The sequence below is a fragment of the Rhizobium sp. SVR5-2C genome (genome assembly GCF_056755115.1).
Genome location: NZ_JBNDHT010000019.1, coordinates 1 through 57,671 on the forward strand (window position 1 = coordinate 1; position 57,671 = coordinate 57,671).

The 57,671-nt window shown below is 60.4% G+C and carries 46 protein-coding genes and 2 pseudogenes (1 of these 48 running past the window's edge); 23 read left to right on the forward strand and 25 right to left on the reverse strand.

The features are described 5' to 3' along the window. Positions 1-213 (forward strand): annotated as a pseudogene (locus ACPYOI_RS07830) (6-aminohexanoate hydrolase); the annotation flags it as partial. A 100-nt stretch (positions 214-313) separates the two neighbouring features. Continuing rightward, a complete protein-coding gene (locus tag ACPYOI_RS07835; protein WP_481422744.1) occupies positions 314-1,471 on the forward strand; it encodes a GGDEF domain-containing protein in 1,158 nt (385 codons plus the stop codon). Positions 1,472-1,487: 16 nt separating this feature from the next. On the opposite strand, the gene ACPYOI_RS07840 is transcribed toward ACPYOI_RS07835, so the two are convergent. The 5 genes from ACPYOI_RS07840 to ACPYOI_RS07860 all read right to left on the reverse strand — a co-directional run bounded on the left by ACPYOI_RS07840 (position 1,488) and on the right by ACPYOI_RS07860 (position 7,849). Then, the gene (locus tag ACPYOI_RS07840) at positions 1,488-2,852 is read right to left on the reverse strand and encodes a cytochrome-c peroxidase (RefSeq protein WP_481422745.1); all 1,365 of its coding nucleotides are present in this window, start codon (positions 2,850-2,852) and stop codon (positions 1,488-1,490) included. A 21-nt stretch (positions 2,853-2,873) separates the two neighbouring features. Then, the gene (locus ACPYOI_RS07845) at positions 2,874-4,502 is read right to left on the reverse strand and encodes a phospholipase C (RefSeq protein ID WP_481416366.1); all 1,629 of its coding nucleotides are present in this window, start codon (positions 4,500-4,502) and stop codon (positions 2,874-2,876) included. Between the two features lie 332 nt (positions 4,503-4,834). After that, positions 4,835-5,827 carry a WD40 repeat domain-containing protein gene (locus ACPYOI_RS07850; RefSeq protein ID WP_481416365.1) on the reverse strand — a complete coding sequence of 331 codons (993 nt, stop codon included), beginning with the start codon at positions 5,825-5,827 and terminating at the stop codon, positions 4,835-4,837. Then, positions 5,827-6,933 carry a CobW family GTP-binding protein gene (locus ACPYOI_RS07855; protein WP_481416364.1) on the reverse strand — a complete coding sequence of 369 codons (1,107 nt, stop codon included), beginning with the start codon at positions 6,931-6,933 and terminating at the stop codon, positions 5,827-5,829. The genes ACPYOI_RS07850 and ACPYOI_RS07855 overlap by 1 nt, the downstream gene beginning before the upstream one ends. A gap of 124 nt (positions 6,934-7,057) precedes the next feature. Then, positions 7,058-7,849: a creatininase family protein gene (locus tag ACPYOI_RS07860; RefSeq protein WP_481416363.1), complete on the reverse strand. Its 792-nt coding sequence runs from the start codon at positions 7,847-7,849 to the stop codon at positions 7,058-7,060. Positions 7,850-7,858: 9 nt separating this feature from the next. Between ACPYOI_RS07860 and ACPYOI_RS07865 the strand changes: the two genes are divergently transcribed. The 3 genes and pseudogenes from ACPYOI_RS07865 to ACPYOI_RS07875 all read left to right on the forward strand — a co-directional run bounded on the left by ACPYOI_RS07865 (position 7,859) and on the right by ACPYOI_RS07875 (position 10,551). Next, positions 7,859-8,449 carry a MarR family winged helix-turn-helix transcriptional regulator gene (locus ACPYOI_RS07865; RefSeq protein WP_168831417.1) on the forward strand — a complete coding sequence of 197 codons (591 nt, stop codon included), beginning with the start codon at positions 7,859-7,861 and terminating at the stop codon, positions 8,447-8,449. A 108-nt stretch (positions 8,450-8,557) separates the two neighbouring features. Next, positions 8,558-9,580 carry a LacI family DNA-binding transcriptional regulator gene (locus tag ACPYOI_RS07870; RefSeq protein ID WP_168831418.1) on the forward strand — a complete coding sequence of 341 codons (1,023 nt, stop codon included), beginning with the start codon at positions 8,558-8,560 and terminating at the stop codon, positions 9,578-9,580. Between the two features lie 15 nt (positions 9,581-9,595). After that, positions 9,596-10,551: pseudogene (locus tag ACPYOI_RS07875) on the forward strand (2-hydroxyacid dehydrogenase). Here the strand turns inward: ACPYOI_RS07875 and ACPYOI_RS07880 are convergent. Next, complete coding sequence (locus ACPYOI_RS07880) at positions 10,540-11,325, reverse strand: gamma-glutamyl-gamma-aminobutyrate hydrolase family protein (RefSeq protein WP_481416361.1); 786 nt, start codon at positions 11,323-11,325, stop codon at positions 10,540-10,542. The pseudogene ACPYOI_RS07875 and the gene ACPYOI_RS07880 overlap by 12 nt on opposite strands. A 291-nt stretch (positions 11,326-11,616) precedes the next feature. Between ACPYOI_RS07880 and ACPYOI_RS07885 the strand changes: the two genes are divergently transcribed. Then, complete coding sequence (locus ACPYOI_RS07885; RefSeq protein ID WP_481416360.1) at positions 11,617-12,723, forward strand: TRAP transporter substrate-binding protein; 1,107 nt, start codon at positions 11,617-11,619, stop codon at positions 12,721-12,723. 90 nt (positions 12,724-12,813) lie between these two features. On the opposite strand, the gene ACPYOI_RS07890 is transcribed toward ACPYOI_RS07885, so the two are convergent. Beyond that, positions 12,814-14,382, reverse strand: a complete 1,569-nt coding sequence (locus tag ACPYOI_RS07890; protein ID WP_481416359.1) for a TRAP transporter large permease — start codon at positions 14,380-14,382, stop codon at positions 12,814-12,816. 21 nt (positions 14,383-14,403) lie between these two features. Beyond that, positions 14,404-14,943: a TRAP transporter small permease subunit gene (locus ACPYOI_RS07895; RefSeq protein ID WP_481416358.1), complete on the reverse strand. Its 540-nt coding sequence runs from the start codon at positions 14,941-14,943 to the stop codon at positions 14,404-14,406. A gap of 286 nt (positions 14,944-15,229) precedes the next feature. Between ACPYOI_RS07895 and ACPYOI_RS07900 the strand changes: the two genes are divergently transcribed. From ACPYOI_RS07900 to ACPYOI_RS07925, 6 genes are all read left to right on the forward strand, one after another. Next, positions 15,230-17,539 (forward strand): putative bifunctional diguanylate cyclase/phosphodiesterase, encoded by a 2,310-nt coding sequence (locus ACPYOI_RS07900; protein WP_481416357.1) that lies wholly within the window; start codon positions 15,230-15,232, stop codon positions 17,537-17,539. 145 nt (positions 17,540-17,684) lie between these two features. Next, positions 17,685-18,434, forward strand: coding sequence for an N-acyl amino acid synthase FeeM domain-containing protein (locus tag ACPYOI_RS07905; RefSeq protein WP_168831424.1), 750 nt, complete (start codon positions 17,685-17,687; stop codon positions 18,432-18,434). A gap of 194 nt (positions 18,435-18,628) precedes the next feature. Continuing rightward, positions 18,629-18,853 (forward strand): aa3-type cytochrome c oxidase subunit IV, encoded by a 225-nt coding sequence (locus ACPYOI_RS07910; protein ID WP_481416356.1) that lies wholly within the window; start codon positions 18,629-18,631, stop codon positions 18,851-18,853. Between the two features lie 93 nt (positions 18,854-18,946). Then, complete coding sequence (locus ACPYOI_RS07915) at positions 18,947-20,095, forward strand: Re/Si-specific NAD(P)(+) transhydrogenase subunit alpha (protein WP_481422746.1); 1,149 nt, start codon at positions 18,947-18,949, stop codon at positions 20,093-20,095. Then, positions 20,095-20,493 (forward strand): proton-translocating transhydrogenase family protein, encoded by a 399-nt coding sequence (locus ACPYOI_RS07920; protein WP_168831427.1) that lies wholly within the window; start codon positions 20,095-20,097, stop codon positions 20,491-20,493. Before ACPYOI_RS07915 ends, ACPYOI_RS07920 begins: the two co-directional genes overlap by 1 nt. A gap of 10 nt (positions 20,494-20,503) precedes the next feature. Further along, the gene (locus ACPYOI_RS07925; RefSeq protein ID WP_168831428.1) at positions 20,504-21,898 is read left to right on the forward strand and encodes an NAD(P)(+) transhydrogenase (Re/Si-specific) subunit beta; all 1,395 of its coding nucleotides are present in this window, start codon (positions 20,504-20,506) and stop codon (positions 21,896-21,898) included. Between the two features lie 132 nt (positions 21,899-22,030). On the opposite strand, the gene ACPYOI_RS07930 is transcribed toward ACPYOI_RS07925, so the two are convergent. The 4 genes from ACPYOI_RS07930 to rpsU (ACPYOI_RS07945) all read right to left on the reverse strand — a co-directional run bounded on the left by ACPYOI_RS07930 (position 22,031) and on the right by rpsU (ACPYOI_RS07945) (position 26,216). Then, positions 22,031-23,689: a sensor histidine kinase gene (locus ACPYOI_RS07930; protein ID WP_481416354.1), complete on the reverse strand. Its 1,659-nt coding sequence runs from the start codon at positions 23,687-23,689 to the stop codon at positions 22,031-22,033. A 223-nt stretch (positions 23,690-23,912) separates the two neighbouring features. Beyond that, positions 23,913-24,968, reverse strand: coding sequence for an NAD(P)/FAD-dependent oxidoreductase (locus ACPYOI_RS07935; RefSeq protein WP_481416353.1), 1,056 nt, complete (start codon positions 24,966-24,968; stop codon positions 23,913-23,915). A 27-nt stretch (positions 24,969-24,995) separates the two neighbouring features. Beyond that, the gene (locus ACPYOI_RS07940; protein WP_481416352.1) at positions 24,996-25,865 is read right to left on the reverse strand and encodes a tetratricopeptide repeat protein; all 870 of its coding nucleotides are present in this window, start codon (positions 25,863-25,865) and stop codon (positions 24,996-24,998) included. A gap of 138 nt (positions 25,866-26,003) precedes the next feature. Continuing rightward, positions 26,004-26,216, reverse strand: a complete 213-nt coding sequence (gene rpsU / locus ACPYOI_RS07945) for a 30S ribosomal protein S21 (RefSeq protein ID WP_003585885.1) — start codon at positions 26,214-26,216, stop codon at positions 26,004-26,006. A gap of 373 nt (positions 26,217-26,589) precedes the next feature. Between rpsU (ACPYOI_RS07945) and ACPYOI_RS07950 the strand changes: the two genes are divergently transcribed. The 5 genes from ACPYOI_RS07950 to ACPYOI_RS07970 all read left to right on the forward strand — a co-directional run bounded on the left by ACPYOI_RS07950 (position 26,590) and on the right by ACPYOI_RS07970 (position 30,148). Further along, entirely contained in the window at positions 26,590-26,799 is a 210-nt protein-coding gene (locus ACPYOI_RS07950) for a cold-shock protein (RefSeq protein ID WP_168831432.1), read from the forward strand. A gap of 127 nt (positions 26,800-26,926) precedes the next feature. Continuing rightward, positions 26,927-27,211 carry a cold-shock protein gene (locus ACPYOI_RS07955; protein ID WP_481416351.1) on the forward strand — a complete coding sequence of 95 codons (285 nt, stop codon included), beginning with the start codon at positions 26,927-26,929 and terminating at the stop codon, positions 27,209-27,211. Between the two features lie 51 nt (positions 27,212-27,262). After that, a complete protein-coding gene (gene rpsU, locus ACPYOI_RS07960; RefSeq protein ID WP_481416350.1) occupies positions 27,263-27,499 on the forward strand; it encodes a 30S ribosomal protein S21 in 237 nt (78 codons plus the stop codon). Positions 27,500-27,551: 52 nt separating this feature from the next. After that, a complete protein-coding gene (locus tag ACPYOI_RS07965; protein ID WP_481416349.1) occupies positions 27,552-27,782 on the forward strand; it encodes a hypothetical protein in 231 nt (76 codons plus the stop codon). A 194-nt stretch (positions 27,783-27,976) separates the two neighbouring features. Next, positions 27,977-30,148, forward strand: coding sequence for a CHASE2 domain-containing protein (locus ACPYOI_RS07970; RefSeq protein ID WP_481416348.1), 2,172 nt, complete (start codon positions 27,977-27,979; stop codon positions 30,146-30,148). 4 nt (positions 30,149-30,152) lie between these two features. Here ACPYOI_RS07970 and ACPYOI_RS07975 read toward each other — a convergent pair whose 3' ends face one another. After that, positions 30,153-31,127, reverse strand: a complete 975-nt coding sequence (locus ACPYOI_RS07975) for a FecR family protein (RefSeq protein ID WP_481416347.1) — start codon at positions 31,125-31,127, stop codon at positions 30,153-30,155. Positions 31,128-31,367: 240 nt separating this feature from the next. Here ACPYOI_RS07975 and ACPYOI_RS07980 point away from each other — a divergent pair, with 240 nt between their 5' ends. The 5 genes from ACPYOI_RS07980 (at position 31,368) to ACPYOI_RS08000 (ending at position 37,698) form a co-directional block, all read left to right on the forward strand. Next, positions 31,368-32,621 (forward strand): sarcosine oxidase subunit beta family protein, encoded by a 1,254-nt coding sequence (locus tag ACPYOI_RS07980; protein ID WP_481416346.1) that lies wholly within the window; start codon positions 31,368-31,370, stop codon positions 32,619-32,621. Positions 32,622-32,634: 13 nt separating this feature from the next. Next, on the forward strand, positions 32,635-32,976 hold the full coding sequence (locus ACPYOI_RS07985; RefSeq protein ID WP_481416345.1) for a sarcosine oxidase subunit delta: 342 nt from the start codon (positions 32,635-32,637) through the stop codon (positions 32,974-32,976). After that, positions 32,973-35,966 (forward strand): sarcosine oxidase subunit alpha, encoded by a 2,994-nt coding sequence (locus ACPYOI_RS07990; RefSeq protein WP_481416344.1) that lies wholly within the window; start codon positions 32,973-32,975, stop codon positions 35,964-35,966. Before ACPYOI_RS07985 ends, ACPYOI_RS07990 begins: the two co-directional genes overlap by 4 nt. Continuing rightward, positions 35,959-36,507: a sarcosine oxidase subunit gamma gene (locus tag ACPYOI_RS07995; protein WP_481416343.1), complete on the forward strand. Its 549-nt coding sequence runs from the start codon at positions 35,959-35,961 to the stop codon at positions 36,505-36,507. Before ACPYOI_RS07990 ends, ACPYOI_RS07995 begins: the two co-directional genes overlap by 8 nt. Before the next feature lie 63 nt (positions 36,508-36,570). Continuing rightward, on the forward strand, positions 36,571-37,698 hold the full coding sequence (locus ACPYOI_RS08000) for a zinc-dependent alcohol dehydrogenase family protein (RefSeq protein ID WP_481416342.1): 1,128 nt from the start codon (positions 36,571-36,573) through the stop codon (positions 37,696-37,698). Positions 37,699-37,701: 3 nt separating this feature from the next. Here ACPYOI_RS08000 and ACPYOI_RS08005 read toward each other — a convergent pair whose 3' ends face one another. From ACPYOI_RS08005 to ACPYOI_RS08060, 12 genes are all read right to left on the reverse strand, one after another. Beyond that, complete coding sequence (locus ACPYOI_RS08005; RefSeq protein ID WP_481416341.1) at positions 37,702-38,187, reverse strand: MaoC family dehydratase; 486 nt, start codon at positions 38,185-38,187, stop codon at positions 37,702-37,704. Positions 38,188-38,274: 87 nt separating this feature from the next. Continuing rightward, on the reverse strand, positions 38,275-40,245 hold the full coding sequence (glgX, locus tag ACPYOI_RS08010; protein ID WP_481416340.1) for a glycogen debranching protein GlgX: 1,971 nt from the start codon (positions 40,243-40,245) through the stop codon (positions 38,275-38,277). A 5-nt stretch (positions 40,246-40,250) separates the two neighbouring features. Beyond that, a complete protein-coding gene (locus tag ACPYOI_RS08015) occupies positions 40,251-41,882 on the reverse strand; it encodes an alpha-D-glucose phosphate-specific phosphoglucomutase (protein ID WP_481416339.1) in 1,632 nt (543 codons plus the stop codon). 5 nt (positions 41,883-41,887) lie between these two features. Beyond that, positions 41,888-43,330, reverse strand: a complete 1,443-nt coding sequence (gene glgA, locus ACPYOI_RS08020; protein WP_481416338.1) for a glycogen synthase GlgA — start codon at positions 43,328-43,330, stop codon at positions 41,888-41,890. Positions 43,331-43,334: 4 nt separating this feature from the next. After that, positions 43,335-44,597, reverse strand: a complete 1,263-nt coding sequence (gene glgC, locus ACPYOI_RS08025; protein WP_168831446.1) for a glucose-1-phosphate adenylyltransferase — start codon at positions 44,595-44,597, stop codon at positions 43,335-43,337. A 21-nt stretch (positions 44,598-44,618) separates the two neighbouring features. Beyond that, entirely contained in the window at positions 44,619-46,826 is a 2,208-nt protein-coding gene (gene glgB / locus ACPYOI_RS08030) for a 1,4-alpha-glucan branching protein GlgB (RefSeq protein ID WP_481416337.1), read from the reverse strand. Further along, positions 46,823-49,285 carry a glycogen/starch/alpha-glucan phosphorylase gene (locus tag ACPYOI_RS08035; RefSeq protein ID WP_481422747.1) on the reverse strand — a complete coding sequence of 821 codons (2,463 nt, stop codon included), beginning with the start codon at positions 49,283-49,285 and terminating at the stop codon, positions 46,823-46,825. Before ACPYOI_RS08035 ends, glgB begins: the two co-directional genes overlap by 4 nt. 280 nt (positions 49,286-49,565) lie before the next feature. After that, on the reverse strand, positions 49,566-50,834 hold the full coding sequence (locus ACPYOI_RS08040) for a pilus assembly protein TadG-related protein (RefSeq protein ID WP_481422748.1): 1,269 nt from the start codon (positions 50,832-50,834) through the stop codon (positions 49,566-49,568). Positions 50,835-51,008: 174 nt separating this feature from the next. Next, positions 51,009-51,896: a transglutaminase family protein gene (locus ACPYOI_RS08045; protein WP_481419533.1), complete on the reverse strand. Its 888-nt coding sequence runs from the start codon at positions 51,894-51,896 to the stop codon at positions 51,009-51,011. Continuing rightward, positions 51,893-54,313 (reverse strand): circularly permuted type 2 ATP-grasp protein, encoded by a 2,421-nt coding sequence (locus tag ACPYOI_RS08050; protein ID WP_481419534.1) that lies wholly within the window; start codon positions 54,311-54,313, stop codon positions 51,893-51,895. Before ACPYOI_RS08050 ends, ACPYOI_RS08045 begins: the two co-directional genes overlap by 4 nt. 88 nt (positions 54,314-54,401) lie before the next feature. Next, complete coding sequence (locus ACPYOI_RS08055; RefSeq protein ID WP_481419535.1) at positions 54,402-55,784, reverse strand: sensor histidine kinase; 1,383 nt, start codon at positions 55,782-55,784, stop codon at positions 54,402-54,404. Continuing rightward, positions 55,781-56,458 carry a response regulator gene (locus ACPYOI_RS08060; RefSeq protein ID WP_481419536.1) on the reverse strand — a complete coding sequence of 226 codons (678 nt, stop codon included), beginning with the start codon at positions 56,456-56,458 and terminating at the stop codon, positions 55,781-55,783. Before ACPYOI_RS08060 ends, ACPYOI_RS08055 begins: the two co-directional genes overlap by 4 nt. 206 nt (positions 56,459-56,664) lie before the next feature. Between ACPYOI_RS08060 and ACPYOI_RS08065 the strand changes: the two genes are divergently transcribed. Continuing rightward, positions 56,665-57,671: the 5' portion of an ABC transporter substrate-binding protein gene (locus tag ACPYOI_RS08065; protein WP_481419545.1), read on the forward strand. 40 nt of this gene lie beyond the right edge of the window; the window shows 1,007 of its 1,047 coding nt (coding positions 1-1,007); its start codon is at positions 56,665-56,667; its stop codon lies beyond the right edge, outside the window.

A 57,671-nucleotide genomic window follows, 5' to 3' on the forward strand; every position in this document is an offset into this window, starting at 1 on the left:
GCCTATGGCTATGGTTGGTTCGAGCGGAGCCTTGGCGGCGAGAACGTGCATTTCGCCTGGGGCTACGGCGGCCAGATGCTCTACATCGTGCCTTCGCTCAAACTGACTGTGGTGATGACCTCGCAGGAGAGCGGACCATCGGCGCGAAACGGCTATCGGGATGCACTGCACGGCGTGCTGGCGGAGATCATAAGTGCGATGCGGGCTGCCTGAGCCCGGCGGCAAATTCATCGGCTGCTAAAGTTTTACCGAAGCTTCCAATAAAACTGCAAATCGGAGGCGGTAGAGTGCGCGACAGAATCGGGAGTGAGCTGTGCTTCTGGACCTGCGCACGATCTATTTCATTATCGCCGTGAGCTGCCTTGTTCTGGGCGTTCTCCAGTTTGCCGCCTATGCGACTGGCCGCTTCGAACGCTGGCCGCTCTGGTGGGGCGGGAGTAACCTGCTTGTCGGCATCGGCTCCCTCCTCGTGGCGTTGCGTGAGTTTGCTCCACCCTATGTCTCCATCGACGGTGGAAATGTGATAACCATTGCTGGCTACATGCTGATGTTCTTCGCTGTGCGCATCTTCGCAGGACGGCCCATCGCATGGCGATCCTGCTGGCTGGTCATTCCTGCGGCCTGCCTGCCGGTCGTGTTCTTCATGAGCAATCCGGAAGCGGTCTCCGCGCGGCTCCTTTATGTCTCAATCATCTGCGGCCTCTGCGATCTTGCCGTCGCGCGGGAGGCACTCGGCATGGCAAGGCGCGAGAGGCTTTATTCGGCTGGTCTTCTTGTCGGGTTATATGCATCCACGACGATGATCTTTGCTGTGCGAAGTTTTCTCGCGGCGACAGGCAGGATCGGCGGGCCGGATCCCTTCGGCAGCAGTCCGATCCATAGCTGGATGGCCGTATCGGCCGTGGTCTTCGTCATGCTCCGCAACATGGTGATGGTGCTGATCGCCGCCGAGCGCAGCGGCAACAAGCTGATTGCGCTCGCCCGGCGGGATCCCCTGACCGGCACGCTGAACCGGAGCGGGCTTGCCGGCTATTTTTCCAGCCTCAAGGCCCAGAGTGTTTCGCTGCTCGTCATCGACATCGATCACTTCAAGACGCTCAACGATACCCATGGACACGCCGTCGGCGACGACATTCTGCGGATTTTCGCCGCCGCCGCGCAGGGTCTGCTCCGCAAGGAGGATGTTCTCGCGCGCCAGGGCGGCGACGAGTTCGTGGCGGTGCTGCGCGGCCAGCCGCTCGATGCGGCGGTCGCGGTCGCCGAGCGCATCCGCGACGCGCTGACGGAAGCCGTCGCCGTGCGTCCCGATCTTGCAGCCTCGCCGACGCTCAGCATCGGCGTCGCCGAAGGAAAGGCGGGACTGGAAAGCCTCGATGCCATCCTGCAGAGGGCCGACGAAGCGCTCTATCGCGGCAAGCGGCAGGGCCGCGACCGCGTGGAAGCCTACCGGCCGGAGCACCAAGCGGCATGAAGCACGCCGCCTGCCTTTAATTCCCAGCCTTCCGTGCCTCCATATCGTAGCCGTCGGTCAGTGTTTTCAAGAATGCGACGACATCGGCGATTTCCGCATCATCGAGGGCCGGCTGCTGACCCGGCTTGCGGTCGAGTGGCGCGTCGATCACGTCGACATTGGTGCGATACTGCTCCGGCAGATCGTCATATTTCAGCACGCTTCCGTCGGCAGCCTTTGGATAGATAGTCTCCGGATTGGTGTCGCGCTTGACGTAGAAGCGGACCACATCGTCCAGTGTGTGGAAGACGCCGTTGTGGAAAAAGACATGACGCGCGGCGGCGTTGCGGAGAGTCGGGGTCTTGAAGAGGCCGCAATTGGCCGCTTGCGCGGAATAATCGTCGTGGCGCAGCGGCCCGCAGATGCCGAGATCGAAATAATGCGGATCGGCATTAGCCGGAATGGCTCCATTTCGCGGCGCGCCGAGCGCTTCGAATTCATAGTCCGTGAAATCGGGGAAGCGGCCGTCGGCCGTCACCTTGTCGAGATGGCATGACGCGCAGTTGCCCTTCTTCGGATCGTCGAAAAGCTTGAGCCCGCGCATCTCGGCCGCCGAAAGCGTGGCTCTGCCGCGCAGGTAGGCGTCGTACTTGCTCGAATAGGAATGGAAGGATGGCTCCTCGATCTGATAGCGCGCGAGTGCGAAGCCGGCTTCGGCGACCGCCATGTCCTGATCGGCGAGAATTCCGGCCCCGAAAAGCGCAGACAGTTCGTCGCCGTAGCGTTTCTTGATCTTGCGGTAGAGGGCAGCCTTGTCCGCATTGGCCATCTCGAAGGGCGACATCAGCGGGCCTGTAGCCTGCTCTTGGAGCGAGTCGGCTCTGCCATCCCAGAACATGCCACCCTGTGGCACCAGGTCCGGGGCGGTCGAATCCGCCTTGATGCCAGCCTGCGCAGTCATGGGTCCGACAGGTGCGGTGGGCGCATTGGCAAGCGATACGCCAGATGCCTCGGTCATCGGCGCCGCCTCCGCCGCTTCGTCGGCAGCGCTCTCTGCCCCGACGGCGAAAAGGGGTGTCGCCGCCTTGTAGGTCAGGCTAGGCACCGCGCGAAGTCCCGGCTGGTCGAGATGAGGGCCGCCGAGCTGCACCACGCGATCGTTTGCCGGCGCGTAGTGATTGTTCGGGTCGTGGCAGCTGGCGCAGGACATCTGTCCGCCTGCCGATAGCGCCGGATCGTAGAACATTTTCTGACCGAGCCGCGCAACCGCACTTAGCGGTGTCGCGCCGGCTTGCGCGGCCGGCTCCAGCTTTTGGCTCGCCATGCCGATGGCTGCACTCGCGAATGAAATGCCCGCGAGCGCCACCAGGGAAACGGCCTGTCTATAGGATATGCCGGACAATGCCGTTTTCCTCTTCTCTGTTTAGGCAGCCGGCTCGCCGGTCTTCGTGTCGAGGATCAGCTTGGCGGCGTTCCCGTTAGACCAATCGAACATATTGTCGAGCGATCCGGCAATGGCATCGAAGGAGCCGCCGCCAATGCGCTGGCCGCCCATCCAGTTATCTTCGATGAAGCGCAGAACGGAGGTCTGATCCGTCAGCGTGTGGTCGACATAGTTGGCCTTGGCGTAGGGCGAGATAACGAGCAGCGGCTGGCGCGTGCCGTAGCCGCAGCGGCCCTGCGCCGGCTTGCCGTCGACGCCCGGCAGCGGCGTGCCTGTGCCGCAGGTGCCGTCGTTCAGGACGTCATAGCCCTTCACCGGAATATTCGACGGATTGACCACGGCATGGGCGTGATCGTACCAGCCGTCGGAATCGTCATAGAGGATGATGATCGCCGTGTCTTTCCAGTCCGGAGAATTCTGGACCGCGTTGATGGCGGTCGTGACGAATTCCTGCTCGTCGAGCGGATCGGAATAGCCGGCATGGCCGTCCTGGTACGCCGGAGCCTTCAGGAAGCTGACGGCGGGCAGGTTGCCGTTCTTCAGCGCGGCGTAGAAATCGGTCATGTCGTACTGGTGGTTGGCGCCGCCGTCATTGCCGGTGCCGATCGCCCCGACGGAGGAAGGCCGTTTATGCTGCGGGTTGGCCGTCGAGGCATAGTACTGGAACGGCTGATGGTGAGGGATGTAGTCGGCACTGCTCGTCTTCGTCACGTCCGAGGTCGTGGCGCGTTTGCAGCCGGTCGTGCCGTCGCTGTTAGTCGCGGTCAGGTCGAAGCCGCCCTCGAAGAAGCCCCAGGTGATGCTGCGGGCATTCAGGAGGTCGCCGATGTTCTTGCCGTACATCAGGGCCGTCTGGCCGGCCGAGCAGCCGTCGCCCGTCGGATCGAAGTCGCTGATTGCCGTCCAGCCGCCGTTACCGTCCGGCACGATCCTACCCTTGGAATAGGTACCGTCCTTTTCAAGCGTGTAGCCCGGCGGGAGGATGACCCCGTTGGTCTGGCCGGAGATGAGGTTCAAGGCGCCCGGCGTCGAGGGGCCGAAGTTGGTCGAGAAGGAATTGTCATTCATGGCGTAGCGCTGAGCGTAATTCCACAGCGCTGTGACGGTGTTGCCGTCATAATAGCCCATGACCTGGCCCTTGGTGCCGAAGGAGCCGGCGCCGCCCTTTGTTCCGCGGCCGGTATTGGCAGGGAAGAGGTCCATGGCAAAATTGTCATAGGCTGCCTGTTCGGCGGTGTAGCCGTGATTTTGCGATTGCGTCGCGGCCTGGGTCCGATCGAGACGGAAGGGACCTGCAGCATCGGCGCCATTCGCGCTGTTGGTCTTGTTCGGATTGATGTCGAGCAGGTTGGCGGCGGCCAGCGTGTTGATGTCCGTCGGGGTATCGGCGGCGGCGGTGAACTTCGGCTCGCCCTCAACATTCGCAGCCTTCGGATAGGTCGCGAAATAGTGGTCGAACGATACGTTCTCCTGGAAAATGACGACCAGATGCTTGATGGGGGTCGCGGTATTCGGCGTCGCCGTGTCGGCGATCGCGGTGGAACAGAGCGAAACGAGAGCTATTGCGCTGCCGGCGGCCAGCGCGACCCGACGCGAGTATCGAACCATTATCGTATCCTCTTGCAGTGAAAGCGAAAGCCCGCGCGCGCAGTGGGGGTCCCGGAGGGCGCGGGCAGACAGTGGCTATCAATGCCATGTGTCGGCTGCGTAAAGCCTCGCGCTGTTCGCGGAGCAGCGTGCAAGTGATTTGAAATGGCTAACGGGTTGAAATAATTTTAATAATCATCGGTCCCGCACCCTTCGCAGGTGGCAGCGTGCTACACTATGCCACGCGGGATCGGTCAAGATGTCGCATAGAGGCCCCCGCGGAAAATCGTCCGCGGCCGGGCAAGCCGTCGCGGAGAGGACTCCGCGCCGGGTTGGTGTTTGTTACCGGGAAATCAGGCCGATATATCGACAACGCCGCAATCGCCGGCTTCGGAGGCGAAGGCGAGCAGCTTGCCGTTCTTGCTCCAGCTCATCGAGGTGATCGCGCCCTTGCCGGGGCGGCGGATCAACGCTTCCTTGCTGTCGGCAAGGCGGACGGCAAGGATCATGCCGTCGATGAAGCCGATTGCCAGGATATCTTCGGCCGGGTGGAACTTGACCGAAGTCGCCATGATGTTGGCGCGCGTGCCGAGTTCCAGTGGTGCCTTGCCCATCGGACCATCCTTGCCCTGGAACGGCCAGACGATCGCCGCCGGCGCTCCCGATGATGCAAGCCACTTGCCCTTGGGAGACCAGGAGAGCGACTTCACCTTGGCCGGATAGCCGGTCATGCGCATGTGGCGCGGCTCGTTGTTGGATTTGACCTCGAGCTTCCAGCCGTGCAGTGCATTTTCCTGCATCGTCGTCACCAGGAAGTTGCCCTCCGGCGAGAAGGTGACGCCGGTGTGAGCACCTTTCCATTCGAGGTCGACCGGCTTGGCGCTCGTCGCGACCCAGTGCAGCGAAACGCCATTATAGCGGGCTGCGGCAATGCGCAGGCCCTTCGGTGCGAAAGCGAGGCCCTCGACGGTGCGTTCTTCGGAGAATTCCTTCGTTTCGCCGTTGGAAAGACGGACGAATGTGCTCTTGCCATAGGAATAGGCGATGGCGCCCTGAGGACCTGCAGCGACCTGCGAAATCCACTTGCGCGGCGCGCTGGCAATTTCGCTGACGCTTGCATCGGCACCGATACGCAGCACCTTGCCGTCTTCGCCGCCGGAAATCAGGCTTTCGCTGTAGGGGTCGCGGATGCAGGTGAGCATGCCGCCCTGATGGGCTTCGGAAACCTTCTCGCCGCCATCCAGCCGGTGAAACGTGCCGTTGGCATTCGCGAAGAACGGAACATCACCTAAAAATTCGACGGCCAGGATGTGGCCGTCGAGATCAAGCGGTGCAACTGTCGGCATCAGGCGGCAGCCTCGCACGCCTTGAAGGATGCTTCGAGCTTTTCGCGGTCGAGTTCGCGGCCGATGAAGACGAGCCGCGTCTCGTGCTTCTCGCCGTCCTTCCACGGACGCTGATGGTCACCCTCGATGATCATGTGCACGCCCTGGACGACATAGCGCTCCGGATCGTCCTTGAAGGCGATGATGCCCTTGAGGCGCAGGATATTCGGGCCTTGCGTCTGGGTGATTTTCTGGATCCAGGGGAAGAAGCGCTCGGCATTCATCTCGCCGCCGCGCAGCGACACGGACTGAACCGTCACGTCATGGATGGCCGACATGGCGCCGTGATGATGGTGTTGGTCGTGATCATGACCATGATGGTGGTGATCATGGTCGTGATCGTGCGCATGGTGGTGATGGTCGTGATCGCAATCCGGACCGCACGCGTGGTCGTCGTGATCGTGTTCCAGGAAGTTCGGATCGTTTTCCAGCGCGCGTTCCAGATTGAAGGCACCTTGGTCGAGTACGCGGGCGAGATCGACGCCGGAGCGGCTCGTCTTGTAGACGCGGGCGCTCGGGTTGATGGCGCGCACGATGTCCTCGATCTGCGCCAGTTCCTCGGGCGTCACGAGGTCGGTCTTGTTGATGATGACGACGTCGGCAAAGGCGATCTGGTCTTCGGCCTCGCGGCTGTCCTTCAGGCGGAGCGGCAGGTGCTTGGCATCGACCAGGGCGACGACGGCATCGAGTTCCGTCTTGGCGCGCACGTCGTCATCCATGAAGAAGGTCTGGGCGACCGGCACCGGGTCGGCAAGGCCCGTGGTTTCGACGATGATGCCGTCGAAACGGCCCGGACGGCGCATGAGGCCTTCGACGACGCGGATCAGGTCGCCGCGCACCGTGCAGCAGACGCAGCCGTTGTTCATTTCATAGATTTCTTCGTCGGATTCGACGATGAGGTCATTGTCGATGCCGATCTCGCCGAATTCGTTGACGATGACCGCATATTTCTTGCCGTGGTTCTCCGACAGGATGCGGTTGAGCAACGTCGTCTTGCCGGCGCCGAGGTAGCCGGTGAGAACGGTAACGGGGATTGGCTTCTGCTGAGTCGGAATTGCGTCGGTCATGGGAACCTCGAAGAATGGGCTGGCCGCCGAAGGGGCTCGAAAATGGTCGGTCACATATAAGGAGTTGGAGGCGGCAGTTCAAAGGGTTTTATAATGTTATAAGATCACATTGCGGTTGACTGCTCTATCGGAGTTCGGACGCATCGAACGCATCCACGTCCTGCAGCAGTTCCACCAGCTCTTTTACAGAGTGCGCGATCAGCGCTTCACCCTTTTCGGCCGTGGCCGCGGCTGCGTTCCCTGCCGCGCCCCTATCGTTGAGATCGGACATTTTCCAGCCGAAGGCGTGCGGCCCGTATGCTCGCAGATGCGTGAAGCGCGCTGCGAATTCCGCCTGCCGCGAAGGAAAGTTCTCCGCCTTCGACATGGCGACCTGACGCGGATGCAGCGCCAACATCACCGAGGTTTCGATGTCGCCGCCATGGATGTCGATTGCCTTGTCCTCAGCGGAAATCACCGCTTCCGGTACGCCGAAGCGGGTCCAGCTGGTTGCAACGGCAAGCATGTTGAATTTCACCCGGGCCTCGGTTGCGACGATCGTCATCAGCGGCGAATTTCCGCCGTGGGCGTTCAGCAACACCAGTTTCCGGAAGCCAAGGCCGTGCAGCATTCCGGCAATTCCGAGCCAGCGGTGGATCGCTTCGCTGTAAGTCAGCGTCTTTGTGCCATCGACCTCCATGTGCTCGATAGAATAGCCGATCGGCTCCGCCGGCAGGAAGGTCACAGGCAAAGCGGAAGGAAGGGCGTCCTTCAACCGCTCGACTATCCCTTCGGCGATCAGTGTGTCAGTTTCGAACGGCAGGTGCGGCCCATGCTGCTCATGCGCGCCAAGCGGCAATACGGCGATCCAATTCCGGCGGTCTTCAGCCGGAGTTGAAGGATCGTTGTCGGCGAAGTTCCGGGCAGGTGCTGTCATACAGTTTCGATGCCCCTTGTTTATGACGTGAACCTGCGCAATGTCATAACGCAGCGTTGTCACGTCTTAAAGATCCAAGGGATGGCGATGGGGAAGAAGAACAAGGACGGCAAGAAGCAGAAATCCAAGAAAAAGGATCATACCGAATATACGGTCACCGATCTTTCGCCGGCTTTGACGCAGGCCGCGCGGTCCATGCGCACGGTGCTCTCTCGCAATCTCTTCCAGAGCGGGCTCTATGCCGGCCAGGATGGGGTCATTCTCTCGCTTGCCGAAGCCGACGGCATGACGGCAGGCGGGCTTGCGCAGAAACTCGGCGTCAAAGCACCGACCATGACCCGCACGATCGGCCGCATGGAAGCCCAGGGCTTCCTGGAACGCAAGCCGGACGCCGACGACGCGCGGCTGACGAAGGTCTTTCTCACTGAGCAGGGCCGTGGCAGCGTGAAAGCAATCGAGCAGGCAGCATCTGCCTGCGACCACCTGGCCACGCTCGACTTTTCCGACAAGGAAATCCGCAACCTCGTGCGCCTGCTGAAGGCAATCGATAATAACCTTCAGGCCGAGGCTGCACATTTCGAAGAGCCTGAGGAAATTTGACAATCAAATGAATTTCGGTTTGCCTCTCCGCGTTTAATCTTTTAATTAAATATTTTAAGGGGCGTTTTCGCACGCCCTACATCTCGCGCGGCGCAAGGCGGAGGATGCGTGGCTCAAAAGATCAAACTTTCAACGATTGCTGAAACGCTTGGTATTTCAACGGCAACTGTATCGCTTGCCTTACGCGATAGTCCGTTGGTGGCTGGCAATACAAGGGAAAAGATCAAGGAACAGGCGCGCACGCTGGGTTACATCTATAACCGTCGTGCTGCCAGTCTGCGAACATCTCGCTCGGGTATCGTCGGCGTCGTCGTGCACGACATCATGAACCCGTTCTACGGCGAAATCCTGAAGGCGATCGAAAGCGAGCTCGATCGCAGCCGCCATACCTTCATTCTGTCCAACCACTACGACTCAGTGGAGAAGCAACGCACCTTCATCGAGACGCTGCTGCAGCTCGGCGGTGACGGCGTCATCATGTCGCCGGCGATCGGGACACCGCTCGAAGATATGCAGCTTGCCGAAGACAACGGCATGCCCGCGATCCTCGTCGCCCGCTCGATGGAAGGGTCCGCCCTGCCGACCTATCGCGGTGACGACAGCTATGGCATTTCGCTCGCGACTAATCACCTGATCGGCCTCGGCCACCGGACGATTGCCATGATCGGCGGGACGGATCAGACCTCGACTGGCCGTGACCGTTACCAGGGTTACGTCAACGCATTGCGCAAGGCGGAGATCGAAGTCGATCCTAACCTGCGCATTCCCGGTCCGCGCTCGATGCAGGGCGGATTCGAGGCGGCGGTCCACTTTCTGTCGCTGCCGCAGAAGCCGACTGCCGCCGTCTGCTGGAACGACCTTGTTGCCATCGGTCTCATGAACGGTATTGCCCGCGCCGGTCTTGTGCCGGGTAAGGACATATCGGTCACAGGCTATGACGACCTTGAGGAAGCCTCCCTTTCGACGCCGGCGCTGACGACGGTGTGGAACGGGCAGGCGGAAGTCGGCCGGCTTGCCGCCCGAGCCCTTCTCGATCGCTTAGCCGGAAGCCACGAACCGGATGGCATTCATCTCATCAAGCCGGAAATGCGCATCCGCCAGTCGACCAGCCCTTACAGAGCCCGCCAGTAAGACAGAGGAAAAGCTATGCCCCGCATTGCCATTCTCGTTCCCGGGAAGATACACGAGCGTGTGCTTTCGGCCTTGAGGGACCGTTTCGAGGTCATCGCCGTCGAAGGCGAGGAGACGCTCAAGCTCGATGCGGAAACCGCAAGCCGTGTTCGCGGGGCAGCCGTCAGCGGGGCGTTCCCTGGTAAATGGATGGATCAACTGCCCAAGCTCGAAGTGATCGCAAGCTTCGGGGTCGGTTATGACGCGGTGGACGTCAAGCACGCCGCGGAAAAAGGCATCATCGTCACCAACACGCCGGATGTGCTGAACGACGAGGTCGCCGATACCGCGGTCGGTCTGCTGCTCAACACGATCCGCGAGCTGCCGCGGGCGGAAAACTGGCTGCGCGAGGGCCACTGGAAGCCGGGTGCTGCCTACCCGCTGTCCCGCTTTTCCTTGAAAGGCCGGCATGTCGGTCTCTACGGCCTCGGTCGCATCGGCCAGGAGATCGCCAAGCGGCTTGAGCCCTTCAAGGTGAAGATCAGCTATCACACGCGCAACAGAAATCCGGACATCGCTTACGATTACCATCCGACGCTGAAAGGCCTCGCTCACGCCGTCGATACATTGATCGCGATCGTTCCGAAGACGCCGCATACTCACAAGACGATCGATGCGGAGATACTTTCGGCGCTCGGTGCTGGCGGCGTTCTCATCAATATCGGCCGTGGCTGGACGGTGGACGAGGCAGCCCTCGTTCGGCGTTGAAAAGCGGTGCGCTGGGTGCGGCGGGCCTCGATGTCTTTTACGACGAGCCGGTGGTTCCAGCCGAGCTGCTGAGCATGCCGAATGTTGTGCTGCTGCCGCACGTCGCCTCGGCCTCGATCCCGACGCGTAATGCCATGGCCGCTCTCGTTGCAGACAACCTCATCGCGTGGTTCGAGAAAGGCGCGGCGCTGACGCCGGTGCCGGAGACGCCGTCAAAGCGCTGATTGCTTGGTTGCGGCCGGTTGCTGCTGCCTGCCGGCCGCATATTCCCGCACCGCCTCTCCGAACGCTGCGAAAATCTGGTTCGAGGCCTTGTCGGTCTCGGCCCAGTATTCCGGATGCCACTGCACGCCGACGGCGAAAGCCTTGGCATCGATCACGGACACAGCCTCGATCGTTCCGTCCTCAGCGATTGCCTCCACCTGCAGCCGTGGCGCGGTCTTGGCGATCGCCTGGCGGTGCAGCGAGTTCACCTGGATTTCACCGGGACCAATGATGCCTGCGATACAGGACCCCTCCTTGACGAAAACGCTCTGGCGGATCGCATACATGCCGTCCCGATCGACATCCGCCGGCTTGCGATGATCCCAAATGCCGTCCTGCTCGTGGATTTCGCTGGCAAGTGAACCGCCGAGTGCAACGTTCAGCTCCTGTATGCCGCGGCAGATTGCCAGCATCGGCACGGCGCGGTCGATCGCGCGGCGGATGAGGGGCAGGGCGGTTGCGTCACGCGCGGGATCGAAGGGCCCATCGCTTTCGCGCGCTTCGGCACCATAGAGCGACGGATGAACATTGCTTGCGGAGCCGGAGACGAGCAGGCCGTCGACGCGATCGAGGATCGCATCCGCGTCATATCCCGCCTCGAAGGCAGGGATGATGAAGGCCATGACGCCCGCCGCGTTCAGCGCCGCACGCACATATTGATGCTGGACGGCATGCCAATCGGTGCCGTCAAAGGTTCGGATATCAGCGGGAACGGCGACAATCGGCTTGGTCATTTTTAGTCCGTTGAACAATCCATTTTGTCTATTGTGAGAGCCGAAGTCCGCACCAAAGTCAACTTCCCAGCGCAACAACAGGCCCATTTACGGCAAGTGGGAGCACTCGAAGGCGGAATCCCGCTAAACCGCTGATTTTGGAAGCAAACACCGCGCCTGCCAAATTGCTGCCGTGATGCCAAAGTCTCATAGACTAAAGCTTGAAACGCAGGCGGTCACATGCTTAGCTCGCGCCCATTGCCGCGGGGGTAGGGAAGAATGACCGCAGCACCATCTATACGGGAGGTTTTGATGGATCGTCGATCGTTTATCAAGAAAGCTGGAACTGCGGGCGCAGGTGTCGTTGCGGCAAGCGCACTGGCCGCACCGGCTATCGCGCAGGAAAATCCGAAAATTTCGTGGCGCATGACCTCTTCATTCCCGAAGAGCCTGGACACGATCTATGGCGGCGCGGAAGACATCGCCAAGCATGTTTCTGCTTCCACCGGCGGCAATTTCACGATTCAGCCTTTCGCGGCTGGAGAGATCGTCCCGGCACTGCAGGCAGTCGATGCGGTGACCTCCGGTACGGTAGAGGCAGCCCACACCACCTCCTATTATTTCGTTGGCAAGGATCCGACCTATGCCATCGGTACGGCCATTCCGTTCGGCCTCAACAGCCGCCTGACGAATGCCTGGTATTATCAGGGCAACGGCAACACGTTGATGAACGAATTCTTTGCCACGCAGGGGATATACGGCCTTCCGGCCGGTAATACCGGCGCGCAGATGGGTGGCTGGTTCCGTAAGGAAATCAATACGCTGGACGATCTCAAGGGCGTCAAGATGCGCATCGCGGGCATTGCCGGGCAGGTCATGTCCAAGCTCGGCGTCATCCCGCAGCAGATCGGTGGCGGCGATATCTATCCGGCGCTTGAAAAGGGCACGATCGATGCCGCGGAGTTCGTCGGCCCCTACGACGACCTGAAGCTCGGCTTCCACAAGGTCGCGAAGTACTACTACTATCCGGGCTGGTGGGAAGGCGGCCCGACGGTCCATGGTATGTTCAATCTCGAAAAGTGGAGCAGCCTGCCGAAGCACTATCAGGCAGCCCTGAACGATGCCTGCGCCTTCGCCAACACCAACATGCTGGCGAAATACGATATGAAGAACCCGGGAGCGCTGAAGCAGCTGGTGGCCGAGGGAGCGACGCTGCGTCCTTTCAGCCAGGAGATCCTGGAAGCCTGCTTCCAGTCCGCGATGGATCTCTACAAGGAGATCTCCGCTTCGAACCCGTATTTCAAGAAGATCTACGACGATCAGACCGCGTTCAAGCGCGACGCTTACCTGTGGATGCAGCTCTCGGAATACACTTTCGACACCTTCATGATGATCCAGCAGCGGTCGGGCAAACTCTAAGGCTCTACTCCAACGGGCCTTCGTCAGACGTTTCATCGCATTACCAGGCAAGGAACTCCGGATTTTCATCCGGGGTTTTTCTTTTTGCCTCTACTTGATCGTCGGCGGCTGGCTGAGGTCGGGCGGCGGAGCCGGTTGCGCCGGGTTGGCCGGCGGAGCTGTTGCAGGTGCCGGTTGCTGACCGGGCAGGCCCCCCAGCGGCGGCAGGGTAAGGCCGGGAAGCTGCGGCGAGCCGTTGCCGCCGCCAGGCGCGCCGATCGGCGGCAGCGAAAGCTGGTTATCCCCGAAACCGGGTACTTCGATCTTGATCGTGTTGAGATCGACGGCCGGACCCTTGTTCAGCCAGTAGGTAACGGATTGCGGCCAGAATATAATGATCGCGACGAGGATGAGCTGCATGACCACCCACGGAATCGCGCCCATGTAGATATCTCGCGTCTTTACATCGCGGCTGGCAATGGAGCGCAGATAGAAGAGCGCGAAGCCGAAGGGCGGATGCATGAAGCTCGTCTGCATGTTCACACAGATCAGCACACCGAACCAGATGAGATCAATGCCGAGAGCCGAGGCGACGGGCGCCAGCATCGGGATGACAATAAAGGCGATCTCGAAGAAATCGAGGAAGAAGGCGAGGATGAAGATGAAGATGTTGACGAAGATCAGGAAGCCGACCGGGCCGCCGGGGATGCCGGAGAGCATGTGCTCGATCCAGCGAGAGCCATCCATCCCCTGGAAGACGAGGCTGAAGCACGTGGAGCCGATCAGGATCATCACCACCATCGTCGTGATGTGCATCGTCGATGTCATTGCCTGGCGAATCAACGGCCAGGTCAGACGACGATGCAAAGCGGCAAGCGCCATCGCGCCGACGACGCCCAGAGCGCCGGCTTCCGTTGGCGTCGCAAGACCCATGAAGATCGTGCCGAGGACGAGGAAGATGAGGACGATCGATGGCACCATGCCGGCGAGCACTCTCATCAAGAGCGACCAGTTGAGGTCGCCTCGGACCTCCTTCGGCAGCGGCGGCACCGTTTCTGGCCGGAAGATCGACAGGAGCAGGATAAAGCCTAGGAAGATTGCGATCTGGAGGATCGAAGGACCGATAGCACCGAGATACATGTCGCCGACCGACTTGCCGAGCTGGTCCGCCAGAACGACGAGGACGAGCGAGGGCGGAATGACCTGGGTGATCGTGCCCGACGCGGCGATGACACCGGTTGCCACCCGCGGGCTGTAGCCGTAACGCAGCATGATTGGCAAGGAGATGACACCCATTGTGATGACCGATGCAGCGACCGTGCCGGTGATGGCGCCGAGAATGGCGCCGACGACGATGACAGCATAAGCAAGACCGCCAGGAACGGCGCCGAACAGCTTGCCGGTTCCTTCAAGAAGGTCCTCTGCCAATCCGCATCGCTCCAGAATTGCTCCCATGAACGTGAAGAAGGGGATGGCGAGCAGTAGATCGTTTGAGACGATGCCGAAGATGCGAAGCGGCAAAGCCTGCAGAAATGCCTCGCTGAAATGGCCTGTTGCTATGCCGATGATGCCGAAGAAAAGACCCACCGCGGCAAGCGAAAAGGCGACCGGAAAGCCATACAGCATGAAAATGATCATGCCCAAGAACATCGCCGGCGGAATGATACCGAAGTCGAACACGTCCGTTCCTCCCGGAGAGTCTTATTGCAGGGGCTTTTCGTATTTTGTGTCGAGTTGGATCAAGCCGTTCAACGCGGCGATCCTCTTGATCAGTTCGGAAATGCCCTGAAGCACCAGGAGCGCGAAGCCCGCGAAAAGCATAAGCTTGACCGGCCACCGGATGAGCCCGCCTGCATTGGACGACACCTCACCCTGCTGGTAGGCGATGACGAAAAAGGGCCAGCACAAGAAGGCCAGGAAAAAGCATGCCGGGATCAGAAAAACGGCCAGGCCGATGATGTCGATCCAGATTCTGGCTCTCTCGGAAACCGATCCATAGATAACGTCGACCCGTACATGCTCGTTGTTGCGGAGAGCATGGGCGGCGCCGAGCACGACGATATAGGCAAACAGATACCACTGGATCTCCAGCCACCCATTTGAGCTATAGTTGAAGAGGTAACGGACGATGGCGTTTCCTGCGCTGATTAAGCAGCAGAGGAGTACCATATAGTCGGCAATCTTGCCTATGAATTGGCTGACGCTGTCGATCAGCCGGCTGACGCCCAGAAACGCCGGCATGCCTTCATTCCCCTTATATTGCCTTTGCGGCAAGTTCTCGTCTTTGGAAATTTGTGTAAACCACGGTCCCGGAAATTGAAAGAATAAAAGCCCTTCTAGGATTTTAGTCGTAGAGGGGTGCAATCCTGTGCCAAATTTTTCCAAAACTTTGACAGACGGCCATATGTGGTTGTGATGTGATACAATTCACGTTTAGATTTTAGAAAAAACGACCAAATTGGGAGTGTAAGGGCAAGCAATTCTTAAAGGGTTTTCCGTATAATCCGAACGCACAGGGAAAGTATGGATGAAGCCACATAACCCGAACCGGGTTCCTACGGATGTGTATCTGTCGTTTGTGAGTTCCCTTTTCGGGAACCGACTGACGCTGCTTGCCGGCGTCTTTGTGCATGTCATTGCCTTTATGGCAGTCGCTGCCAAAACAGGTGCTGTGCTCTACGTCCTCTTATCCCTGGCCTTTGTGGTGACCTTCGCCGGACGGATGCTCACTTTCCGCATCTTCGACAAGATTGACAAAGAGGAACTGACACGCGCGAAAATCGAATGGTGGGAAACGGTCTATGTCGCTGGTGCGACCTCGACGGCCGCCATACTCGGTATCGGCAGCGGCTATGCGCTCTTCATTCTAGGGGATCCTTTTGCCGAACTCGCCTGCATTGCGGTGACGATGGCCTCGATGGTTTCGGTCGTCGGCCGCAACTACGGCTCGCAGAAGGCGATTGATTTGCAGACGCTTGCCTGTTGTCTGCCGATGATCGTCTGCAGTCTGATGGCGCTCGATTTCTATCGCGCCATTCTCTCAGCTTTTCTCATTCCTTTCGGCCTGACGACACGCGCAATGGCAAACGGGGTGCGCGAATTCCTTTATGAAAACGTCATCGCCCACCGGCAGATTTCGCAGATCGCCGACCGCTTCGATACTGCGCTCAATAATATGCCTCATGGCCTGGTCATGGTCGATGCGTCGAACCGCATCCAGGTGATCAACCGCAAGGCCCACGAGCTGTTGAAGATCGGGGATCCGGACCGGCTGAAAGATCGCGACCTTGGCGCCGTTCTACGCTACGGCGCCCGCTACAGCTTCATGGATGCCTCCCAGCCGGAATTGATTCTGCGGCAGCTGACGCAGGTTGCCGAAGGCAGTCTGTCGCGCACGCTGATCCATTTTCCTGAGAGCCTTTCGCTGGAATTCTCAGCGAAACGCCGTGCCGATGGCGGCGCCGTGTTGATCTTCGAGGACGTATCGAGCCGCGTTAAGGCGGAGCAAAAGATTCTGCATATGGTGCGTTTCGATGCGCTGACCGGCCTGCCGAACCGCGAATATTTCGGCCAGCTGGTGCAGGACTATCTCGCGAAGCATTCCAAGAAGACCGGCCCTCTCGGCTTCATGATCCTCGACATCGACGAGTTCAAGCATGTCAACGACATGCGCGGCCACGTCACCGGGGACCACCTGCTCTGCACCATTGCCGCGCGGATCAAGGAGATGGCCGGCAACGCAATTGTCGGTCGTCTGATGGGCGATCAGTTCATCCTCTTCTTCCCGCATGCGAATGACGAGGAGGCCCTGGATATCGAGATCCGCAAGCTGCATTCGGCGATCCAGGGGCAGTATGAGGCCGACGAGGTCACTTTCCTCGTGTCGCTCAGCGCCGGCTATGCAATTCTGGAAAGCAACGCCTTTGCCATGGACGAATGGAGTGTCAAGGCCGACCTTGCGCTGTCCGAAAGCAAGTCGCGGCTCAATGGCGGCATTACCGGGTTCGAGCGCGAGATGGATGGCCGCTACATCGAGCAGCAGAAGCTCAAGGCCGACCTGCGCGAGGCCGTGGCTGCCGATGCGTTGCACCTTGTCTTCCAGCCGATGTTCAAGGCAGATGGCACGCGCATTGAATCTGCCGAGGCCCTGGCCCGCTGGGTGCATCCGGAAAAGGGTTCCATCCCGCCCGATGCCTTTATCCGCCTTGCCGAAGAAATGGGGATCATTTCCGCGATTACCCGCTTTGTGCTCTTCAAAGCCTGCAGTGAATGCATGACGTGGCCGGAGCATATCGCGGTGTCAGTAAACCTCTCCGCCCGCGATCTGCGCGATTCGGACATTCTGACCGTCGTTTCGGAAGCGCTCGCGCATTCGGGGCTGGCCGCGTCACGGCTGCATTTGGAAATCACCGAGAGCTGCCTGATCGACGAGCCGGCGGCCGTGCGGGCGATCCTGGCGGAGCTGCGGGCGCACGGCATCACCATTGCGATCGACGATTTCGGAACCGGCTTCTCCAGCCTCAGCTATCTCGACACGCTACCGCTCGATATCGTGAAAATCGATCGCTCATTCGTGCGCAACATTGGCGAGGACACGCGCCGGTTGAAGCTTCTGCGTGGAACTGTCAATCTAGCCCGTGAACTCGGCCTCAAGATCGTCATCGAAGGCGTCGAAACGCAGGAGCAGCTTGCGCTTCTCAATAAGCATCGCAGCGCGGATCTCGTGCAGGGCTATGTCTTCTCTCCGCCGGTGCCTTCGCAGGATATCGTCATCCTGTCCCAGAATCTCACGAGCCGTCGCAGCAGCATGCAGCGCCGCCGCGCAAAAGTTGCCTGACGCAATCAGCCGGTTGGCGCGCCTGCCTTCCGTCGGTCCGGCGCCGTTAACCTTAATGGCTCAAATTTAACGCGAGTTGTCTCTTTCTCTTGTGCATGTACCCGCTTCATATGATTAATAACCCGTTAACAGGGAATTAATCATTATGGGTGACAGCCTCAAGGTCAGTGATTTTTCACAAAAGCTTTTGGAAATCCTGGATCATGTCGAATACCGGCGTGTCGAAAACACTGAGGACATGGAAGCCGTCGAACGCTTGCGCTATAAGGCTTACAAAGCCCGCGAAGTACTTCCGGTAGCGGCGAAAAGCATGATCGATGACGTGGATTTCGATAGCCACGCCTACGTCTTCGGATTGTATTATTATGAAGAGCTGGTGAGTACGATCCGGATTCACTATGTGACGCCGGATCATCGCATTTCGCAGTCGAGCGGCGTCTTTCCAGCCGAAATCGACGCCTTCCTCGATGCAGGCATGACTCTCATCGACCCCGCACGGTTTGCAGCCGATCCGGAAGTCGCAGCCGATATGCCTTGGATTCCGTATCTGACCCTTCGACCAAACATCGTAGCGGCGGCACATTTTCGCGCCAGTCGCGTGCTGCAGCATGTGCGCCCCGCCCACGCCGCCTTTTACAAGCGCGTTTTCTATGCGGATACCGTAGTGGAAAGCCGCATGACGGAGACGTACGGCTTCGAACTGACTCTTATGGCGACCAACGTCATCGAGGTTGGCCGCAAACTTCTGACACGCTATCCCTTCTTCATGTCGAGCGCCAGCGAACAGCGAATGATGTTCTCCCGCAATCCCGCGGCCACGCTGCCGCCGCTCAACATCATTCCCACGGCGCGTTACGTGCCGGAAGGCGAGCTCGGCACCGATCTGCCGCTTTGAGAGTTGTCTCATGCGCTCCTCTCCGCTGGGGAAAGGCAAAAAGTCGGGATTCTGCGATACTCCGATCCATTGCGCTTCTCCCAAGCTTTGTGTAAGGCCTGAATGGGATTAGCCCGCTCGCAATGGCCAGGGGATCATGGCATTCAGCTGGCACGCATCACGCATGCGAGGGGCATTGGAGGGAGATGAGATAGATGGCCGAAGAGCACACGGGACCCGCCGAAGTTGGCGCACCGATGGACTACAAAGAACACGAGGCAACCTACAACCTGTTCCTTGCGGCCGCGAAGTTCGGCTCCCTGGCTATCATTGCCCTGCTGCTTGGCATGACGGTCGGCTTTTTCACCGGCGGCGGCCTTCTGGGCGGGCTCCTGGTATTCCTCATCATTCTTATTGCCGGCGTCTTCCTGCTGCGCTGACCGCGCGGCAGAAGCGGCATTTCCAAATTCTTGATAGGTGCTTGGCCTAAGCGTGAGACAGCGCGGCGGTCTGGCTGACCCGGAGGAGGGCAGTTGGGCAATATTGTTTTCATTGCAAGAGAATCGACCGGTTCCGAGGCGCGTGTTGCGGCCTCTGTCGAAACTGTCAGGAAAATAAAAAATCTCGGCTTCGACGTTGTCGTCGAGGCAGGCGCTGGAGATCTATCGCGCATACCGGATAGCGAATTCGAAGCTGCCGGCGCGCGGATCGGATTGGCAAGCGATGCGGCCTCTGCCGATGTGGTGCTGAAAGTTCGCCGTCCCACCGCGGCAGAAATCACAGGCTACAAGAGCGGTGCAGTCGTTATCGCCATCATGGACCCCTATGGAAACGACGAAGCGATCGCCGGCATGGCGAAAGCCGGCCTTTCCGCCTTCGCCATGGAGCTGATGCCGCGCATCACCCGCGCGCAGTCGATGGACGTCCTTTCCTCGCAGGCCAACCTGGCAGGCTATCAGGCCGTCATCGAAGCGGCAGCGGCATATGACCGTGCCATGCCGATGATGATGACGGCGGCAGGGACTGTCCCGGCAGCCAAGGTCTTCGTCATGGGTGCTGGCGTCGCTGGCCTTCAGGCGATCGCGACCGCGCGACGTCTCGGTGCTTCTGTCTCCGCCACCGACGTTCGCCCCGCTGCCAAGGAGCAGGTGGCCTCGCTCGGCGCCAAGTTCATCGCCGTGGAGGACGACGAGTTCAAGGCGGCCGAAACCGCCGGGGGCTATGCCAAGGAAATGTCCAAGGACTATCAGGCGAAGCAGGCGGCACTCGTTGCCGATCACATCGCCAAGCAGGACATCGTCATCACGACTGCGCTTATCCCCGGGCGGCCAGCGCCCAGGCTCGTTTCGAGCGAGATGCTAAAGTCGATGAAGCCCGGCGCGGTTGTCGTCGACCTGGCGGTCGAGCGCGGCGGCAATATCGAGGGTGCGGTTGCAGACGAAATTACCGATGTCGGAGGCGTCAAGGTGATCGGCTTTGCCAATATGCCGGGCCGAGTGGCGTCAAGCGCTTCGGCGCTTTATGCCAGAAACCTCGTCACCTTCCTCGAGACCATGGTCAACAAGGAAACGAAAAGCGTTGTCCTGAACCTCGACGATGAACTCATCAAGGCGACAATGCTGACCTATGCGGGCGACGTGGTGCATCCGGCATTCGGCGGTGCGAAGAAGGAGGATAGCTGATGGCCAGTGAAGCAATGGACAAAGCGCTGGAGCAGCTCGATCAGGCGGTCACCGCGGTCGTCACTGCCGCCGCGCAAGCCCCGGAGGCCGCAAGTGCCGCAACGGGGGGCGCGATTGATCCCTTCGTTTTCCAGTTGGCGATCTTCGTGCTGGCGATCTTCGTCGGCTATTACGTCGTCTGGTCTGTGACGCCGGCGTTGCACACGCCGCTGATGGCGGTGACCAACGCCATCTCCTCGGTCATCGTCGTCGGCGCGCTGCTTGCGGTCGGTATTTCGGCAAGCGGGCTTGCGACCGGCTTCGGATTCGTCGCGTTGGTTCTTGTCTCGGTCAACATCTTCGGTGGCTTCCTCGTCACGCAGCGCATGCTGGCGATGTACCGCAAGAAGGACAAGTGAGGCCGGACGAATGACCAATATCGCAGCTTTCCTTTACCTTGTCTCCGGCGTGCTTTTCATCCTGGCGCTCCGCGGCCTTTCTCACCCGGCGACGAGCCGCAAGGGCAATCTCTACGGCATGATCGGCATGGGGATCGCGATCCTCACGACGCTGGTGCTGGCGACGCCATCCTTCATCGGTTTCGTGCTGATCGTGCTCGGTCTGGCGATTGGCGGCGGCGCAGGCGCCTATATCGCCCGCGTCATCCCGATGACCTCGATGCCGCAACTGGTCGCCGGCTTCCATTCTCTCGTCGGCCTCGCCGCCGTCCTGGTAGCCGCTTCTGCGCTCTATACGCCGTCTTCCTTCGGGATCGGCAATATCGGAGAAATCCACACCGAAGCGCGCATAGAAATGGCGATCGGCGTTGCGATCGGTGCCCTTACCTTTACCGGGTCGATTATCGCCTTCCTGAAGCTTGACGGCCGCATGTCCGGCAAGCCGATCCTCCTGCCGTTCCGGCACATCATCAACATCGCACTGCTGGCGTTGATCGTGCTCTTTATTGTCGGGCTCGCTGCTACGGAAAGCCATTTCGATTTCTGGGCGGTCGTGGCGCTCTCGCTGGCACTCGGCGTGCTGCTGATCGTGCCGATCGGTGGCGCCGACATGCCGGTCGTCGTCTCAATGCTGAATTCCTATTCAGGCTGGGCCGCCGCCGGCATCGGCTTTACGCTCGGTAACCTCGCGCTGATCATTACCGGCGCGCTGGTGGGCTCTTCGGGCGCCATCCTGTCCTATATCATGTGCAAGGGTATGAACCGCTCGTTCATCTCCGTCATCCTCGGCGGCTTCGGCGGTGAGACGGCAGCGGGCGGTGCCGACAATTCCGACAAGACAGTCAAGCTCGGCTCGGCGGAAGATGCCGCTTATCTGATGGCGAATGCCTCCAAGGTCATCATCGTGCCGGGTTACGGCATGGCTGTCGCCCAGGCACAGCACGCGCTTCGCGAGCTCGCCGACAACCTGAAGAAGGCCGGTGTCGAGGTCAAATACGCAATTCATCCGGTCGCGGGCCGCATGCCCGGTCACATGAACGTGCTGCTGGCCGAAGCGAACGTGCCTTACGACGAGGTGTTTGAACTCGAAGACATCAACTCGGAGTTCGCGCAGGCCGATGTCGCCTATGTTATCGGCGCCAACGACGTGACCAATCCAGCTGCCCGCGACGACAAGACCTCGCCGATCTACGGCATGCCGATTCTCGACGTCGATAAGGCCAAGACCTGCCTCTTCGTCAAGCGTTCTCTGGGCTCCGGCTATGCCGGCATCGATAACACGCTGTTCTACAAGGACGGCACGATGATGCTGCTCGGCGACGCGAAAAAGGTCACCGAGGAGATCAACAAGGCGATCAATCACTGAGTACCACTCAGCTGCGAATGCTCGATCAGAATGAGGGCGCGGCTTACGCCGCGCCCTTTGTTTTCGCCTGTGCAGCCCTTTGCATCTCCGGGGACTTGCCAGATAGCTGCCGCTGGCTCCGCGCCGACGGCGTCATTTGCGCTCGAGCGTGCTGAGAAGAGCAGTGAGCGTCCAGATCAGGCCTTTCGGCAGGTAGTCCACCTCAACCGTGCCGCGAAAGGCGGCAGCGGCATGTATCTTGATCACGGTGGTACCGAATCCGGACTGAGACGGTGCAACGACTGCGGGGCCGTTCCGCTCTTCCCAAACGAAGCGCAGCATAAGCTCGGGCTGGTCCTCGACGGGAATCTTGGTCCAGGAAAAGGAGACCCGGCCGTGCGGAACGGAAAGCGCGCCATATTTCACAGAATTGGTTGCCAGTTCGTGGAGCGCCAAGCCGAGATTCTGGACTGCCTCAGGCTTGACGACAAAATCCTCGCCGCAAATCTCGATCTGTTCGGCCGCCTGCGGGAAGGCCTGCAGATGAATATCGATGACCCGACGGAGCGACGCCCCTGACCATTGCTCGCTCGTCAAAAGCTCTATCGAGCGGGCGAGCCCATCGAGACGATGGGAAACGGCAGTTTGGAAATTCTCGACACTGTCAGCCTGTTTGGCGAGCTGGCGCATCATTGCCTGCGCCAAAGACAGCAGGTTCTTTGTGCGATGGATCAGCTCGTGCATGATGAAATGCAGCCGGTCTTCCGTCTGGCTTCGATCGAAGGAGGCGTTGGATAGCGCGACGGCCACCTGGTTCGCCTCGATAACCGCAGTATCAATCGGCGCAACGATATCGCCCTGGCCCATCCGGTTTGCCATGTCGGCAATGTCGCGAATTGTGGTGCGCACCTGCCGCGCTACGGCATAGGCTGCAAGCACGGCGACCAAAAGGAGCGCGATGCCGCCGATGATCAGGAAGCGCCATGTCGTGAGTATCGATGCCTGCGCCGTAGAAACAGGTCCCCAGACCACCGTTTTCCAGGACCAACCAAAAATTTGTGCATAACCCAGGAGCTGATCAGGCAGAATGGTCTTGTCCTCGAAGACGCCGCTTGAGGCTGTAAGCGATGGCAGGATGCGTGGGTCGAAGGGCGTCCCAGGAGCGATGCTTGCAAGGCCGCTTGAGGCCACGACGTGACCGGCCTGATCGATGACCGCTGCGGACCAGCCGGATGCAAGCTCCTGGGTCGTGACAAGTTTGGCGAGATCCTTGGCATTTTGCGTGACGATCAGCGCCGCAACCTTACCAGCGTCGAGCGGCATCGTGACGTTGTAAACCCATTCACCGCTCGTCGCGCCCTTGAAGACATCGGACGCCTCGATGCGGCCCGATTTGAGGGCCGATTCCAGCGCAGGCATGTTTGCGATCTTGCTGAGCGGCATGCCGAAGTCGCGGCGCGTGTTCAGAAGTTGCTGACCGCTTCTATCAACGGCGATCACGTAGACCGTGTCGCCGCGCAGGGCTGTTTCGGTGCGTTGATGAAACGAAGCGAAGTCGTTGTTCTCGAGCTCAGGGGAGGTCGACAGCAGCCGAAGGGTCGTTGCCATATCCTGCAGCTGCCGGTCGATCACGCGGGAGAGGGTCAACGCGTCCTGCGCAGTTTCGCGTCTGAGCGTCGTGCGTTGATTGTCCTCGAGCTGCAGAAGCAAGAGGGCGACAAACGCGAAGATAGGCACGGCGATCGAGACCGCCATTGCGATGAGGTAGGTGCCGATCGACGCCTTGGGAAACAACCGCCCGCGCAGATTCATCGGCGCAATCTTTGCAAGCTTTCGAAAGCGAGTTGCTCGTTACGCTTTTCGCAAACAGGTACGATAGCAAAAAACTGCATCGCCGCCCCCGGTGCCCTAAACATGGTCGCATTTTCCGATAGCCTACTATCGGAGCACGGCCATGTTAGGGGGAGCGAGCGCTGGTTGCAACACACTAAAGCTGCCGAGCTAGGCAATTGTAATCTATCGTACAAATGCTCCGTCAGGCGAACCGGGAGAGCCGGAACGGGGCAAGGCTGGCGTCGATCTGGCCTGACAGAATCTCGTTTGCTGTAAGCATGCCAACCAGCGGCGCGAGCGTTACGCCAGAATGCATGACCGCGACATAGAGGCCGCCAAAGCCGCAGCTGCCGATAATCGGGAAACCGTCTTCTGGGATAGGGCGATAGCCTATTGCCGCGTACTCCATTTTCAGGCCCTCGGCGCCGGCGAGCATGCCTTTTAGGCGCGAGAAAATATCCTCGGCCTGTTCGCCCGGCTCCTGGTCCTGTTGATGGCTGCTGCAGCCAACGAGCCGCCCCTCGTCCGTCTGGCGCATCTCCAAGCCGGGTATGATGACCAGACCGTTCAGTCGTCGCTCGAAGGGACGTGAATGGACGATGAAACTGGGCACGGACTTGACCGGCACCCTGATGCCGGCGCTGGCTGCCAGCGCCACAGTGCCGCTACCGCCGGCCAATACAACGTGATCCGCTTCGATCATCCCTGCCGAAGTGACGACGCCGGTGATGCGCTCGCCGCTGCGGATCAGGCCGCTGACGGCGGCAGTCACGAATTTCGCGCCACCGGCCTCCGCGTCGGCGAGCATCATCCGCGCTGCTGCGAGGGGTTCGACGACCCCTTCCTCCGCCACGGCAACGGCAAAATCGGGCGGATTGCGAAGATAGGGCTCGCGGGCGGAGATCTCTCTGCTGCCGAGCCGCTCGATTCCGTAACCCCAGCCACTATGTTCCTTCGCGTAAGCCTCCAATCGATCGGCGGGCAGGTCCCAACAAATGCTGCCGCACCAGGAGAGCGGCAGGCCGGGAAGCTCGGCGGCGAGCCGCTTCCATTCACCCATCGATCGACGCCGGAAATGGAAATAGAACTCCGGATTGCCCCAGCTTGCATTGATCCAGGCGAAGGAATTGGGGGTCGCGACGCCGCCGGTTTCCTCTGCGACGACCGTCGCACTGGCACCGGCTTTCGTGAGATGCCAGGCGATTGACGCACCAATGATACCAGCGCCGACGACGATCACATGCTGTTTCGTCCCCATCGCCGTGTTCTCCATCAACCGCCGATATTAGCCGCTGGTGGCTGCCCCGACACGGGCAAGGCCGTCGCGGGCCGGCTGGTATTTAGGATCGAGAGCGACTGCGTGACGATAAGAGCGAGCGGCCTTGGCTTTGTCGCCGCGGCGCTCATAGACGAGCGCCTGGTTGGCCCAGGACTCGGCAATGTTGCCGTTAAGCTCGATCGCGTGATTGAAATCGGCGAAGGCGTTGTCGTCGTCATTCAGCGCGATATAGGAGATGCCGCGGCCATTGTAGGGCTCGGGTGAATTCGGAGCGAGCGAGATCGCCTTCGAGAAGTCGTCGATCGCCTTGTCCTGTTCATTGCGCTTCTGGTAAATCAGGCCGCGATTGTGATAGGCGCGGCCATCGGTCGTGCCGAGCTGGATGGCGCGGCCGAAATCGTTGAATGCGGCATCATCCTGGCCGGCCTGGCGGTAAACATTGCCCCGGCCGATATAGGCGACGTCGTAGCTCGGGTTGATCTGAAGCGCCGTGTTGTAGTCGGCGATCGCCTGCTGCTGCTGCCCCATGTTGCGATAGACGAGCGCGCGGTTGGCATAGGCCTGAAAGAAGCGTGGATTGATCTGCAGAGCCGTATTGAAATCGTTCAGTGCGGCCTTGAACTGGCCGGCGCGACCATAGGCTGAACCTCGAACATTGTAGCCTTCAGGATCCTTGGGATTGGCGTTGATCACCGAGGTCAGCGAGGCGATGTTCTCTTGGGAGCCCTGAGCCTTGTCGATGCGGATCACGGCATCGGAAGCGTTATCGGTCTGGCAGCCGGCAAGTGCGATTGCGGCGAAAACCGCGAACACTGGTAGCAACGCCGCCTTCGGTGCAGTCAAGGACCGAGGCGAGGTGAGCAAGGAATCAATCATTTGTGCGCTTTCCCCATGCGTCATATCCGGGGGCAATCGGATATGCGATCTCTCAGCGGCAAATTAAAAAGGCGGCGGCGACACGTAATCGCCCCCGCCAACATGCATCTGAAAACGTCGAAATAACGACGGTACCGCTTAGCGTGCGACCAGACCTTCGCGCTGCGCCCGCTTGCGAGCCAGCTTGCGAACGCGGCGAACGGCTTCGGCCTTCTCGCGAGCGCGCTTCTGCGACGGCTTTTCGTAGTAATCGCGCATCTTCATTTCGCGGAAAATGCCTTCGCGCTGCATCTTCTTCTTGAGAGCGCGGAGAGCCTGATCGACATTGTTATCGCGGACGAGTACCTGCACGAGAATCACGTTCCTTTGGTTTTGGTTGACGCCAGCGGCGGCGCAGCGCCAGAGGCAAAAAAATATTGTTCGCGCGGCCGGAGCCTTGCGATTGGTGATGCGGGATAACAGAACGATGGCAGGAAGTCCAGACAGATATGGTTTTCTACCGCGAAAAAAGGCCGGTTGCGGCTCACGCCATCCCGCCTGGCGTGGAGGGCGGCGACTGCATGGGCTATTGCCCTATCCGAAAATGCACCTATATGTAGCACGTCGAATATTGCTTGTGACCTTTGTCCACGCGCTGAAGCGCTCCGTCAGATTTCCTCTCAACATCGATAAGAACCGGGGGAATGTCTCTCCGGGCAAAGCAACGATTGAAAGGAGATCGTTCATGAATTCAGGCACAGTCAAGTGGTTCAATAGCGCCAAGGGTTTTGGTTTTATTCAGCCGGATGATGGTTCGACGGACGTCTTCGTTCACATTTCCGCCGTGGAGCGCGCCGGCATGAGCACGCTGTCCGACGGTCAGAAGATCCGCTACGATCTCGTCCGGGACAAAAAATCAGGCAAGAACGCCGCGGACAACCTTCAGGCCGCATGATTTGTCATTTGCCTCAGCTGACCACGGATGTACTGGCAGCAGGCTGAATGACGGGAAGAGGTCGGGTGAAACGCCCGGCCTTTTTGTTTAGGCAATCCGGCCATCTGAAGTTAGAAGGGGTGACGTGATGCCAAAGCCGAACTATAAAGTCGGTGATTTTGTGGTGCTAAAGTCCGGCCTTACCCGAACTGCGGCTGCCGACCGGCGATGTGAGGTCGTCGGAATTTTGCCAAACGACCATGGCCAGGCGCAGTACCGCGTCCGGTTTGAAGCCGAAAACTTCGAGCGCAGAATAACCGCGCTTGATATCGATGCCTCCGAATCTCCGCCGGGTGTTGCCGACGCTCAGCCAATTCAAACGTCCGAAACGGGGCCTTGGCTGAAGACTTTCAGCACTAAGATGCGAAAGTAACGTCTCCAGCCATTCACAGTGCGGCGTCATTGCCAACGAAAGGATAAGATTTTGCAAGTTCTCGTCAGGGATAACAACGTTGATCAGGCTCTTCGCGTTCTCAAGAAGAAGATGCAACGTGAAGGTCTGTTTCGTGAAATGAAGGCGCGCAGCGCCTATGAAAAGCCGTCCGAGAAGCGCGCCCGCGAAAAGAGCGAGGCTATTCGCCGCCAGCGGAAGCTCGCGCGCAAGCAAATGCAGCGGGAAGGCTTGCTGCCGATGCCGAAAAAGGCCGTCCACAAGCGTTGAGGCCCGCTTGGGGCGCAGCCCAATTGCTCAAAACCATTCAAGGGAGGAGCGAATGACAGCAAGCAAGGACCAATTCTTCAACGCTACGAAGATGTCGGCCCGCGACAAGGCCGAAGCGACGGACCATACGGCGCGGGCCATTATTGCAGACGAAGCAAAGCTGCGTGAAAAAAAGACGGAGAAGCTGAAAGCACTTCGGCTGCAGCGGGAGGCGGAAGCCGAGCCCGAGCCGCCAGCACCCAAACGGAAGCGCAAGGCTTCCGCCAGATCTTCCACGCAATAAGGTTCCGATGCGGTAGCGCTGATCCTGTTGTCTGCCCGCACCGTTTACCCAGCCGTATTTCCACGTCCCTGATCAACGACTATCTCGCTCTAATGATGCGCACCAGCCTCATCATTAGATGGCTTTCGCTTCGAAAGCGGGGTAGCGTTCTTCCTTGCTGAATGGCTTGCAGCATCGGGGGACGTCATCTAGGCATGACACGCACGCAGCAAATCGGCGTCATCATCGGTTTGGCGATCGTCGCGCTGCTCACGTTCCTCCGCGCCGGCGATCCGCAGTTCCTGCGTTCGATCCGCGATGTGAGCTTCGATGAATATCAGCGCATATCACCGCGCCCGTTCGAAAACCTCCCGGTTCGCGTGATCGATATCGATGAGGCATCGCTGCGCGAATTCGGTCAATGGCCGTGGCCGAGGGACAGACTGGCTCTGCTCGTCAACAGACTGTCTGAAATGGGCGCGGCGGCGATCGCTTTTGACATCCTCTTTGCCGAGCCTGACCGGCTTTCGCCACGCGCCGTCGTCGGTACGGTAAGCGGCGTTGATCCCGAGCTGCTGGCACAACTGCCGGATAACGACGAGATTTTCGCTGATGCGATGGCCGGCAAGCCTGTCGTGCTCGGCTTCGGCTTGTCCAATGAGGGAACATATCGTCCACCCGTCAAGGCGGGCTTTGCCTTTACCGGCGAAAGCCCTATTACGGCGCCTCCATATCTCAAGGCCGCAACGCCGTTGCGGCCACGTTTTGAAGCGAATGCTACCGGACTTGGCCATATCAGCCTCAATCCCGGCAATCCTTCCCCGGTCGTGCGTGCGATTCCCCTCTTTCTGACAGACGGCGAGCAGTTTTATCCGAACCTGGCCCTCGAAGCGCTGCGCGTCGCACAAGGCGCGTCGACGTATGTCGTGGCGGGCGCACCGGATGTGCCCGGAATCATAACATCGGCCAAGATCGGCGACCTTGTCGTTCCCGTGACTGCTGCGGGCGAACTTTGGCTCTACGTCAGCCCCGATCGGGCGGAGAGATATATCTCAGCGCGGGATGTGCTTGCCGCAAACGGCGTCTCTCCGGAGGTCAGCGCCGCGATCAATGGCAGTATCGTCTTTGTCGGCACGTCGGCTGCCGGGTTGCAGGATATCCGTGTCACCGCGCTTGGAGAGAACGTGCCGGGCGTTTCACTGCACGCGCAGACCGTCGAGCAGATCTTGAACGGCCGCTATCTGTCGCGGCCGGATTGGGCGGATGGCCTGGAGATATTTGCCGTCGCGGCGCTGGGTAGCCTTCTGGTCGTATTGACGACCTTCGTCAGCCCTGCGGTGGCGCTGGCCTGCGGGCTGACGATTACGGCGCTTGCTTTCGTCGCCTCATGGCTTTGCTTCTCCTACGCCGGACTTCTTTTCGATCCGCTGGCGCCAATTGTGAGTGGCTCGATCGCGCATTTCGCAGCGACCTCGTTTCGCATCCTTGTGATCGACCGGGAGCGGCGCGAGGTGCGCCGCGCCTTCGGGCAATATCTCTCACCGTCACTCCTTTATCGTATCGAGCACACACCGGGTGCGCTGCGGCTCGGCGGCGATGACCGGGAACTGACGGTCATGTTTGTCGATGTGCGCCATTTTACGGAAATCAGCGAGCGCCTGCCCCCGACGGCCGTCGTCGGATTCCTGAACACGCTGCTCGATGCACTGAGCCGCCATGTCGTTGCCAATGAGGGTACGCTCGACAAATTCATCGGCGACTCGATCATGGCTTTCTGGAATGCTCCGGTCGATGTTGCCGATCACGAGACGAAGGCGGTGCGCGCCGCACTTGCGATGCGCGAGACCCTTGCCGCGCTGAATGCCGCCGATGCCTTCGGCTTTGGAAAGGATCAGCCGGTTGGGATCGGCATCGGCATCCATACCGGGCTTGCTTGCGTCGGGAACATGGGCGCTGAAACGCGCTTCAACTATTCGGCCGTGGGCGATGCTGTAAACGTCGCTGCGCGCATCGAATCGTCCTGCAAGGAAGTCGGCTTCGATATTCTGATCTCGGAGAATACGGCGAAGCAATTGGGCTCAGCCTTACTTGATGCGGGCACCATCGGCCTGAAGGGGAAAAGCGGCCGTACGCGGCTATTCGCCGTGGTCGGGGATGAGCGCTTGGCGAAATCGCCGGACTTTGCCGAACTAGAGCAGTTCCACAGGCAACTCGTTGAGGCATTGCGATTGCACTCACCGCAGCAGACTCGCAGGATCATCGGTGCCATCAGGCACAAGTTCGTAACGATGGCCCCTGCTCTTGCGGAATTCTACCGGCGGATTTCCCGCCGGGCGGATCATTTCCGTGATGAGCCGATTTCTGAGGAAGCGCGTCCGGCCGAATGAGGTTTCAACGATGGCGGTTCCGTTCGCCGCGATCCCTGTCACCATCCTTGCCATCGGATCGATCGGCTTTATCGCGACCTTTGTCGTGATGATCTCGACCTTTGTCGTGATGATCCCGATGATGATCATTTGACTTTTTAGGCTCGTCGGGATCATGCGGTCTGTCGGCATGGTCATGCGGCTTATCCACATGGTCACGCGGTTTCTCCCCCGGTTTTTCGGGTTGAGGCGTCGGCTTCTCGGGCGGGGGCGGTTCCGGGGCGCGGATCCTGGGTGCCTGCTGCTGACGGGTGTCGGGGCGACGCTGCAAGGCGGCGGTCATTCCGCAGCCCCCGCCCATCATCCCTGAAAGGGCCTGAATGCCCGAAAGGAAGGGAAGCGCTCGCTCCGTTCCGAGCGACTGGAGGACGGCCTGGTTGACGGGCCGCACATCCGTCATGGAACCTCTGGGCGTGGCAATGACACAGTCGCAGCGCCGTGTGAGCTGCCGGCAGCCGCCGGGGCCGCAAAGCTGTGCGGCGCCATTCAGCATCACGATGGCCGTCGTGCCGTTGGGTCCTACATAGAAATCGAAAGCCGTGCCGCGCACGCCGATCGTGCCTGCGGGCGTAAGAATCGAGTAGGCGGACGATTTCGAGCTGCCGCTGATCCAGCGGAACGTCCCCTTCGCCGCCTTGATGCTCAGTTGTTTGACTGTTTGCGAATCGTCGAAGATGTATTTGTCGATGACGACTGACGAGCCCCAGCCGACGGCAAGCTTCGAACCGTCGCGGAAAACAAACTGCCCGAGGCCGGATGGCGACGTTCGGATGCGCTCGTCGCGGTGGACAGCAGAATTGACGACCAGCGGTCCCGATTGACCGGTCACTTCAGTCTTGATCTTAACCGCCTGGCCGACCGGCTCGGCCGCTGTAGCCGGCATGGGGCTTATAAGCGCCGCGCAGAGGAGCGTGGCTGTGGCAGAACGCAGATACGACATGGAACACCCCCGAAACTTAGGAATATTAGCATGTGCTTCTGTTGGTCGTCTGCTTACCCGCATGGGTTAGAGGGACTAATCCCCGGCCAGACCGGAGGCGGGACCAGCTGGCAAGCCACTTGTTTCACGCATGTCAAACAAAAGCCCGTTCGCGTCGCAAAAGAAACGTTGTGCCGCATTTCGATTTGCGATTTGTATGGCCACGGAAGAAATGCCTTTCCCTGAAGGAGATGAAGGCGGATGCGGAAATACTCGGTTTTTGCGGTGGCACGGGAAGCGCTCAGAGCCCACAAGGGCTGGGAGAAGCAGTGGACTTCGCCGGAGCCGCGCGCGGAATACGATGTCGTCATCATCGGCGGTGGCGGGCATGGCCTGGGAGCCGCCTATTACCTTGCCAAGGAGCACGGCATCACCAATGTGGTGGTGCTGGAAAAAGGTTGGCTCGGCGGCGGCAACACCGGCCGCAACACGACCATCATCCGCTCGAATTATCTCTATGAAGAGAGCATGCACATCTACGAGCATTCAATGAAGCTCTGGGAGAACCTGTCGCAGGATCTCAACTACAATGTGATGTATTCACCACGCGGCGTGATGATGCTCTCGCACAACATTCACGATCAGCAGTCGTTCAAGCGGCATATCCATGCCAACCGTCTCTACGGCATCGACAACGAATGGCTGACGCCGGAGCAGGCCAAGGCTTATTGCCCGCCGCTCGATATCTCGGCAACGGCGCGTTACCCGATCAACGGTGCAGCGCTCCAGCGTCGCGGCGGTACGGCGCGTCACGATGCGGTTGCCTGGGGCTACGCGCGTGCGGCCTCGGATCGCGGCGTGCACATCATCCAGAATTGCGAAGTCACCGGCATCCGCCGCGGTCCGGATGGGCGCGTCGTGGGGGTAGAAACGACACGCGGTTATATCGGCGCGAAGAAGATCGGCGTTTCGGCCGCCGGCCACACGACGACGGTCATGAAGATGGCGGACGTGCGCGTGCCGTTGCAATCGAGCCCGCTGCAGGCCCTGGTCTCCGAACCCCTGAAGCCGATCTTTCCCTGTGTGGTCATGTCCAACACGGTGCACGCCTATATCTCGCAGTCCGACAAGGGTGAACTCGTCATCGGCGCGGGCACGGACCAGTACAATTCCTACTCCCAGACCGGAGGCCTGCAGATCATCACGCATACGCTCGATGCCATCTGCGAGCTCTTCCCGATGTTCCGCCGCGTGAAGATGATGCGCTCCTGGGGCGGCATCGTCGATAACACGCCGGACCGCTCGGCGATCCAGTCGAAGACGCCGGTTCCGGGACTCTACGTCAACTGCGGCTGGGGTACGGGCGGCTTCAAGGCGACGCCGGGGTCGGCCAATCTGTTTGCGCATCTGATCGCCCGCGATGAGCCGCACAAGTTCAATGCCGGGCTGACACTGGAACGCTTCCGCACCGGTCGCCTGATCGACGAAGCCGCCGCTGCTGCCGTCGCGCACTGACACGAGGACATCCATGCTACTCATCTACTGCCCATACTGTCAGGAAGAGCGCTCCGAGCTCGAATTCCGTGGCGCCGGCGACGCGCACATAGCGCGACCCCAGAATATCGCCTCGATTTCCGACGAGGAGTTCGAAGAGTATTTCTTCCTGCGCGACAATCCGAAGGGACTCATCTTCGAGCGCTGGCGGCACATGCACGGCTGTGGCCGCTTCTTCAATGCAGCGCGCGACACCGTCAGCGACAAGTTCATCACGACGTACAAGGCCGGCGAGCCGAAACCTCAAATAGGAGCAGCCAGCGTTCCGCACATTCCCGTCGAAACCTACGAAGCGCTGGAAGGAGAGGCGAAATGAGCGGCGCGAACCGAATTTTGGGCAAGGGGCGCCTGACGCCCGCCAGAACCGCCCGCTTCACCTTCGACGGCAAGAGCTACACGGCGCTCGAAGGCGATACCGTCGCCTCGGCACTGATTGCGAACGGCGTGCATCTTGTCGGCCGTTCCTTCAAGTATCACCGGCCGCGCGGCATCCTTTCGGCGGGCGCAGAAGAGCCGAACGCTCTGATCGACGTTGCGCGCGACAGCGCCCGCAAGCAGCCGAACGTGCGCGCCACGGTTCAGGAAGTCTTCGACGGCATGACCGTCAAATCGCAGAACCGTTTCCCGTCGCTCGCCTTCGATATCGGCGGCATCAACGATGCGTTCTCGCCGTTCTTCGCGGCCGGCTTCTACTACAAGACCTTCATGTGGCCGAAGGGCGCCTGGATGCGTCTTTACGAGCCGATGATCCGCCGGGCAGCCGGCCTTGGCGTCGCACCAACGGAAGACGATCCGGATCATTATGCAAGCCGGTTTGCGCATTGCGACGTGCTTGTGGCCGGTGCGGGCGTTGCCGGTCTTTCCGCAGCCCTCGCTGCGGCTGAGGCGGGTGCCAAGGTCATTATCTGCGAAGAGCAGGCAGAGGTCGGTGGAGCGCTGCGATTCGACAGCGGTGTGAAGATCGACGGCATAGATGGTTATGCCTGGGCGCAGCGGACAGCGGCGAAGCTGAAGGCGATGAAGAATGTGCAGCTTCTGACCCGCACGACCGCTTTCGGCTACTACAACCACAATTTCATCGGTCTTGCCGAGCGCGTGACCGACCATATCGCCCGGCCTGCCCGCGATCTCCCGCGCGAGCGTCTGTGGCAGGTCCGCGCCAAGAGGGTGATCCTCGCAGGCGGCGCAATCGAGCGGCACATGGTGTTCCCGAACAATGACCGTCCGGGTATCATGCTTGCTTCGGCAGCACGCATGTATCTGAACCATTACGGCGTTGCCGTTGGGACCAAGGTCGGTGTCTATACCGCTCATGACTCGGCCTACGAGGCTGCCTTCGATCTGAAGCGTGCCGGCGTGGCGATTGCCGCGATCGTCGATTGCCGCCAGACTCCGGGCGCTACGGTTCTTGCCGAAGCGCGGTCACTCGGCATCGACGTGCTGACCGGACAATCCGTCATCAACACCTCGGGCAAACTGCGCGTCTCCTCGATGACTGTCGCGCGCAATGGCGGCGGTTCGCCGCGCAAGATCGCAATCGACGCGCTGCTGGTTTCGGCCGGCTGGACGCCGTCGGTGCATCTGTTCTCACAGTCGCGCGGCAAGGTGAAATTCGAGCCGGAAACGCAGCGCTTCCTGCCCGGAACCTACGCGCAGGATTGCCTCTCCGTGGGTGCCTGCAATGGCACGGACGATCTGCAGCAGACCATTGAAGAGTCCCTGGCAGCCGGTGAACTGATGGCGCAGGCCGTCGGCAAATCGGGCGGCGGCAAGATCAGCATCTCGGCCGAGCAGACCTACGACTGGACGGGCGGCATGATCGGTGCCGCCGAAGGCGCCGGACCGGAAACAAGCGCCAAGGCATTCATCGACTTCCAGCACGATGTCTGCGCTAAGGATATCCGTCTCGCGGTGCGCGAAGGCATGCATTCGATCGAGCACATCAAGCGCTTCACGACCAACGGCATGGCCTCCGACCAGGGCAAGCTTTCCAACATGCACGGTCTGGCGATCGCTGCGGAGATGCTTGGCAAGGAAATCCCGCAGGTTGGCCTCACGACCTTCCGTGCGCCCTATACCCCCGTCACCTACGGTACGCTGATCAGCCATTCGCGCGGCGAGCTCTTTGATCCTACCCGCAAGACACCGATGCACCAGTGGGAAGAAGAGCACGGCGCCGTGTTCGAGGATGTCGGCAACTGGAAGCGCGCATGGTTCTATCCGCGCGCTGGCGAGACCATGCATCAGGCCGTCGCCCGCGAATGCAAGACGGCTCGCGACGTCGCGGGTGTCTTCGATGCCTCGACGCTTGGCAAGATCGAGGTCGTCGGTCCGGATGCGGCCGAGTTCATGAACCTGATGTACACCAATGCCTGGGACACGCTGAAGCCGGGCAAGTGCCGCTATGGCATCATGACGCGCGAAGATGGTTTCATCTATGACGACGGCGTCGTCGGGCGGCTGGCTGACGATCGGTTCCATGTGACGACGACAACAGGCGGCGCGCCGCGCGTTCTCAACCACATGGAAGACTATCTGCAGACGGAATTCCCGCATCTCAAGGTATGGCTGACATCGGCTACCGAGCAATGGGCCGTCATCGCTGTCCAGGGCCCGAAGGCGCGTGAGATCGTCGCGCCGCTCGTCGAAGGGCTCGATATTTCGAATGAGGCGTTCCCGCATATGAGCGTTGCCGAGTGCAAGGTCATGGGCGTGCCGGCCCGTCTCTTCCGCGTGTCGTTCACCGGTGAAGTCGGCTTCGAAATCAACGTTCCGGCGGACTACGGCCAGTCGGTCCTGGAAGCCGTCTGGGCGAATGCAGAGCCACTCGGCGCCTGCGCCTACGGCACGGAGACGATGCACGTGCTTCGCGCCGAGAAGGGCTATATCATCGTCGGACAGGATTCGGACGGCACGGTGACGCCGGATGATGCCGGTCTTTCCTGGGCCGTTTCTAAGAAGAAGACGGATTTCGTCGGCATTCGCGGGCTGAAACGGCCGGACCTCGTGAAGGATGGCCGCAAGCAGCTCGTCGGCCTCGTCACCAAGGATCCGAAGCTGGTCCTGGAAGAAGGCGCGCAGATCGTCGCCAATCCGAACGCGCCGAAGCCGATGACGATGCTCGGCCATGTGACCTCGTCCTATTGGTCGGAAAACCTCGGCAAGTCGATCGCGTTTGCGCTGGTCGCCGGCGGCCGCGCGCGCATGGGCGAGACCCTTTATGTGCCAATGCCGGACAAGACAATCGCCGTCGAGGTGACCGACATGGTGTTCTTTGACAAGGAAGGAGGCCGGATCAATGGTTGATATGGCAATTCGCAAATCCGCTCTTTCCGGTCGTCAGGGCGGTTCGGCAACCGTTCGCCTGAGACCAGCGGCCACGGCGACGCGCGTTGCGCTTCGTGCACCGCAGGAGTCGCTTGCCGGACTTTCCGCCGCACTCGGCGTCACCATTCCCAATGCGCCGAAGACATCCGGCCGCAAGGAGTGGCGCTCGGCACTCTGGCTTGGTCCGGATGAATGGCTGGTGATCGACGAAAGCGGTGCAGACCTGATGGCGAGCCTTGCCAACGCAGGCGTGCTGCATTCTGCCACGGATGTCTCGCATCGCAACGTCGCCATCAATGTTTCTGGCCCGGGCGCCGAGGCAACGCTTTCTGCCGGCTGCCCTCAGGACCTGTCGATAAACGCCTTTCCAGTCGGCGCATGCTCGCGCACGCTGTTCGGCAAGGCGGAAGTCGTGATCTTCCGTACTGATGACGATCTGTTCCGGGTCGAATGCTGGCGATCGTTTTCCGACTACGTCTTCGGCCTGCTGGCCGAGGCGGCGGAAGACGCGGCGCACTAAAGTGTTATTGCCGCCGGCTTGCTCCGGCGGCTAAGCTCTTCCAGTAGGCTTTGGGAGGAGCGAATGAAGATACGTGCGGCAGTGCTGCGGCAATCACCGGTTTCGGCACCATTTGCCGCCAGCCGACCGCTTTCTATAGAAGAACTCGATCTGCAGCCGCCGGGACGCGAGGAGATTCTCGTCCGCATCGGCGCCGCGGGGCTCTGCCATTCCGATCTCTCCGTCATCAATGGCGACCGGCCGCGGCCCGTGCCGATGGCGCTCGGACATGAGGCTGCCGGTACCGTCGAGGCCGTCGGTGACGGTGTCGCTGATCTTGTTCCGGGTGACCGGGTGGTCATGAGTTTCATGCCGAGCTGCGGCCACTGCCTTCCGTGTGCGGAGGGTCGTCCGGCGCTTTGTGTTCCGGGCGCGGCGGCCAACGGCAGCGGAACGCTTCTTTCCGGCGCGCGGCGGCTCGCATGCGAGGAGGTGCCGGTCAATCATCATCTCGGCGTCTCCGGCTTCGCCACGCACGCGGTCGTTTCCCGCCATTCGGCGATCAAGATCGACGCTGGCCTGCCGCTGACCGAGGCTGCACTTTTTGGATGTGCCGTGCTGACCGGAGTGGGCGCTGTCGTTAATACCTGCAAGGTGCAAGCGGGACAGACCGTTGCCGTTGTCGGGCTTGGTGGCGTCGGGCTTGCCGCCGTGCTCGGTGCACTGGCGGCCGGTGCCGGGCGCGTTGTCGCCGTCGATCTCGCGCCGGGCAAGCTGCAGACGGCACTCGCGCTTGGCGCGACGGATGCATTCCTTGCTGGCGATGCGGATATCGCGGAGCAGATCCGCGAGGCAACCGGTGGCGGCGTCGACCATGCGCTGGAGATGGCAGGCTCCGTCAAGGCGTTCGAGCTTGCCTACCGGATCACACGGCGGGGTGGGACCACGGCAACGGCCGGTCTCGCCAATCCGTCCAGCCAGATTTCCATACCGGCGGTCAGCCTGGTCGCCGAAGAGCGCCGCGTGCTCGGAAGCTATCTCGGCGGATGTGTGCCGAGCCGCGACATCCCGCGATACATAGGACTATACCGGCGCGGCCGGCTGCCGGTGGACAGACTGCTTTCCTCGACAGGGCCTCTGGAAGAGATCAACGAGGCCTTCGACTTGCTGCATGAAGGCAAGGTCATCCGGCATGTCATCGATTTCGGCTGAGGTTCAGACGTCCGGCCGGTCTTTGGGATCGAACTGCGCGATCGTGATCCAGTTCGCGGTGAGGGCGGGCTTCTTCTCGTTCTCGATTTCGATCGACACCTCGTAGGTGGTCATCAGCATGTTGGCGCCACGGAAGCGGGCGTCGGCGAGTACGAAATGGCCACGGACGCGGGTGCCGGATCTGACCGGCGTCATGAAGCGGACCTTATCGAACCCGTAATTGATGCCCATCGTCTGCTCGCGAATTTTGGGAAGGGCATTGTAATTCATCGCCGAAAGCAGCGAGAGCGTCAGGAATCCATGGGCGATCGTACCGCCGAAGGAGCTTTCGGCAGCGGCGCGGACGGGGTCGGTATGGATGAACTGGTGGTCGTTGGTGGCATGAGCAAAGGCGTCGATCATTGCCTGGTCGACAAGAATCCATTCCGAAAGTCCCGTCTTCGTGCCAATGAACCCACGGATTTCCGCGAGTGAAAGTTCCCTGACCATTGATTCCTCATGAGAAAGCGGCTGCGCAAGCCTTACAATGGGATTGTGACGATTGCGACAAGGAATTGCGGGCTGGAGCCCGGCGAATCAACTTTCGAGATAGAAAGCGACCGAGCGGCGCGGTACGATGGCCGAGCTCGCGGACTTCTTGGGCACATCGGGGGCGAGAAGCCGCCATGAGGACGGACCGGGCAACGCAAAGATTTCCTCGCCACCCGAGCGATTGAAAAGAACGGCCAGCCGTGCGGCATTGCCGCTTTGACGGTCGCGTGTCGAAAGCACCATTCCGAGCGTGGAAAAGTTCGGCGTCTCCCACTCCTGCACGCTCATCGGCTGGCCGGAGGGCGATATCCATTCGACATCGCCGTTGCCGGAGAGGAAGTCCAACTCGGTGAAGACGGAGAAGCGCTTGCGGAGGCCGGAGATGAATGCGGTGTGGGCGATGAGTTCGTCGTCGAGCGCCGCCCAGTCGACCCAGGTAATCTCATTGTCCTGGCAGTAAGCGTTGTTGTTGCCTCGCTGGGTGCGGGCGGCTTCGTCGCCCGCCGTCAGCATGATGCTGCCTCGGCTGGCAAAGAGTGTAGAAAGCAGCGCCTTCAAGTCGTCGCGGCGCCTGCGGATGATATCGGGGTAGCGGGTTTCACCCTCGACGCCGTTGTTCCACGAGTGGTTTTCGTTGTGGCCGTCCCGGTTTTCCTCGCCATTCGCCTCGTTGTGTTTGCCGCTGTATGAGACGAGGTCGTTTAGAGTGAAACCGTCGTGAGCGGCGAGGAAGTTGACGCTGCGGGTCGCCGCTCCGCCGTTGCGGGAGAAGATGTCGGAAGAGCCGGCAAGCGCGGTGGCAAGCGGGCCGGTCTTCCAATCGTCACCGCGCCAATAGCAGCGCACATCGTCGCGCACACGGTCATTCCATTCCAGGAAGGGTACGGGAAAGTTGCCGAGCTGATAGCCGCCCGGGCCTATATCCCAGGGTTCCGCGATCATGACACGGTCGGCGAGCACGTCATCTTTCAGCATCGCGGCAAGCATCTCGCCATGGGACTCGAAGCCATTTCCCGTGCGGCCGAGAACCGTCGCCAGATCAAAGCGGAAGCCGTCCACTCCGGCCCCCAGCACAAAATGGCGCAGGCTGTCGATGATGAGCTGGCGGATATAGGGATGATCGCAGGCGACCGTGTTACCCGTCCCGGTGTCGTTGACGAGTTCGCCCGAGCGGCCGGGGAGGTGGCGGTAGAATGAGAGATTGTCGAGGCCGCGCAGCGAGAGCGTCGCGCCGTAACGATCGCTCTCGCCGGTATGGTTGAAGACGAGGTCGAGGATGACGCCGATGCCTTCGGCACGAAGCGCAGCCACCGTGTCGCGCAGTTCGGCCATGCCGCCCGGGACGATGCGCGGATCGAGCGCCATGAAGGCAACGGGATTGTAGCCCCAACCGTTCGTGAGCCCGAGCTGCGGCAGGTGGCGCTCGTCGATCCAGGCGACGATCGGCATCAGTTCGACGGCGTCGACGCCGATGCGCTTGAGGTGAGCGATGACCGAAGGATGGGCAAGCGCGGCGACCGTGCCACGCTGTGCCTCGGGCACGTCCGGATGGAGGATCGTGAACGGCCTGACGCCGACTTCATAGATAAATCCGCCCGGCTTCAAGAGCGGCGCCCCTGGCGTCACTGTCTTGTCGCGGGTGACGATCGCCTTGGGCACCAGGCTCTGCGTATCTTCGCCGAAGGCGCCGAGACGCGGATCGTGGCCGAAAGGGCGGTCCAGCTCCTTGGCGTATGGGTCCACCAGGAGCTTGGACCGATCGAACCAGAGGCCATTGTCCGGATCATAGATACCATCGGCCCGAAGGCCGTAACGGGCACCTTCTTTCAAACCGTCGACAAAGAGCCGGTGTACAGGACCGTCTTCACGCGCCATCGGCAGCCGCGCGAGTTCCTTGTCACCGCTTTCATCGAAGAGGCAGAGCTGGATCTCGGCGGCGTTCCGCGACCAAACGGTGAATTCGACACCGCTTTCGAAGGTGATTGCGCCGCCCTGGATCCCGGTAACTGCCCGCATGCGTTTCAGGTGATCACGGAAGGCGCATCGCGGCCGGTGCGCCGGCGGATGTCTGCGATGCTTTCCGCAGCGGCGATCAGGTCAGCGAGCGCCTCTTGCGTCTCGATATTGTGCTGCGCCGAATCCGGCTCGTAGCGCTCGAGATAAACGCGCAACGTCGCGCCTGACGTTCCAGTGCCGGAGAGGCGGAACACAACGCGCGAGCCGCCACCGAAGAGGATGCGGATGCCTTGATGTTCGCTGACCGACCCGTCGACCGGATCGTGATAGGCGAAATCGTCAGCCTTTTCGATGGTCAGGCCGCCGAACGTCTTTCCGGGGAGCGAGGCGAGCTGGTCGCGCAGGTTCTGGATCAAGCCGTTTGCTGCGTCGGTGTCGAGGCCTTCGTAGTCATGGCGCGAATAGTAGTTGCGGCCGTAGGTCTGCCAATGCTGCGTAACGACGTCCTGGACGCTTTCGCCACGCACGGCAAGGATGTTCAGCCAGAGGAGCACGGCCCAGAGGCCGTCCTTCTCGCGGACATGATTGGAGCCGGTACCGGCGCTTTCCTCACCGCAGATCGTTGCCATGCCGGCATCGAGCAGGTTGCCGAAGAATTTCCAGCCGGTCGGCGTTTCGTACATCCCGATGCCACGTTTTTCCGCAACACGATCCGCAGCGCCACTCGTCGGCATCGAACGTGCGATGCCTGCAAGGCCGCCGGAATATCCGGGCGCGAGATTGGCGTTGGCCGCGAGGATCGCGAGGCTGTCGGATGGGGTGACGAAGATGCCGCGGCCAATGATGAGGTTGCGGTCGCCGTCACCGTCCGATGCGGCGCCGAAATCGGGCGCATCGTCGCCCATCATCTCATCATAGAGTTCCTTGCAGTGGACGGGATTCGGATCGGGGTGATGGCCCCCGAAATCCGGCAGCGGCATGAAGTTGCGCACCGAGCCGAGCGGCGCGCCGAGGCGGTTTTCAAAGATCTCCTTGGCATAGGGGCCGGTCACGGCACTCATCGCATCGAAGGCGATGCGGAAGCCGAGGCTGATCATGTTGCGGATGGCGCCGAAATCGAAGAGCTCGTCCATCAGAGCCGTGTAATCTTCGACCGAATCGATGACCGAAAGCATCATGCCACCCGGCAACTCTTCCTTGCCAATGCGATCGAGGTTCACGTCCGGGAAATCAGCGATCTTGTAGCTCTTGATCGTCTTGGTGCGGGCATAGATCGCGTCGGTGATCTTTTCCGGTGCGGGACCGCCGTTGTTGACGTTGTATTTGATGCCGAAATCTTCCGTCGGGCCGCCGGGATTGTGGCTGGCCGAGAGGATGATGCCGCCGAAGGCCTTGTATTTGCGGATGATGTGCGAGGCTGCCGGAGTAGACAGGATGCCGCCCTTGCCGACCATGACCTTTCCGAAGCCATTGGCGGCGGCCATCTTGATGGCCTTCTGGATGACTTCGCGGTTGTAATAGCGTCCATCGCCGCCGATGACGAGGCACTTGCCCTGGTAGCCTTCCAGCGAGTCGAAGATCGACTGAATGAAGTTCTCAGCATAGTTCGGCTGCTGGAAGACGGGGACCTTCTTCCTGAGACCGGATGTGCCGGGTTTCTGGTCCTGATAGGGCGTGGTGGATACAGATTTGATCATTTCTGTCACTTGCCTTTCGAGGCGAGACTTGAATAGAGGGCAGCGTAGCGCTCGGCGCTCTTCTCCCACGAGACATCCGATTTCATGCCCTGCTTTTGCAGCTGGGTCCAGACTTTTTGGTCCGCGAAAAGATGCAGCGCACGCCGGATTGCCTGCACCATACCCTCTGCGGTGACTGGAGAAAACTGAATTCCCGTTGCGACTTTCGCCGCAAGTGCGGCGTGATTGGCATCGATTACGGTATCATTGAGACCGCCAGTACGGGCCACGATGGGCACGCAACCGTAGCGCAGACCGTAAAGCTGGGTGAGTCCGCAAGGCTCGAAACGCGAAGGAATGACGATGGCGTCGCAACCGGCCTGCATCAGGTGCGACATCGGTTCGTTGTAACCGATCGAGACGCCGATACGGCCGGGGTGGCGGCTGGCCGCGGCAAGAAGCGAGCCCTCCAACGCAGGATCGCCGGACCCCAAAACCGCGAGCTTGCCGCCGAGGGCGACGATCTCATCGGCTGTGGCGGCGACCATGTCCATGCCCTTTTGCCAGGTGAGGCGGCTGATGATGCAGAAGATCGGTGCCCCATCATCATGCAGGTGAAAGAATTCGGCGACCGATTTGCGGTTCTCGCTGCGATTCTTCAGCGTCGTGCTGCCGTAGTGCGTGTGGACAACGGGATCGGTCGCCGGGTTCCACACATCGGCATCGATGCCGTTGACGATCCCGTGCAGAACGTCGCGGCGGCCGGAGATGACCCCTTCAAGACCCATGCCGAACTGATTTGTCAGGATCTCTTCCGCATAGGTGGGACTGACGGTGGTGATCGCATGCGCGGTCTGAAGCCCACCCTTCAGGAAGCTGAGATGGCCGTAATATTCGATAGTGTCGGTCGAAAAGGCATGCGGCGGCAAGCGCAGGCTCGGGAAGATCTCAGCGGCGAACTGGCCTTGGAAGGCCATGTTGTGGACCGTGAGAACGCTCGGCAGCTCCGGCGTCGGATAGTAACGCATGTAGAGCGGCGTCATGGCGGCTTGCCAATCATGGGCATGGACGAGGTCCGGGCGCCAGTCCGGCATCAGACCGGCGGCGATTTCGGCCGCCGCCAGCGACAGCGCTGCGAAGCGACGCCAGTTGTCAGGGTAATCCTTGCCCGTGTGGTCGAGATAGGGACCTCCCGGACGGTCGTAATAGGCAGGGGCGTCGAGCACGAGGATGTTGAGGCCCTCGTAATAGAATTCCAGCACCCTCGCAGGTTCGCCGAGCAGGTCAGTGAACTGCAGGCGAACGACGGGATCTTGAACAGCTTTCATGACGGCCGGGTAGCCGGGCATGAGGGTTTTCGATTCAATGCCGAACTGCTTGAGTGCGATTGGCAGGGCGCCGGCCACATCGGCAAGGCCCCCTGTCTTGATCAAAGGGAAGACTTCGGACGAAACCGAAAGAACTTTCATATGTCTAGAGATCCAATTTATCGATCATAGGCTGCGTTATCAGGCAAATACCGCTTTCAGTCCGGCGGAAGCGCTTGGCATCGAGTTTCGGGTCCTCGCCCACGACAAGACCCTCCGGAATGACGACTCCATGGTCGATCACGACGTTTTTCAGCTGGGCGCGCCGACCGATCTTTACGCTCGGCAGGACGACGGCTCCCTCCAGTTTGGAATAGGAGTTAGCGCGAACGCCGGTGAAAAGAAGGCTCTTGTGAAGCGTGGCGCCGGAGATGATGCAATCGCCAGCGATGACCGACGAGGTCGCCGAGCCGCGGCGATCTTCATCGTCATGCACGAACTTTGCCGGCGGCGAGATTTCCGCATAAGTCCAGATCGGCCAGGACTTGTCGTAGATATCGAGCTCTGGAACGATCGCGGTCAGATCGATATTCGCCTGCCAGTACGCTTCGATCGTCCCGACGTCACGCCAATAGGGCTCGCGTTCGAAATCGGAGCGAACGCAGGACTGCCCGAAGCGGTGGGCGACCGCCTTACCGTTCTTGACGATATAGGGAATGATGTCCTTGCCGAAATCCTTGCTGGAGTTGGGATCGGCGGCATCGCGCTGAAGCGCGTCGATCAGGAACTTCGTGTGGAAGACGTAAATCCCCATCGAGGCGAGCGCAAAGTCCGGTTTGTCCGGAATGCCGGGCGGGTCTGCAGGCTTTTCGACGAAATCGATGATCCGGTCCGTCTGGTCGACATGCATGACGCCGAAGCCCACGGCTTCCATGCGCGGCACTTCCAGGCAGCCGATCGTCACGTCCGCGCCGGAATCGACGTGCTGCTGCAGCATCCACTCGTAATCCATCTTATAGACGTGGTCGCCGGCCAGGATGACCATGTACTCGACGCCGTAGTCCTGGATGATATCGATATTCTGGTAAACCGCGTCGGCTGTGCCTTCGTACCATTGCGTCTCCGAGACGCGCTGGCTGGCCGGAAGGATGTCGAAGCTCTCGTTCCGCTCAGGGCGGAAGAAGTTCCAGCCGCGCTGCATGTGGCGGATCAGAGAGTGCGCCTTGTATTGCGTGGCGACACCGATACGGCGAATGCCGGAGTTCAGCGCGTTCGACAACGCGAAGTCGATGATGCGTGTCTTGCCGCCGAAATAAACGGCCGGTTTCGCACGCCGATCGGTGAGTTCCTTCAGGCGGCTCCCCCTGCCACCGGCCAGAACATAGGCCATTGCGTCGCGGGCAAGTGGCTGAACGCGTTTTTCTACCATTGTCTCTCCTCCCACCAGTTCTCAAGTCTCAGGTTCAAGCATGATCGTTGCCAGCGGCGGCAAGGTGATCGTAGCCCTTACGTCGCCGCCGGCATTGACGGCCTGCACGCGCCCCCCATTGCCCTTGCCGCTGCCGCCGTAGATATCGGCGTCGGTGTTCAGGATTTCCCGCCAGCGGCCTTCGAAGGGCAGGCGGATGGAATAGTTCTCGCGGTAGATCGGCGTGAAATTGGTGATGACGGCAACCGGCTTCTGGCCCGGCGCCTTGCGCAGCCATGCAAAGACGGAGTTCTCGTGATCGTCGGCAACCAGCCATTCGAAGCCGTCGCCCTCGCAGTCGCGGGCGTGCAGCGCTGGTTTGGAGCGGTAGGTGAGGTTGAGATCGCGCACCAGGCGGCGCATGCCTTCATGCATGCGGTATTGCAGCAGGTTCCAATCGAGCGACGTTGCCTCGCTCCATTCGCTCCATTGGGCGAATTCCTGGCCCATGAAGAGCAGCTTCTTACCCGGATAGCCCCACATGAAGGCATAGTAGGCGCGCAGGTTTGCGAATTTCTGCCAGTCGTCGCCGGGCATTTTGGCGATCAGCGAGCCTTTGCCGTGCACGACTTCATCGTGCGACAGCGGCAGAACAAAGTTTTCCGAATAGGCGTAGAGAAGGCCGAAGGTCAGTTCGTTGTGATGATGCCTGCGGTGCACCGGATCGCGCTTCATGTAGCTCAGCGTATCGTGCATGAAGCCCATGTTCCATTTGAAGCCGAAGCCGAGGCCCCCTTCATGTACCGGCTGCGAGACTTTCGGCCAGGAGGTTGATTCTTCAGCAATGGTCATGACACCCGGATGCTCCGCGTAGATGCGGGTATTCATGTCCTGAAGGAAGCGGACGGCCTCGAGATTCTCGTTGCCGCCATACTCGTTCGGGATCCACTCGCCATGGTTTCGCGAATAGTCGAGGTAGAGCATCGAGGCGACGGCATCGACGCGCAGGCCGTCGAGATGAAATTTCTCGGCCCAGTAAAGCGCATTGTTGACGAGATAGGATTGAACCTCGGTGCGACCGAAATTGTAGATCGCGGTGTTCCAGTCCGGATGGAAACCCTTGCGCGGGTCCTCATGCTCGTAAAGCGCAGTACCGTCGAACCAGCCAAGTCCGTGCTCATCGGTCGGAAAGTGTGCCGGCACCCAGTCGAGGATGACGCCGATACCGACTTTGTGGCAGCCATTGACGAAGCGGGCAAAACCTTCGGGCTCACCAAAACGGGCGGTCGGCGCATAGAGGCCGGTGGTCTGGTATCCCCAGGACGGATCGTAGGGATGTTCGGTGATCGGAAGGAACTCGATATGGGTGAAGCCCATGTCGACGCAATAGGGGATGAGGCTGTTGGCGAGCTCATCCCAGGAGAGGAACGAGCCATCCTGCCGGCGCTGCCATGAGCCGGCATGCACCTCATAGATCGAGATCGGCTGACGGCGCTTGTCGGTCTCGCTCCAATGCTTGAGGTGGGCCTCGTCCTGCCATTCCTGCAGCAGTTCGGGAGCTGCGACGGAGGCCGTCTTCGGGCGCAATTCGCTGCGCCGGGCAAATGGATCGGCCTTCAGTGGCAGGAGAACGCCATCGTGACCGCGTATCTCGAACTTGTAAGCAACGCCTGTCGGTACGTCGGGCGCGAAAATTTCCCAAATTCCGGCGCCGGCCCGGAAGCGCATCACATGGCGGCGGCCGTCCCAATTGTTGAAATCGCCGACGACGGATACGCGTTGGGCATTCGGCGCCCAGACGGCGAAATGAATGCCCTGCGCCCCTTCATGCTTGATCCAGTGCGCCCCCAACTTGTCGAAAAGCCGAAGATGGGAGCCCTCGCGAACGTAGTAGTCGTCCATCGGACCGAGGACAGGGCCGAAGCCGTAGGGGTCGGTTACAGCCCATTCCGCATCGCCGCGCCTGGCGCGGTAGCGCACCGGTTGTAGTTTCGTCAGCGATACCGGACCCGCAAAAAAGCCTTCGGGGTGGAGTTGTGTCAGTTCGCCGATGATGCTGCCGTCGAGTGTCAAGGCGGTGACTTCTTCGGCACCGGGAATGAAGCAGCGCGCGGCATAGCTCTCGCCTGCCTCGTGGATGCCCAGCACGGCAAACGGGTTTGCGTGCGAGCCTGCAAGGATTGCCGCTATCTCGTCTGCCGAAATTTCCCAGGGACGCTTTGCCTCACGGGCGGATTTCGGCGTCTTCATCCAGCTCTCCAGATTTCCGTGGCATACTGCCGGATCGCGCGGTCGGAGGAGAACCAGCCCATGCGCGCGGTATTGTTGATGGTCTTGGCATACCAGGAGGACGGCTCGGTCCAGAGCTGATCCACCTCTCGCTGGGCGGCGGCATAGGCATCGAAGTCGGCTGCGACCATGAACCAGTCGTGCGAATAAATACCATCGATCAGCTGGGCGTAGCGGTTGCGGTCATCCGGCGAGAAGACGCCTCCCGCGATCGCGGCCAGCGCCTGCGACAGCTCACGCGAGCTGTCAATGATCGCACGCGGATTGTGTCCGTCGCTGCGGATCTTGGCGACTTCATCGGCACGCAGGCCAAAGATGATGATGTTCTCCGCGCCGACATGGTCGCGCATTTCGACGTTCGCGCCGTCCAGGGTGCCGATCGTCAGCGCCCCGTTCAGAGCAAACTTCATGTTGCCGGTGCCCGAAGCTTCCATGCCGGCCGTCGAAATCTGTTCCGACAGATCAGCTGCAGGAACCATGACCTCGGCAAGCGAGACGTTGTAGTTGGGCACGAAGACCACCTTCAGGAGGCCGCGGACCGCCGGGTCGTTGTTGATTGTACGGGCTACGTCGTTGATGAGTTTGATGATGAGCTTGGCGTTGTGATAGCTCGGTGCCGCCTTGCCGGCGAAAAGCTTTACCCGTGGCACCCAGTCCAGTTCAGGATGCGAGCGGATCTGATCGTAGAGGGCCACCGCCTCGACAACGTTCAGCAGCTGGCGCTTGTACTCGTGAATGCGCTTGATCTGAATGTCGAACATTGCAGAAGGGTCGAGCTTCACGCCCATGCGGCTTGCGACAAGATTGGAGAGCGCCACCTTGTTCGCGCGTTTTACGGCAGCGAACTTCTCCTGGAAGCTTGGATCCGTGGCGAATTTTTCGAGAGGCTTGAGCTTCTCGGCATCGTCCAGGAATTCGTCGCCGATCGTTTCGCGGATAAGGCTGGTCAGGCCGGGGTTGCATTGCTGCAGCCAGCGGCGCGGCGTAATGCCGTTCGTCTTGTTGTTGATGCGGTCGGGATAAAGCTTGTGCAGGTCGGCAAAGACCGTGACCTTCATGAGTTCGGTATGCAAAGCGGAAACGCCATTGACCGAATGGGATCCGACAAAGGCGAGATTGCCCATGCGCACGCGGCGCTCGCCGCTTTCGTCGACCAGTGAGATCGCGCGGATTTCGGTATCGGAAAATTTCCTCTCCTTGCGGGCTTCCAGAAGAATCTTGGCATTGATCGCGTAGATCAGCTGCATATGACGCGGCAGCAGCCGCTCGAAGAGCGGAATGGGCCACGTCTCGAGAGCTTCCGGCAGCAGCGTGTGGTTGGTGTAAGAGATCGTGCGGCGGACGATGTCAAAGGCCTGCTCGAAGTCCATGCCATGGACATCGCAGAGCAGACGCGTCAGCTCGGCGACCGAGACGGCGGGATGCGTGTCGTTGAGCTGGATCGCCACCTTGTCCGGCAGCGAGGTGAAATCGTCATACTGCTGCAGGTGGCGGCGCAGGATGTCCTGAAGCGAAGCGGAGGAGAAGAAAAATTCCTGGCGAAGGCGCAGTTCCTGACCGGCCGGCGTGGCGTCTGCCGGATAGAGCACGCGGGTCAGGCTTTCCGCCTTGTTGCTCTCGCGCAGAGCGCCGATGTGGTCGCCGGCATTGAAGGCGTCCAGCAGGATCGGGTCGATCGGCTGCGCCGACCAGAGACGCAGCGTATTGACGCGCTTGCCGCGCCAGCCGACGGCCGGCGTATCGAAGGCGGCGGCGATGACGCGCTCTGCCGGCTTCCACACATAGCGCGGCTCGCCTTCTGTGCTGGTGGCCACGTCGACGGTGCCGCCGAAGCCTATCTCATAAGAGCTTTCGCGGCGTTCGAACTCCCAGGGATTGCCGTGGGCAAGCCAGTTTTCCGGCAGTTCCACCTGCCAACCATCGGCAAGCTGCTGGCGGAAGAGACCGTGGACATAGCGGATGCCGTAGCCATAGGCTGGCACGTCAACCGTCGCCATGCTTTCCATGAAACAGGCAGCGAGACGGCCGAGACCGCCGTTGCCAAGCGCGGCATCCGGCTCAAGCCCGGCGATGACGTTGATATCGACGCCCAACGAGGCAAGCGCATCGCGAACCTCCTCCATTAAGCCCATATTCGTGACGGCATCGCGCATCAGGCGGCCGATCAAGAATTCGAGCGACAAATAGTAAACGCGCTTAGCACCTGTCGCGTAGACGTTGCGGGTCGATTCCATCCATTTGTCGATGATGCGGTCGCGAACGACGAGAATAGTGGCCGTCAGCCAATCGTGCGGCTTGGCGACTTTTGCATCCTTGCCGATGCGGTACGTCAGGCGTTCGATGATCTCTTCGGCGAGGATTTCCGGCCGTGAACTGCGTGGAGCGGGGGAGGGGATGGTCGGCTTGGTAACGGTGTTCATCGTCATATCTCGCCAATTTGTCATTTCAATTCAGGACGTTACGCCCGATACTATCGATTTATCTACGCACGCCGGTCAGGGCAGTTTATGCACCGTTACGACGCACTTGCAACAAAGAGATTTAGACGGCGGAAAAATTTGCAGAACCTTCACATTTGCTGGCGTGAGGGAGTTGATTTCAATTGGTTTTCCCGCTCGGATGCGGGATCAGCGCTAAACGAAAAGCCGCTCCGGTTGGTTCCCGGAGCGGCTTATTTGTTTGATCGACAATTGCTTGGCGTCAGTGCGTCAAAAGCGTCATGGCCTTGGTCGCGGTCTGAGCAATGCTATCGAAGTCGTCAATCAGCTTTTGCATCGTCTCGGCCTCAAAATAATTGCTGGGTGACGAAGCGCAGTATTCGAGCAGGCTCTTGCCCTTTGCAGGCGCCATGAAGGCGACCGCAAAGATCGTTATTTTATTTTTTTCCTCTTTGGCAGCGTCGCAGGCATCACGGACGTTTTGGTCCTTTTCACTGTTCCACGTGCTGCTGTCGCCGGTCATTTCACCGTCGGTCATGAGCACGATGTAGCGGTCAACGTTTGCGTTGCCGTTCGCGGCGTGCGCTGTGCTTTCGGTGTCGCTACCGTCGTCGTTCTTCTTAATAGCTGCTGTCGATTGCTGCATCGGCTCTGTAGCGTCAGTGCCGCCATTTGCCGTCAGCGTGCTGACAAACTTCCGGCCGGTGGACGTGCCCCAGTTCATTGGGCTGATGCCGATGATTTTTTTATTTTTGTCGCGCGTGAGACCGTTATTATAGGACATGACGCCGGTGCGGACGAGAACGTGGGTGGGGTCGGCAGTGTCTAGCGCATCGAAGAGCTTACCTGCGGCTGTCTTCAAGGCTTGGATCTTGGTGACAGTTGAATACGTTTTGCAAATCTTGTTGCCTTCGCTGTCCAGCTTGTAGTTGCCGCTACCGTCCAGCTTGTAGACCGAGCAAGTGTAGTCTTTCATCGAACCCGACTGATCGAGATCGAGTTCCATGGAGAGCGCGCTCTTGGTGTTGGTTGTGCCGCTTGTCGTTGCGCTGTTGCTGGCGAGTGATACGGTCTTCTTGCCAAAAACGCTCATCAGGGGTGTCAAGCCCATGTCGTACGAAGCGTTTACGCTGACATTGTAGCCCTTGCCGGTAGCCGTCGTGGTCGTTGTCACGGTTACGTTGGTTTTGTTCCTGAGGGACGCAGCGTCACTGCCACTTAGGTAGTTGGCCATTTGGCCGACAACAAAATCCTTGGCTAGCGCCTCGGCGGCCGTACTGTCGGCGACCTTGCCATCCGCAAGGGCGGTCGCGGCGGCGAGTGCTGCTGCATCGGACGCTTCCTGAAGCTGGCGCTGCTGCAAGATCATATTGGAAAAATCGATGGCGAGCCCAGCCGTGCCGATCAGAACCGGGATGACGATAGCAGTCACCATTCCGAAATTTCCGGAACGATCACGCAGTATGTGGCGACCGCTGGCGAGAAGCGAAGATAAGGCAGACATCATGTCACCCGAAAGCAAGAGGAACATTGTGTCTCAACGCTTACAGGATGGTTGTTACCGAGGGTTTTAAAACAGTCGCTAAAATTAGAGGGAACGGACGATTTCGATACATGATCTATTGCTTTTGCGGGATGGCCTTCTTGCGAAACACATCTTCGGTGGTTTGGTGCATTAACACCTATGGTGGATTCATGCAGGCGATCACTGGATCGGAATGACGTCGACCGCCTGCACGGAGCGATGATTGCCGGAGCTCTTCAACACGCCGATGACGGGGGCGACGTCGGAATAATCGCGGCCGTAGGCGACGACGATGTGGTCAGTGCCAGCGGGCATGTCGTTTGTCGGGTCCAGTTCGATCCAGCCCAGCGTCGCGCCGCACCAGACGCGAACCCAGGCGTGCATTGCGTCGGCGCCTTCGAGCCGCTCCTTGCCGGGCGGCGGGATGGTTCGCAGGAAACCGGAGACATAGCCCGCCGGGATGCCGAGGCTGCGGAGCGCCACGATCATCACATGGGTGAAATCCTGGCAGACCCCGCGTTTAAGTTCGAAAGCCTCGAGCGGCGTGGAATCCACCGTCGTTGCTTCCGGGTCGTAGGTGAAATCTTTGTTGATACGGGTGCATAATGCATTGGCGATCTGGAGAACGGTGAGGCCGGGCAGAGCGCAGCTTCTGGCGTAGTCGGAGATGGCGCGGGTTTCGACGAGGCGCGGGCTGTTGCCAAGGAAGTGGTGTGGCGACTCGGGTTGGAGCGACCAAACGTCGGCGATTTCTTGCGGCAGGTCGGCAAGAGCCGGCGAGAAATCGGCGGCGATGGAATGGCTGTCGACCTGGACGCGTGCCTGCATACGGATGTCCAGACTATCGTGCGGCAACCGCAGCCGGAAGGAGGTTGCAGGATGGCGGAAGAAGTCGGTGAAGTGCGATTGCTCGTCCGGCGTGGGGGAAATGGTGATCGAGCCTGCAACCAGGCGCTGGCGGTCAGGCAGCGAAAGCGGCATCAGCCGCATAATATGACGCGCTCCCGAGGCGGGCGTGTCGTAGGTGTATCCCATGTGCAGGGTTAGATCGTAGAGCACCGCGGTCACCCTAGGTAGGTCTGGGCAAGAAGGTCGGATAGCTGCTTCAGCTCACGTTCCATCTTTTTGTAGATCTCGCTCGTCATCGCCTCCGGCGTCATGACGGCAAGGCCGGAATGCAGGCGCATGGTTTCGCGGTAAAATGCCGACATCTGCCCGTTGACGAAGGCGTTCGGCAGTTGCTCGGCCTCGCGGTGGATTTCGTTCATCTGAAAGAGAACTGAACGCGGGTTGAGCGGATCGAGCGCCAGAAGGTCGGTGACTGTCAGGCGGGCCGTATTGACGTTGTACCGGCGCCGGTGGGTCATGACGCTGTCGCCGATTTCGAGCAGCATGTCCAGCGCGCCATCCGGGGCATCGGGTCCCGACATGTAGCCGAGAAGGCGCGTCATGTGCAGGCCGCGTTCGATGTAGCGTCCAAGCGAAAGAAAACGCCAGCCGGTGAAGCGATACATGTTTTCGTGCACGAGACCGGCGAAGCCCGCAAGCTTGCGCAACAGGATGGTCATGGCATGGCTGGCGTCGTCGCCGGCTGTGACGGTGGCGTGAAAGCGGCGCGCGGTCTTGGCAAGATCGTTGAGCGCCAGCCAGCCGTCAGGCGAGAAGCGATCGCGTATGTTGCTGGCGGAATAGACGGCGCTCTCGATGTTGCGCAGCAGCGTTTCCGGCACGGGCTCATCCGTGTCGATGTCGACGCCGACGAGGTATTTCGAAACGTCGGCCAGCAGCGGCTGGCTCGGATCAGCGGCCTCGGCGTAGCGGGCATGCCAGGCGCGAAGGATGCGAAGCGCGCCTTCAGCACGCTCGATATAACGGCCGAGCCAGAAGAGATTGTCGGCCGCCCGGCTTGGCAGGCTGCCCGGCATATTGCGGGTGAAGCTTCCTTCCGCGGGCAGCAAGGTATGGCGCTCGACCGGTTTGTCGCTGACAATCCAGACGTCCGCCGCCGCCCCGCCCGCCTGCATTGCGATCGCGGCTACGTCATCGCCGGAGCCAATGCGGGCGAAGCCGCCCGGCATGATCTGCCAGCCACGGGCGGTACGGGCGGCGAAGACGCGCAGCGACATCGGCCGCGGCGTCAGCTTGCCGTCGACCCAGGCCGGTGTGGTGGAAAGCGTGACGACTTCCTGGCCGACGAGTTTCGGGCCATCGGAATTCAGCCAGTCGGTAATCGAATCCTTTGCCGCCGAGCGGAGTGAGGAGCCCAGAACGGACTCACCGCGATCATCGAAGAAGGGGGCGCGCGAATAGGCGGGTCCGATCACCATCTTCTCGATATTTCTTGCGACGTGTTCGCGTTCTTCTTTCTGGCCGCACCACCACGTGGCGATCGATGGCAGCTTCAGCTTCTCTCCAAATAACCGGTGGCAGATCGTCGGCATGAAGGCGAGCAGGGCGCGGGTCTCGAGGATTCCGGTCCCGAGCGCGTTGACGATCGTCACCGATTCTGCGCGAAGCGCCTCGACCAGGCCTGGAGTGCCGATGCGCGAATTCTGGTCGAGTTCCAGCGGATCGGCATAGGCGGAATCGAGGCGGCGCCAGAGCACGCCGATCGGCTTCAGGCCGGCGACCGTACGCACCATGACGCGGCCATTGACCACCGCGAGATCCTCGCCTTCGAGCAGCATGAAGCCGAGATATCGGGCGATATAGGCGTGTTCATAGTAGGTCTCGTTTGCCGGGCCGGGGGTCAGAACGCCGATGCGATCATCACCGGAGTGCTTCATGGTCTGCAACGCGTCGCGGAAGCCGCCGAAGAACGAGGCGAGACGGTGAACAGGGGTCTCGGCATAGATGTCAGAGAAGGCGCGCGTCGTGGCAACCCGGTTTTCGAGCGCGAAGCCTGCGCCTGAGGGCGCCTGCGTGCGATCGGCGAGAACCCACCAGTCTCCATCCGGTCCGCGGCCGATCTCGAAGGCACAGAAATGCAGGTAATGACCGGAGGCCGGCTTTATGCCTGCGAGCGGGCGCTGGAATTCCGGATTGGAGGCGATCAGGCCGGGCGGCAGGTATCCCTCTTCCACCAGTTTGTTGTCGCTATAGATATCGGCGATAATCGCTTCAAGCAGATCGGCGCGCTGCACGAGGCCGGCGGAAAGTGCCTGCCATTCACGCTCGTCGATCAAGACCGGAATGTGCGACAGCGGCCAGGAGCGCTCGCCGGTGCCCTTGCTGCCATAAGCGCGGTAGAACACACCGGCATCGCGGAGATAGCGGTCGGCCCGGGCGAAGCGCTCGGTCAGCTCATTTGGCGGAATTTCCCCGAAGCTTGCAAGGAAGCGCTGCCAGACGGGACGAATGGCGCCGTTGTTATCGACCATCTCATCGGCAGCGCTAGGGAGCGGCGCATAGCCGAAGACTGCCTCGTTGCCGGCACGATCGCGAATCTCGCTCTTGCGTTTTTCCGTTGCCGGTTTCTTGCCCATTCACTCTAGCTCTTCAAATGCCCGCCGAGGGAATAGTGTGCAATGCAGCGATGGAAAGCAAGGCGAAACGGCTAACGCAGCGAAGCCATTACGACACTCTTGCGAAAGCCACCGCGGCTTTGAGACCGTCGCCAGCTGAACCCGGCAAAAGCGTGAGCTTTGCATTGAAAAGGTTGGCTATTTCTTCAACGATCGGCAGGCCGAGACCGGCGCCGGGCGTGCCCGACTCGTTGCCGCGCGAGAAGCGGCGGCGCACCGCTTCAAGCTTCTCCGGTGCGATTCCGGGACCATTGTCTTCGACCTCGAGGCGCACGGTCTCGCTATCCTGCGCAATTCGCACGGTAACCTCAGCGCCTTTGCCGGCATAGGCGATGGCGTTGCCCGCAAGATTGCGCAATAGCTCACCGATCAGGAGGGGCTCGGCGCGGATTATTGCTGGTCCATCGCCCTCAAAGCCCAGGTCGATACCAGCCTCGGCGGCTGCGGGGATCAGCTCGCCCGTGATCTCCTGGGCAATTGCGGTAACATCCATCGTAGAGGCGGCCAGGGCCTCCTTGGCCGTTGCCGCATCGATCTTTGCCATCAACAGAAGCTGCGCGAGGATGCGCTCGGCATGCGCAACGGCCTGGTCGCCCTTTAACGCCGAATCTTGCGCTTCAGCCAGCGTTCCCGCACGGGAGGAGAGCGCAAGCTGGGTTCGGATGATTGCAAGCGGCGTGCGCAACTGGTGGCTCGCATTGCCGGTGAAATTCCGCAGCGCTTCAAGGGCCGATTGCAGGCGCACCATGAAGCTGTTCACCGTATCAACCAGCGGCTGAACTTCGCTCGGCACCGCTTGCTCGATGGGATGCAGGTCATCCGGGCTGCGCTCGCCGATCGCGTCCCGCAGCTTGTAGAGCGGGCGGAGCGCCACCGTGACCGAGATCCAGACGATCACAGCCGCTCCGGCAATCATGAAGCCTAGACGAAGCGCCGAGCGAAAGAGAATCGCCTGCGCCAGATGACGGCGAGCAAGTGTCGTTTCCGCTACGGTGACGGCAAAGGGAACCGAGCGGATGCCGGTCGAGGCGGAGCGCTGCAGCGTCGCGACACGGATCGGCTCGCCCTGGAACTTATCGTCGGCGAAGACAGCGCCTTCGCCTTTGGTCTCCTTGATAACCGGAAGCAACTGATAGCCGGTGATGAATTTTCCAGGCGGACCGTCGACACGGTAGAACACCCGGTCCTGAGCGGCGGATGTCAGCATTTCCAGCGCGACATAGGGAATATCCACCTCAAGCGAGCCGTCTTCGGCCACGACCACGCGTTCGGCAATGGCAAGTGCCGAACCGGCGAGGACACGGTCGGAAACGATGTTGGAGGTACCAACCGCCTCCCGATATGTGTCGGCAAGGGCCAGCATGCCGATGATGGCCGTGGAGATGAGCAGCCAGAAGAGCAGCCGGCGCCTGAGCGAATAGGCGGCTTTCATGAAACCTCGGATAGCTTGTCGAGGTAGTAGCCGATGCCGCGCGCGGTTTTTACGGTCAGTCCATGCGGCGCAAGGCGCTTGCGGAGCCGGCTGACATATTGCTCGATCGCATTGGCGGAAATGTCGTCGTCGAAGGCGGTCAGCGACTGTATGATCGCCTCCTTGGCAACGACCTTGCCGGCACGCATGAAGAGGATTTCGAGCAATCCGAGTTCGCGGGCGGGTATGTCAAGCTGTGTGCCGCCAACGGAGAAGGTGCGGGACTTGAGGTCGAATGAAACGCAGCCGTACATCACCGTCGCCGAATGCAAACCGGCCTGGCGTCGGAGCAGCACGCGGACACGTGCCTCGAATTCGCCGATGTCGAAGGGCTTGATGAGGTAATCGTCAGCGCCGAGATCGAGCCCCTTGACCCGCTCCTCCGGCGCTCCCCGTGCGGTCAGAATCAAGACTGCAGCCTGGTTCTGGCGTGCGCGCATGTTGCGCAACACTTCCAGCCCGTCCATTTCCGGCAGGTTGAGGTCAAGGATCACGAGATCGAAATGTTCGGCCGCAATGACCGCATTAGCGGATGCGCCGTCATGGACGACATCCACGGCATGTCCCGTACCGCGCAAGATCGCAGACAGGCCATCGGCCAGGGCGATATTGTCTTCGGTGAGGAGAATGCGCACGGACGGATTCCTGATTATCCAGCAGAGATTAACCCCCGTGGAGGGCGATGTCATCAGCAGCAAGACCCGACGGGTGAAATCATCAGCGCATCAGAGGATTCATATTTGACAATGTTGCTGCAGACGCAAACGACCCGGCCGCATCCGTCGTGCTTGCCCGGCGAGGCGCTGTGATGCATTCTCCCGGCATGAGGAGCCTTCTTGTTCTGCTACTTCTGCTCTGTCCCGGTTTGGCGGCGGCAGACCAGACCTTTTACGCTGCGAAATCCGGCAAGGCCGATGCGCGGGTGCTGACAGTCTATTCGTCGCTCGACGAACCGCTGGCCCAGCCGATGATCCACGGCTTTCAACAGGCCAATCCTGACATAGCTGTACGCTATGAAGACATGCTCACCGGCGAGATCTATGACAGGATCGTGCGGGAGACGGATGCCGGAAAGAAGACGGCGGATTTCGCCTTTTCCTCGGCGATGGACCTGCAGGTGAAGCTTTCCAACGATGGATATGCGCAGGTCAGTAATTTGCCGATGAGCGGGCTGTGGCCGAAATGGGCAAACTGGCGGAACACGGCTTATGCGCTGACCTTCGAGCCGGCGGTCTTCGTCTATCACAAGCCGAGCTTCGCGCATGAGCCGGTGCCAAGTTCGCGGGCGGAATTCGTCGACTATCTGAAGAGCAAAGGCAATGCGGTCTATGGGCGGATAGGCACCTACGACATCGAGCGCTCTGGCGTCGGTTTTCTCTTCATGGCCCGCGATCAGGAGCAGTTCGGGGATATCTGGTCGGTCATCAGGGCGATGGGAGCCGCAGGCGTCAAGCTTTATTCGACGAGTTCGGCAATCCTGGAACGGGTCGCCGATGGCCGCTTCGTGCTTGGTTACAACATCCTCGGCTCGTATGCCGCGGACTGGGCATCTCGCGACCCCAACGTCGGCATCGTGCTGCCGAAAGATTATACCGTCGTGATGTCGAGGATCGGGCTGGTACCGCAGGCGGCGGCTGAACCAGAGCTCGGGCGACTATATCTCTCCTTCTTCATGTCCAAGGAGGGGCAGACGATCATGGCCCGCGAACTGCAGATTCCCGCCGTCAGTCCTGAGGTCGCCGGCGAGAATACGGCGAACACGCTGCAGGAGCTTCTCGGGTCACAGCTCCGGCCCGTTCCGGTCAGTCCGGGCCTGATGGTCTATCTCGACCAGGTCAAGCGCGCGCG

Coding starts and splice junctions, on each gene's coding strand:
- ACPYOI_RS07845 (WP_481416366.1), bottom strand. CDS start 4,502: ATGGTTCGATACTCGCGTCGGGTCGCGCTGGCCGCCGGCAGCGCAATA.
- ACPYOI_RS07850 (WP_481416365.1), bottom strand. CDS start 5,827: ATGCCGACAGTTGCACCGCTTGATCTCGACGGCCACATCCTGGCCGTC.
- ACPYOI_RS07855 (WP_481416364.1), bottom strand. CDS start 6,933: ATGACCGACGCAATTCCGACTCAGCAGAAGCCAATCCCCGTTACCGTT.
- ACPYOI_RS07860 (WP_481416363.1), bottom strand. CDS start 7,849: ATGACAGCACCTGCCCGGAACTTCGCCGACAACGATCCTTCAACTCCG.
- ACPYOI_RS07865 (WP_168831417.1), top strand. CDS start 7,859: ATGCCCCTTGTTTATGACGTGAACCTGCGCAATGTCATAACGCAGCGT.
- ACPYOI_RS07880 (WP_481416361.1), bottom strand. CDS start 11,325: ATGACCAAGCCGATTGTCGCCGTTCCCGCTGATATCCGAACCTTTGAC.
- ACPYOI_RS07885 (WP_481416360.1), top strand. CDS start 11,617: ATGGATCGTCGATCGTTTATCAAGAAAGCTGGAACTGCGGGCGCAGGT.
- ACPYOI_RS07895 (WP_481416358.1), bottom strand. CDS start 14,943: ATGCCGGCGTTTCTGGGCGTCAGCCGGCTGATCGACAGCGTCAGCCAA.
- ACPYOI_RS07900 (WP_481416357.1), top strand. CDS start 15,230: ATGAAGCCACATAACCCGAACCGGGTTCCTACGGATGTGTATCTGTCG.
- ACPYOI_RS07905 (WP_168831424.1), top strand. CDS start 17,685: ATGGGTGACAGCCTCAAGGTCAGTGATTTTTCACAAAAGCTTTTGGAA.
- ACPYOI_RS07910 (WP_481416356.1), top strand. CDS start 18,629: ATGGCCGAAGAGCACACGGGACCCGCCGAAGTTGGCGCACCGATGGAC.
- ACPYOI_RS07920 (WP_168831427.1), top strand. CDS start 20,095: ATGGCCAGTGAAGCAATGGACAAAGCGCTGGAGCAGCTCGATCAGGCG.
- ACPYOI_RS07925 (WP_168831428.1), top strand. CDS start 20,504: ATGACCAATATCGCAGCTTTCCTTTACCTTGTCTCCGGCGTGCTTTTC.
- ACPYOI_RS07930 (WP_481416354.1), bottom strand. CDS start 23,689: ATGAATCTGCGCGGGCGGTTGTTTCCCAAGGCGTCGATCGGCACCTAC.
- ACPYOI_RS07935 (WP_481416353.1), bottom strand. CDS start 24,968: ATGGGGACGAAACAGCATGTGATCGTCGTCGGCGCTGGTATCATTGGT.
- ACPYOI_RS07940 (WP_481416352.1), bottom strand. CDS start 25,865: ATGATTGATTCCTTGCTCACCTCGCCTCGGTCCTTGACTGCACCGAAG.
- ACPYOI_RS07950 (WP_168831432.1), top strand. CDS start 26,590: ATGAATTCAGGCACAGTCAAGTGGTTCAATAGCGCCAAGGGTTTTGGT.
- ACPYOI_RS07955 (WP_481416351.1), top strand. CDS start 26,927: ATGCCAAAGCCGAACTATAAAGTCGGTGATTTTGTGGTGCTAAAGTCC.
- ACPYOI_RS07965 (WP_481416349.1), top strand. CDS start 27,552: ATGACAGCAAGCAAGGACCAATTCTTCAACGCTACGAAGATGTCGGCC.
- ACPYOI_RS07970 (WP_481416348.1), top strand. CDS start 27,977: ATGACACGCACGCAGCAAATCGGCGTCATCATCGGTTTGGCGATCGTC.
- ACPYOI_RS07975 (WP_481416347.1), bottom strand. CDS start 31,127: ATGTCGTATCTGCGTTCTGCCACAGCCACGCTCCTCTGCGCGGCGCTT.
- ACPYOI_RS07980 (WP_481416346.1), top strand. CDS start 31,368: ATGCGGAAATACTCGGTTTTTGCGGTGGCACGGGAAGCGCTCAGAGCC.
- ACPYOI_RS07985 (WP_481416345.1), top strand. CDS start 32,635: ATGCTACTCATCTACTGCCCATACTGTCAGGAAGAGCGCTCCGAGCTC.
- ACPYOI_RS07990 (WP_481416344.1), top strand. CDS start 32,973: ATGAGCGGCGCGAACCGAATTTTGGGCAAGGGGCGCCTGACGCCCGCC.
- ACPYOI_RS07995 (WP_481416343.1), top strand. CDS start 35,959: ATGGTTGATATGGCAATTCGCAAATCCGCTCTTTCCGGTCGTCAGGGC.
- ACPYOI_RS08000 (WP_481416342.1), top strand. CDS start 36,571: ATGAAGATACGTGCGGCAGTGCTGCGGCAATCACCGGTTTCGGCACCA.
- ACPYOI_RS08005 (WP_481416341.1), bottom strand. CDS start 38,187: ATGGTCAGGGAACTTTCACTCGCGGAAATCCGTGGGTTCATTGGCACG.
- glgX (WP_481416340.1), bottom strand. CDS start 40,245: ATGCGGGCAGTTACCGGGATCCAGGGCGGCGCAATCACCTTCGAAAGC.
- ACPYOI_RS08015 (WP_481416339.1), bottom strand. CDS start 41,882: ATGATCAAATCTGTATCCACCACGCCCTATCAGGACCAGAAACCCGGC.
- glgA (WP_481416338.1), bottom strand. CDS start 43,330: ATGAAAGTTCTTTCGGTTTCGTCCGAAGTCTTCCCTTTGATCAAGACA.
- glgC (WP_168831446.1), bottom strand. CDS start 44,597: ATGGTAGAAAAACGCGTTCAGCCACTTGCCCGCGACGCAATGGCCTAT.
- glgB (WP_481416337.1), bottom strand. CDS start 46,826: ATGAAGACGCCGAAATCCGCCCGTGAGGCAAAGCGTCCCTGGGAAATT.
- ACPYOI_RS08035 (WP_481422747.1), bottom strand. CDS start 49,285: ATGAACACCGTTACCAAGCCGACCATCCCCTCCCCCGCTCCACGCAGT.
- ACPYOI_RS08040 (WP_481422748.1), bottom strand. CDS start 50,834: ATGTTCCTCTTGCTTTCGGGTGACATGATGTCTGCCTTATCTTCGCTT.
- ACPYOI_RS08050 (WP_481419534.1), bottom strand. CDS start 54,313: ATGGGCAAGAAACCGGCAACGGAAAAACGCAAGAGCGAGATTCGCGAT.
- ACPYOI_RS08055 (WP_481419535.1), bottom strand. CDS start 55,784: ATGAAAGCCGCCTATTCGCTCAGGCGCCGGCTGCTCTTCTGGCTGCTC.